Raw genomic sequence first — 51,773 nt, 5'->3', positions numbered from 1 at the left:
TCTCAGCGGCTGGTATATCGACGTGAATCTGCTCGCCGATCGGGTCGAGGAGCAACTCGACGAATTGGGTTGGCGCACTTGCCATATCGCTGGTAACTCGCTCGGCGGGTGGGTCGGCTTCGAATTGGCCCGCCGGGGCCGGGCCCGCACGCTCACCGCGATCGCACCCGCCGGCGGCTGGCACAATCCGTCGCTGGCACAGCTGCGCGTGGGGCTGGAGTTCCTCTCACTGGTCCCGATCGTCGAAATCGGCAAGCGGCTGCCCGTCTCGATCCGGTTCAGTGCGCCGGTCCGGCGCGCCACCGCCATGCTGCTGAGCAAGGACGTCGCCGCCGCGCCGCGCCGCGGCGTGGAGGCGGCGATCATGTCGGCGACCAACTGCGCCGCGATGCTGCCGCTGATCGCCAGCGGACTGCGAATGGCGGTCCTCGACGATCTGTCCACGGTGCGGACGCCGGTGCGCCTGCTGATGTGCGAATACGACCGGATCATCCCGAATCGCATGTACGCCAAGCGATTCCTGCGCGAACTGCCCGAGTCGGCCGATCGCATCCTGGTACACGGCGTCGGCCATGTCCCGATGCTGGAGGCTCCCGATCGGATCGCGACCCTGATCGCCGAGCACGTCTATGCCAGCCGCACGCGTTTGCGGGCGGTGTGAGAAAGGCCGGCGGATCGGTTCGAACCCCTCGGCGCCGATCCGCCGGCCGCCATCAGCTCGGGTACATGGCCTCGATTTCGGCGGCGTACTTCGCGCTGATCATCTTTCGCTTCAACGACATCTTCGGGGTGAGTTCGTCACCGCCGGGTTCCCAGACCGTGGGCAGGATCGTGAAGCGCTTGATCTGCTCGACCCGCGACAGTCGCTCGTTGGCGGCCGCGATCGCGGCCTCGACCGCGGCGCGCAGATCCGGATCGGCCGCGAGTCGCGCCGGATCGGTCTCGCCACCGGGCATGCGTGCGGCACAGACGTCCGGGTCGAGGGTGAGCAAGGCGGTCACGTACTTGCGGTTGTCGCCGATCGCGACGACGGAGCCGACCAGTGGGCACGCGACCCGCACGGCGCCCTCGATATTCGATGGCGACATGTTCTTACCGGCCGCGTTGATGATCAGTTCCTTCTTCCGGTCGAGGATGCGCACGTAACCGTCGGCGTCGACGGTGCCGACGTCACCGGTGTGCAGCCAGCCGTCGGTATCGATCGCGGCGGCGGTCTGTTCGGGATCGTCGCGATACCCCCGCATCACCAGGGGGCCGCGCACCAAGAGCTCGCCGTCGTCGGCCACGGCGACCTCGACGCCCGGTAACGCCTTGCCGACGGTGCCGATGCGGATGGCGTCGGGCGGATTGGCCGTGGCGGCGGCCGAGGTCTCGGTCATCCCCCAGGCTTCGCAGACCGTCAGGCCCAGTCCGAGGATGAACGCCATCGCATCCGGTGCGATCGGCGCGGCGCCGCTCAATGCGGCCCGCACCTCGTCCAAGCCCATCCGTGCCCGCAGCGCCCGCAGGACGGTCCGTTGCAGCAGCTCGTCACGCGCCCGCAGCGAGATCGGGATCGGCCGCCGATCGCTGCGCCGCCGGGCCACCTCCGTGCCGACGCCGATGGCATGCTCGAGAATGCGCCGGGTGATCGGATCACGTTGTGCCACCACGGATTCGAGTCCTGCCTTGATCTTGTACCAGATGGCCGGGACCGCGAGGAACAAGGTCGGCCGGACCTGCGGCAGGACCTCGATCAACTGTTTCGGATCCGCCACCGTGGTGATCTGCACGCCCTCGACGATGCTGTTGTAGTGGCAGAACGCCCGATTGGCCAGATGAGCGTCGGGCAGATACGACACCACCCGATCGTCGGGACCCACCGGCAGCATGGCTTCCACCGCCGCGAATTCGGCCAGCAGATTCCCGTGGGTCAGCTCCACCCCTTTGGGCGGGCCGGTGGTGCCCGAGGTGTAGACGATGGTCACCAGGTCGCTCGGCCCTACCGCCCGCCAGGCCGCCTCGAAATCGAACCCGGGAGCCGGGATGTCGGCCAATTCGTCGAGTGACAGACAGCCCTCGACGGGGCCGTCCACACAGACGATGTGTTCGAGCCGTCCCCGCGGGTCCGAGGCCCGAATGACGTCCAGGAAGCGGGACTCGGTGATCACCACCCGATTGCCCGCGTTCCGGAACAGATGCGAAATCTGTTCCGGCGCAAAGGTGTTGTAGATCGAGAACGGGACGGCTCCGACGTGCAGGACCGCGGTGTCGGCGAGATGGAATTCCGGGATGTTGGTCAGCATCAGGGCGACCGTGTCACCGGGCCCGACGCCGATGCCCGACAGCCCGGTCGCGATCGCACGGACCCGCGCCGCGTACTCGAGCCAGGTGAAGCTCGGTGTGCCGGCCGGACCGCGCAACGCGATACGTTCCGGGTAGCGGGCGGCCGTTCGCTGGAATGCCGCGCACATGGTCGGCGCGAGGTGCTCGCTCATATGGATTCCCTGTCTCGGAAGCCGGCCTCGCCCTCGGCTCGCGGCAGCGCGGCGGCGAACTTCGCGACGAGCGCGGCGACGGCGACCGGATCGTCGAGTTGTGGACAGTGACCGGCGGTCGGCAGAATGACCAGCTCGCTGCCCGGGAGCAGGCGGTGCAGATCGCGGCTGGCCTGGGGCGGAATGATACGGTCGCGGCCGCCGTGCACGATGAGCACCGGGCAGCCGACCGGATCGGGCGGGTAGCCCCCGGCGGTTTCGCGGGCGAACCGCAGGGCGTGCTCCAGCAGCCAGAACATCCGCTCCCGCTGCCCGTAGCGGTCCGACCAACGGCCAATGACCACCGGATCGGCGCCGGCGCGGCTGCCGTAGAGCAGGCCACGCGTCGCCCAGCCGACCATGCCCCGCGCGGCCACCGCCGGGACCGGCACCCGCCGCAGCCCGCCGAGCAGCCACGCGGCCCGGGCACCGCGGGCGAAGCGCGCCAACCGATCGGCGGAGAGGATGGGCTCGTCCAGGGTGACGATGCCCGCCACCAGCTCCGGACGACGTTTCGCGGCCCGTACCGCCATCATCGCGCCGAGCGAATTGCCCACGAGCACAACGGGTCCGGTGGCTTCGAGCACCCCGTCGACGAAGCGATCCAGTTGAGGCAGCAGGTCGCCGGGCCGGAACGGATCGCCCTCGCCGTGCCCGATCACGTCGACGGCCAGGGCGGCGCGGCCCCGCCGATCCAGTTCCGCCAGCACATCGCGCCAGGTGTCGGCGCAATCGGCGAAGCCGTGCAGGAACAGGATCGGCGTCCCGGCACCGGCGACGGTCGACACCCGGGTGTGCACGCCGTTGTAGCACACCCGGGATTGCGTGATCACCGGCCCAGCAGGCCCTTCGCGATGTGGGTCACCTGAATCTCGTTGCTGCCGGCGTAGATCATCAGTGATTTCGCATCGCGGGCGAGTTGCTCCACGCGGTATTCCTGCATGTAACCGTTGCCGCCGAACAGCTGGACCGCCTCCATCGCGACCTCGGTGGCCGCCTCCGAGCAGTACAGTTTGATCGCCGAGGCCTCGGCCAGCGTCGGCGGCTTGCCGGCGCGGCCGCGTTCGAGCGTGTTGAACACCATGTTCTGCACGTTGATGCGGGCGATCTCCATCTTGGCGAGTTTGAGCTGCACCAACTGGAAGCGGCCGATCTCCTGGCCCCAGAGCTTGCGCGTCTTGGCGTATTCCACACAGAGCCGGTGACATTCGTTGATGATGCCCAGCGCCATGAATCCCACGCCGACCCGTTCGGCGACGAAACTCGTTCGCGCGCTGTCGCGTCCGTCGCCACCCTTGTGTTCCTCGGTCTCGCCGAGCAGCCGGTCCCGGCCCAGCCGCACGTTGTCGAAGAACAATTCGCCGGTGGGCGAGGAGTGCAGGCCCATCTTCTTGAACGGCTTGCCCTGCGTGAAGCCCTCCATTCCCTTGTCGAGAACGAAGGTCAGCACCTTGCGATCACGCTTGTCCACCGGAGCGGAGCCTGCGGAGCGACCACCGGCACTGCCGTCGCCCTCGTCGAGTTTGGCGTACACGACCACCACATCGGCGTAGGGCCCGTTGGTGATGAACGTCTTCTGACCGTTGAGGATGTAGTCCTCACCGTCCCGCTTGACCGAGGTCTTCATGCCGCCGAAGGCGTCCGAGCCGGAATCCGGCTCCGTGATCGCCCAGGCGGCGACCTTTTTCAGGGTGACGATATCGGCCAGCCAGCGTTCCTTCTGCGCGAGCGTGCCGCGCGACATGATGGTGGCGGCACCGAGACCGATCGACACCCCCATGGCCGCGACCAAACCCATACTCACCCCGGACAATTCGCTGATCAGCACCGCCATCAGCGATTCCTGGCCACCGAACGGACTGCCCGCGGACTTCGGCTTCTTCTCCGCGCCGCCGGCCTCCGCCGGTGCGGATTCGGCGGCCCGCTGTTTGGCGAGCATCTTCTCGACCGCCTCGGCGCCCATCGCGTCGATGCCGAACTCGCTGAACAGCTTTCGCAGAATGGGGTACGGCGGCATCTCACCGCTGTCGAGCGCGTCGAGATGCGGTCTGACCTCCTTGTCGATGAAGGCGCGGACGGCCGCGCGGATCATCTCGTCGGTCTCGGACCATTCGAACATCGTTGTTCTCCTCGATCAGGGCAGCCGGGCGGCGATATCGTCGATCAGCCAGGGGCCGTCGGTTTCGATGGTCTTCACGTCGTGCCATCCGCCGAGTTCGGAGATGGCGCCGCCCTGCACGGCGAACACCTTGCCGGTGATCGGGCACTTGTCGGTGGACAGGTAGGCGACCAGCGGTGAGATGTTGGCGGGGCTGAACGCGTCGAATTCCCCCTCCTCCACCTCGGCCGCGAAGATCGCGCCCATTCCCGGCGTGGCCAGGGTCAGGCGCGTCCGGGCCATCGGGGCGATGGCGTTGACCCGCACCCCGTAGCGCTCCAACTCCTCGGCCGCGACCAGCGTCAAGGCCGCGATGCCCGCCTTCGCCGCACCGTAGTTGGCCTGTCCGGCATTGGGCAGGGTGACGCCGGAGGCCGACGCGGTGTTGACCACGGCCGCGTTGGGCTGATTACCGGCCTTGGACTGGTCCTTCCAATACGCCGCGGCGTGCCGCAACACGTTGAAATGCCCCTTGAGATGGACCGCGATCACGGCATCCCACTGCGACTCCTCCAGTCCGGCGATGAAGCCGTCGCGCAGGATGCCGGCGTTGTTGATCACCACATCCAGGCCGCCGAATTCCGAGACGGCCTGATCGACAAGGTTTTTCGCACCGTCCCAGCGGGCCACATTGTCGGTGTTGGCCACCGCCTTGCCACCCGCGGCGCGAATCTCCTCGACCACTTCCTGCGCCGGGCCGGCATCGGCGCCCTCGCCGGCGTTACTTCCGCCCAGGTCGTTCACCACGACCGCGGCGCCTTCCCGCGCGAACAGCAGCGCGTGCTCGCGGCCTATCCCGCGACCGGCGCCGGTGATGACGGCGACCCGCCCCTCCAGTGCACCCATGACATATCTCCTCTGAATCGGGTAGCTGAGAGCCGCTGCGGCGCGGTCGGATTCGCGCCGCAGCGGGTGATCATTCGGCGACGACCGCGAGGCCGTCGGTCAGGACGAGATCGGCGCCCCGGGCGGTGCGGAACGCGTAGGTGGTGTCGGCGCCGGTGGTGCCGACCTTCCAGATCTGGGTCTCCAGGTCGTCACCGGGGAAGACCATCTTCGAAAAGCGCACCGCGAACCGCTTCAACCGGTGCACATCGGAGCCGGCGACCTCGGTCAACACCGCCCACGAGGACATCGCCATGGTGCACAGGCCGTGCGCGATGATGCCGGGCAGGCCCGCATCCTTGGCGACCTGTTCGTCCAGATGCAGGGGCACCGGGTCACCGGAGGCCGGCGCGTAACGGTAGGTCTGATCGTCGTCCACGTGGGCGGCGACCCGGGCCAGAGGTGGTCGCTCCGCCAGGCCGGGATCGAACTTGTGCGACGGGGCGCTCTCGCCTACCTGCTTACCGACGTCGATATTGCGGAAGAAGGCGGTCAGGTACTGCTCGTTGACCAATTCGCCGTCGGCGTCCCGGCATTCGATGAGGATGGTGATGGTGGTGCCGTTCTCCCGGCCCTCGTAGCCGACGGCCTTGGCGCGGGAGACCAGCCGGTCACCGGGCCGGATCGGGCGATGGAAGTGGAAGTCCTGTTCGCCGTGCACGACCCGGCCGAAGATGTCCATCGGCACCACATCGATGACCGGCATCATCATCGCCTCGAAGACCGGGACGATGGCGAAGACGGGTGAGGCGACGTCACCGGCCAGATGGGCCGGAATCGGATCGTTGGTGGCGGCGGCGTATTCGGCGATGCGCTCGCGGGTGACCTCGAAATGTTCCTCGTCGGACCAGACGTTCAAGCCCGTGTCGTCGAATTCGACCGGCTGCGGCGCTGTTTCGGTAGCCATCGCGCTTCCTATGCCGTGGCGAGGGCGTCGAGTTGCTCGAGGGTCTTGTCCAGCTGCTTGGCGCCGTCCTTCTCCACCGCCTTACCGAGCGCGCCCTTGATGAGCGCCCCTTCGAAGTCGCCGGAGACCGAGAACTTGCTGCCGGCGCCCTCGGGCTGGATGTCGAAGGCGAACCTCACCTTCACACCTGCCATACCCGTGCCGCTGAGCACCAGGTTGTTCGGCGAATTCACCTCTTCGACAACCCATTCGATCTTGTTCGCCATGCCCAGCATCATGATCTTGGCGACCAGCTTCGAGCCGGCGGTGAGGGTGGCCGGCGGCTCCTCCATCCAGCGCTCGTGGATGGTGAACCACTTGTCCCAGGTCTGCGGGTCGGAGACGACGGCCCACAAGGCGTCGGGGGTGGCGTTCAGATTCTTGGTGGCTTCGATGTGGCCCATGTTCGTACTCCTCGTCGAGTCGGTGGTGGTGTCGGGAGGTCAGCGGTCGGCGCGCTGGTAGGCGGTGACGACCGCGGCGCCGCCGAGGCCGATGTTGTGTTGCAATGCGGCGGTGACGCCCTCGACCTGACGCTTGTCGGCCTCACCGCGCAGCTGCCAGGTGAGCTCGCTGCACTGCGCCAGACCCGTCGCGCCCAGCGGATGTCCCTTGGAGATGAGCCCGCCGGACGGGTTGACCACCCATTTGCCGCCGTAGGTGGTCTGTTCACCGTCGATGAGGCTGCCGGCCTCACCCTCGCCGCACAGGCCGAGCGCCTCGTACAGCAGCAGCTCGTTGGCGGAGAAGCAGTCGTGCAGCTCGATCACCTGAAAGTCCTGTGGACCGAGGCCGGACTGCTGGTAAACCTGCTGCGCGGCTTGCACATTCATGTCGTAGCCGATGATGTTCTTGGCGGTGCCGTCGAAGGTGGAGGCGAAGTCGGTGGTCATCGCCTGGCCCACGATCTCCACCGCGCGGGCGGCCAGGCCGTGCCGATCGACGAAATCCTCGGAGGCGAGAATCACCGCACCCGAACCGTCGGAGGTCGGCGAGCATTGCAGCTTGGTGAGCGGGTCGTAGATCATCCGCGCACCCAGGATGTCGTCGAGCGAATATTCGTCCTGGAACTGCGAATACGGGTTGTTCACCGAGTGCTTGTGGTTCTTGTAGCCGATCTTCGCGAAATGCTCCGCGGTGGTGCCGTACTGCTTCATGTGCTCGCGGCCGGCCGCGCCGAACATCCACGGCGCGGGCGGGAACAGCACCTCGGAGATCTCGGCCAGTGCCATCATGTGCTTGGCCATCGGTTGCTCGCGGTCGTCCCAGGTGGAACCGAGCGAACCGGGCTGCATCTTCTCGAAGCCGAGAGCCAGCGTGCAGTCCGCCAGTCCGCCCCGAACCGCTTGTGCCGCAAGGTAGAGCGCGGTGGAGCCGGTCGAGCAGTTGTTGTTCACATTGACGACCGGGATCCCGGTCATCCCCAGTTCGTAGACCGCGCGCTGTCCCGAGGTGGACTCACCGTAGACGTAGCCGACGTAGGCCTGCTGCACCTCGCGGTAGTCGATGCCGGCGTCGGCCAGCGCTTTCGTGCCGGATTCCCGCGCCATGTCCGGGTAATCCCATGCCCGCGTGGTTCCGTCGGCCTCCTCGACCTGACGTCGCCCCGGCTTCTCGAACTTCGTCATGCCGACGCCGACAACGTAGACCTTGTTCGCCATCGAGCCACCCTTCTCACGATCGGCCGCCGCAGCGCAGCGGCAGTGGTCGATCCGTTTCGATCGAACTGAAAACAAACATACAAAGCTGTATGTAAGAGCGCAATAGGGAGCGAGCGATCACTGCATTGTTGACGCAAAGATCCACGTAGAACGGTTGTATTGCCACGTACAGAGCAACCTGCCGGACCTGGAAGCAAGCGGCCGGGACGGCGATATTGCAGCCAGCCGGTACGGCGTCCGGCGGCCCCGAGCGGCCCGCTCGGGCGCCGAACCTCCCCCTCGCTACGGTCCGGCCGGACCCGAACCACCGCCGCGACGGCAGCGGCCGGGGGCGTGGACGGCGGTCATCGCACGCCGACGATCCGGCCCTCCGGCTACCGCGGGCGGCGTCGGATCGATGCGAACAACACCCTTCCCCGCACCGGGGCCGGGATACTCAGTCGGCGATGCCAAGTCCCTGCAGGCCGGCCTCGGCGGCGCGGCGCAGCTGTGCCGACGCGCGCTGCCACCGGCGGTATCCGCGGTCGGGATCCGAGGAGACGAACGTGGAGACCAGAATTCCGCGCAGGGTATCCATCGCGGTATAGGCGAAATCTCGAACTTCCTTGCGCCGCATCTCATCAGGCACCAGCTGCGATACCGCCATGAGCACCGCGTTGTTGACGAACGGTTCGACCTTCTCGACCGCTGCGGCCAGCACCGGATCGGTCCGGCCGGCCACCCACAACTCCATCGCGGCGATGAACAGCGGGCCCTGATGCAGCTCCCACATCGCATCCAGGGTGGCGCCGATCGGATCGTCACCGGCACGCAACCGGCCGAGCTCCTTCATCGCCGCCTCCGTGCGGCGCTGAGCCAGGTGGGAGACCGCGGCCACGACCAGATCGGTCTTCGAGCCGAAATGATGGACCTGCGCACCGCGGGTGACGCCGGCTCGTTCGGCCACTCGGGGCGTCGTGGTGCCCGCATAGCCGTATTCGACCAGACAGTCGATGGTGGCGTCGAGCAAGCGCACCCGCATCTCACTGCTGCGCTGTTCCTGCGTGCGGCGCGGCGGTTTCGATACTCCGGACCTGGTCATTCCGGCCATCTTACGCTTACATACACGACTGCATGGAACTGACCCGCTCGGGGACGGGGCCGGGCGGGCAGCGCAGATAGTCGATCGCGGCATCGAGGGCGGCGGCGAGATCGTCCACGGAACCGGTGAGCGCCATCAGGGCAGCGCCGCCGTGCACCGCGGCGAGTACCGCGGCCGCCCCACGCTCCGGATCCAGCTCGGGCCGAATCGCACCCGTCGCCCGCATCTGCTCGATACCCGCACGCACGTGCGCCCGCCACTGCGTGACCATCGAGGCGACCACCAGCCGCGCACCGGGGGTGGCCGGCGCGAGTTGGTTGATCAACACCGACAGCGGGCAGGGCGCACCGAGGCTGTCGTACTCCCCCAGCAGCTGATCCCGCCACTGCCGCCACGCGGCCCAGCTGGTGAGCGGATTCATCCGGGCGCGCACGGTATCGAGGACCCGCTCGGCCTGGAAGCGGGCGACTTCGGTCAGCAGCTGGTCCTTGCCGCCCGGAAAGTAATGGAACAACTGGCTTTTGCTCGTTCCGGTCGCGATCCGGATGTCGTCGAGCGTGGTATCGGCGACGCCGCGGTGGGAGATCAGCTCCGCGGCCCCGGCGAGCACCCTGGTCCGCGTCGCGGCGCCCTTCGCCGTCAATCCCTTCGGCACCCGGCCAGCCTACGAGACCGGACTTGCCGGTCCAATGTGCCGTGCCGAGTATGGCTCCCGCACGGCGGCACGACACGAAAAGGGAGAGCCGATGTCTGCACAGCAATTTCTCGTCACCGGAGTCACCGGAAACACCGGCAGCCGGGTGGCCGCCGGGCTACGACAGCTCGGCCATGCCGTCCGCGGCGGATCCCGTACGGGCACACCGCCTTTCGATTGGGACGATCCGTCGACCTGGCGGGCGGCGCTGCGCGGGATCGACGCCGTGTACATCGCGGCCCCGATGACCGGTGCGCTGCGCGTCGGTGCGGCCGGCAGCGTCGGATTCCGGTCGGCAGCGGTCGCCGAATTCGTCGCGACCGCGCACGCGTGCGGTGTCCGCCGATTCGTCCTGCTGTCCGGGCGCAGCGCGCGGGCGAACCCCGCGAGCCCGTACATGATCGCGCTCGAGGAATCGGTGCGCCGGATCGAGGCCGAATGGACCGTGCTCAGTCCGGGCGTGTTCAACCAGAATTTCCTGGCCGAACCGTTGCTGTCCGGCATTCGGCACGGCCGGGTGACCCATGTCGCGACCGGGCCGGTCGCGAACCTGGACTTCATCGATGTCGCCGATATCGCCGAGGTGGCGGTCCGGACGCTCACCACGCCCGGCCATGCGGGGAAGGTGTACGAGTTGTCCGGTCCTCGGGCGTTTCCCCAGGAGGAAGCGGTCGGGATCATCGGCCGCACCCTGCGCCGTGACATCGGTTACGTGCGGGTGGAACTGGACGAATGGGTGCGCCGAGCCCGGGCAGAGGGCTTGACCTCCGACTCGATCGACTTCGTGAGTGTTGCGGCGCGGGGCCACTCCAGCGGCGCCTACTCGCATCCGTTCGACGGGGTCGAGCAGGTGCTCGGGCGCCCACCCCGGTCGTTCGAGGCCTTCGCTCGCGAAGCCGCGGCGACCGGCGCCTGGCAGTAGCGGATCACGCCGGTACTACGTCGACGACGCCGAGCGGGCGCGACCACGGTGCGCCGCGGCGACCAGCAGCCGCACCCCGGCGCCGAGCAGGACCAGATCCGCCAGAATCTGAACCGTCACCAGGATCCGGGCGACCTGCGTGGTGGCCGCGAGATCGCCGAAGCCCACGGTGCCGAGCACGGTCACGGTGAAATACAACGCGTCCACGCGCGTCAGCAGCGCGGTGAAACTGTCCGGGGCCGTCACCGAGAGCTCGTAGTAGATCGTCGCGTACAAGAGGATGAACACCACCGCGGTCAACGCCAGCGCCTCGACCGCCCGCAGTCCCGGATATCGCGCGGCCACCACCCGCCGCACCTGCCACGCGATCAACGCGATCACGACCACGAAGCCACCGGCCAACTCCGCCCACAGCCCGATTCGATTCGGTCCGTGCAGCGGAAGGACGAAGTAGAGAGTGGTAAGGACCACGGTGGTCAGCGCGGTGCGCGCGGCCGCCGCCAGCAGCAGCCGACGTCGGCGCGGGTTCTCCGCCGGCAACCACTGCTGATGAGGGTCCATCCGCGCTCCCGGTTCCGTCGCACGGGCTGTTGCCCGCTCCCGGCATTCTCGCCCGCACCGAGCGTCATCGCGGGCATCGACATGCGGGCCGCCGCGCCGAACTCGGGCGCGGTCCCCGGCGCCCTCGTGTCCGCGCGCGGAACTCAGTACCCGCGGACCGGAAGCCGATCCCGCTGCCGACGGGCGATCCAGATGGTGACGGTGAACAGCAGCACGCCCGCGACGGCCAGCCCCGCTCCGACCACGGCCGGGGCCGTGTACCCGAGACCCGCCGCGATCACCAGGCCGCCGAGCCACGCGCCGGCGGCGTTGGCGATGTTCAGGGCAGCGTGGTTGAGCGCGGCCGCGAGGGTCTGCGCATCGTGGGCCACATCCATGAGCCGAGTTTGCAGCCCCGGCGCCAGGGCGGCCCCGGAGGCACCGACCAGGAAGGCGCCCACGGCGGCGGTGAACGGATTGTGGGCTGCGGCAACGAAACCCGCGAGAATCACCACCATCGCGATCAGCGCGAGGAAAACCGAGCGGTCCACACCGCGGTCGGCCAGCACGCCACCGACGATATTGCCCGCCACCATGCCCAGGCCGAACAGCGCCAGCACGATCGGCACCAGCCCCTGCTCCATCCCGGCGACATCGGTCAGCGTCGAGGTGATGTAGGTGTAGACCGCGAACATGCCGCCGAAGCCGACGGCGCCCACCAGCAGGGTCAACAAGACCTGGGAGCGGCGCAGCGCGGTCGGTTCGGTGCGCGGATCGGTCACCCGCACCCCGTGCAGGTCGGGGACGAACCGAGAGATCGCGAAGACCGTCGCCAGGCCGATGACGGCGACGACGATATAGGCATCGCGCCAGCCCAGGCCCTGCCCCAGCCAGGTGGCCGCGGGGACACCCACCACGTTGGCCGCGCTCAGGCCGAGCATCACCGCGGCGACCGCCTTGGCCCGCTGCCCTACCGGCGCCAGCGACGCGGCCGCGAGCGACGCGACGCCGAAATAGGCGCCGTGCGGAAGGCCCGCGACGAACCGCGCCGCCACCAGTGCCGGGAACGCCGGCGCCAGCACCGAGGCGATATTGCCGACGGTGAACGCGACCATCAACGCGATCAACAGGCGCTTGCGCGGCATCCGCGCGCACAGCGCGGCGATCACCGGCGCTCCGACCACGACGCCGAGCGCGTACGCCGACACCGCGTGGCCGCCGGTGGGCTCCGAGACCCCGAAATCCGCGGCGATATCCGGCAGCAGGCCCATGGTGACGAATTCGGTCGTGCCGATGCCGAAACCGCCCAATGCGAGCGCCAGCATCGCCGGCAGGTGCCAACCGGACCGCACAGGATCCGCGGCGTCGACAGGGCGCTCGGTACGCACGGAGAGTGAGTCGGCCATAGGTGTGGCCAACGCACGCCGGTCCACGAGTGATCCCCGCACCGGCGGTGATTCGACTCACCCGGACGCGGAAACAATTCGGGCACCCGCGGCCACCGGAAGCGGTGGGGGCGGGTGCCCGGATATCTTCACACCGACCGCGCCGGAATCCCGGCCGGTCGAAGGCGCTCAGCTCAACTCGCGCGCCAGATTCGCATCGAGCACACCGAGGAATTCCTCGGTGGTCAGATAACCCTGGTTGCCACCGACCAGCAGCGCCAGGTCCTTGGTCATCTGGCCGCTTTCGACGGTCTTGATGACGACATCCTCGAGGGTCTGCGCGAAGCCGATGACCTCGGGGGTGTTGTCCAGCTTGCCGCGGTGGGCGATACCACGGGTCCACGCGAAGATCGAGGCGATCGGGTTGGTGGAGGTGGGCTTGCCCTGCTGGTGCTGGCGGAAGTGCCGGGTGACGGTACCGTGCGCGGCCTCGGCCTCACAGGTGCGGCCGTCCGGAGTGAGCAGCACCGAGGTCATCAGGCCCAGCGAGCCGAAGCCCTGCGCCACGGTGTCGGACTGCACGTCGCCGTCGTAGTTCTTGCAGGCCCAGACGTAGCCGCCCTCCCACTTCAGCGCGGAGGCGACCATGTCGTCGATCAGCCGGTGCTCGTAGGTCAGTCCGGCGGCGTCGAACTCTTCCTTGAACTCGGTCTCGTAGATCTCCTGGAAGGTGTCCTTGAACATGCCGTCGTAGGCCTTCAGGATGGTGTTCTTGGTCGACATGTAGACCGGGTAGTTCTGCTGCAGGCCGTAGTTGAGCGAGGCCCGCGCGAAGTCCTCGATGGACTTCTTGAAGTTGTACATACCCATGACGACGCCGCCGTCCTCGGGAATCTTCACGACCTCGTGGACGATCGGCTCGGAGCCGTCCTCCGGCGTGAAGGTGAGGGTGACGGTGCCGGCCTGGTGCACCTTGAAATCGGTGGCGCGGTACTGGTCGCCGAAGGCGTGACGGCCGATGATGATCGGCTTGGTCCAGCCGGGAACCAGACGCGGAACATTGGAGATGATGATCGGCGCGCGGAAAATGGTGCCGCCGAGAATATTTCGAATCGTGCCGTTCGGCGAACGCCACATCTTCTTCAGACCGAATTCCTCGACGCGCGCCTCGTCGGGGGTGATGGTGGCGCACTTGACACCGACGCCGTGCTTCTTGATGGCGTTGGCCGCGTCGACGGTGACCTGGTCATCGGTCTTGTCGCGGGATTCGATGCCGAGGTCGTAGTACTCGAGGTTCACATCGAGGTACGGATGGATCAGCTTGTCCTTGATGAACTGCCAGATGATCCGGGTCATCTCGTCGCCGTCGAGTTCGACGACGGTCCCTTCAACCTTGATCTTGGACATGGATCTTCGTGTCCTCCTAAGGAAGGTGTGCTCCCATTGCACGGCCAGGCGAGCACGCTTGTGAGCGGACCCCAGCTGTTCAACAGACAACGTATACGCCCCGCGTTGTCCACGAGACGCCTGGTGCTAAACAAGACAAGCGTACTGGTGCGCTGTGTCTCACCGACAGGCGCGGTCCCATTGAGAGATACCCACGTCACATCGGCATCCGGGCCGGTGCCGCGACGCAGAAGCCACTCCGGCGGGTCCCGTTCGTTCCGCTGAGCCCAACCCTCGCCCTCGTCTCGGACGATTGTTACCATCCACGGCAGGTCATGAGTGCCAGTGCGAAGCCCCGGCTCGCTGGCCGGCAACCCTCCAGTTGCGGTGGGGTGCTCCGGGTGATTGACCGGGCTCTCGAAAGCCGAGGGCAAGCGCGACGATCAGGAGCAACAAGTGAGCGAGTCCACCGTGACCACCCGCTACAAGGGCGTGGAGGCGGCGGAGCGGCACAGGCGTGTCGCTACCATCGAGGATGTGTGTTCCCCTGTCATCCGTGTCGCCTCGACCACGTATGCGCACTGTTTCCGTGCCGATGAGACGGCCACCGGCGCCAGGCCCGGCCGGTCCGCGGTGCGACGATGTGCGCGGGAATCAGTGGTGCGACCCGGTCCGGCGCGGTGACGGCACGGTGACCGTGAGCATCGAATCGAGCACGTCCCGCCCCGGTGCAACGACGCTGCTACCACCACCGGACGGCAGCCTCGGCACCATCGCGATCGGCGACATCCGACTGGAGAACGGCGCCGTCGTTCCCGGCGTGGAACTGGCGGTGCAGCGTTGGGGCGAACTCTCGCCCGACCTGGACAACGTGGTGCTGGTCGAACATGCGCTGACCGGCGATTCCCACGTCTGCGGCCGACCCGACGAGCGGCACCCGCTGCCGGGGTGGTGGGACGGCCTGGTGGGCCCCGGGGCGGCGCTGGACACCGACCGCTGGTGCGTCATCGCCACCAACGTCCTCGGTGGCTGCCAGGGCAGCACCGGCCCGGCATCTGTCGCGCCGGACGGAAAGCCGTGGGGCGCACGGTTTCCGGGAATTTCGATTCGCGATCAGGTGAGCGCCGAGGTGGCGCTGCTCGACCTGTTGGGCCTGCCGCGACTCGCGGCGGTGGTCGGCGGATCGATGGGCGGAATGCGGGTCCTGGAGTGGATGGTCGGCTACCCCGACCGGGTCGACGCGGCACTGGTGCTGGCCGTCGGCGCCCGGGCCACCGCGGATCAGATCGGCACCCAGACCACGCAGATCGCGGCTATCACATCCGATCCGGACTGGCAGGGCGGCAACTACCACGGCACCGGCCGCAGTCCCCGCGCCGGACTGGGTATCGCCCGCCGGATCGCGCATTTGACCTACCGCACCGAATTCGAGCTCGATCACCGGTTCGGCAACTCTGCCCAGGGCGATGAAAACCCTTGGGACGGGGGCCGTTACGCGGTGCAGAGTTATCTGGACCATCAGGCCGACAAGCTGGTCGCCCGGTTCGATGCGGCGACCTACGTGCTGTTGACCGAGGCCATGAATCGCCACGACGTAGGCCGCGGTCGCGGTGGCATCGAGGCGGCGCTGGCTGCCACACCGGTCCCCTGCATCGTGGGTGGGGTCGACTCGGACCGGCTGTATCCGTTGCGGACCCAGCAGGAGCTCGCCGATCTGCTCCCCGGTTGCAAGGGCCTGGAAGTGGTGCATTCGCGCGACGGCCACGACGGGTTCCTCACCGAGATCGAAGCGATCGGCAAACTGCTCGCGCAGACCATGGACCTGGCCGTCGCCGCTCGCGACGCCCGTTCCTGATCCGGCACGGCGTCGCGCCACCATGAGAAGGGGCCGGCGCCCAGCTAGCCGACGCCGAGACTGCTGATGGTCGCCGCGAGCACGATGATCGCCCCACCGAGCACGGTATAGGCGCCGATATCGAACGGCCTGCTGCGTACGGCCAGCAGGCCGACGCGGGCCGGCGGGAGACACAGCCGGAACGCCGCGGCGAGCAGCGTCGCGCCGCCGATGAAGAAGGCGCCGCGGCGCCACCGGTCCTGGGCGACGAAAACCACCGCGACCAGCAGCACCACGACCACCAGCACCATCGGCAGATGAACCTGGAAGAACCGATTCGCCGGGCTGGATCGGTGCGGTTGGGTAGCGGGGGCGTCGGTCACGCCTGCGATTCTCGCACGGTCGGGACCGTCGCAACCGACCTGGCGGGTGGCCCGGCCGCCGGTCTGCGGCCGGACCACCCGGGATCGGTCAGATACCGAACGGCTCGGCGTAGTGAATCCGGCCCGCCGGGAGCGGTCGGCCCGGATCGAGGCCGAGTGCCATCAGTGCCTCATCGGGCACGTCGATGCTGACGTCGATGCCGTATCGGGAGGCCGGACGGAAGCCGAACCGTGGGTAGTACTCGGGATGCCCGAGCACCGTGACGAAATGCTCCCCACGTTCGGCGGCCGCCCGCAACGCGGTGCGGATGGCCGCCGATCCGGCGCCGGTGCGTTGCCGGCCGGGCAGCACCGCGCACGGCCCCAGGCACAGCGCCGCGGTCTGCCCGATATGACAGCGAGTCAGCAGCGCGTAACCGACGACGGCGCCGTCCGCCGCGGTCGTCACGATCGACAAACCGTCGATCCAGGCCGGATCGTCGCGCAGTGCATCGACGAGATCTGCCTCGTCCGGCCGGCCGAATGCCGCGGTGTTGAGCATGTGGACGGCGGGGATATCGGCGGCGGTTTCGGCGCGCGTCGACCAGCCGTCGACAGACATCTGAATAGACATCGGTGTGAATCCGTTTCCTATTTTTCGAATGATGGATCTCGGGTGATGAATCGATTCGGTCGCGCACCTGAGCAATCGCTCGGTGCGGCCGTGGACGAGATCAGGCCGACGCGTAGGAGGAGCCGACGACCCGGAAAGGGTGCTCGGCATGTACGCGCGTTTCGGCCGCACACACAGTCATCAACCCACCTCCCGGAAAACGCGTCGGATACCGGATATCCAGCACCGATGGAACGGACCGGCCGTCACACCGACGACCTTCGGTCACAATAGCAGACAACGGATTCCGACCCGGTCGCTGCGTGATGCGCGACGGAGGCAGGTACCGTCTGCGTGTGCTCAAGCTGGTGTTCTTCGAACCGCGAATCCCCCCGAATACCGGGAATGCGATCCGCTTGGCGGCCGGCACGGGTTGTGAACTACATCTGGTCGAACCGCTCGGATTCGATCTGTCGGAACCGAAGCTGCGTCGCGCCGGGCTGGACTATCACGATCTCGCGGTCGTCACCGTGCACGAAAACCTCACGGCCGCATGGAAAGCGCTGCGACCCGAGCGGGTCTTCGCCTTCACCACCCACGCCACCACCCACAACACCGATATCGCCTATCGGCCCGGAGACGTGCTGCTGTTCGGGCCGGAACCGACCGGATTACCGGCCGAGGTGCTGGCCGATCCGCACATCACCGAGCAGGTGCGCATTCCGATGCTGCCGGGACGCCGGTCGATGAACCTGTCCAATGCCGCCGCGGTCGCGGTGTACGAGGCGTGGCGGCAGCTCGGGTTTCCGGGCGCGGTGTAGTTCCGGGCGCGGCGTAACCGTCGTAATCAGTCGTCGATTTCGAAGCGTTTGAACCGGGAGGTGGCGCCGGCGGTGAGACGCACCGCCGATTTGGCCACGCCGTAATGCTCGGCCAGCAATTCGACGGCGGCCCTGTTGGCCTTACCTTCCACCGCGGGGGCGCGAACGTACAGCTGCAGCGTGCCGTCGTCGAGAGTTTCGACGAGTGGGCCCTTGCGGCTGTTGGGTTTGATGGTCGCGCGGACCACGGTCGCCACCGGCTGCTCCTCGGTAGTTCTGCTGGAAGCGTGTTCCGGCAGAGTAGCCGCCCGCGCGCGGCGGACCCTCAGCCGGTACGGACCCGTACGTCGACCACATCGTGCGCCAGCAATCCGTTCGCGGGTACTCGTGATGGTGATCAGATCCCCGGACCCGGCATTCGCCGGGCCCGATCCGTCGCGGCGCACCTCCACCTCGAGATCCGCGGCGGCGACCCTGCGACGCAGGCTGCGCGGCCCACCCCGGCTGTGTGCGCTCGTGTCGACGGCGCCGGCCTCGGTCATATCGCCCCCCTGTGATGAATCCGAATCTGGAACGCAGCGTGAAAAGCGTGACTACCGAACTCTTTTCGAACAGTAGCCAGGCACCACGACCGGTGTCACGTTCGATCACACAGCCGCACCCCGTAGCGAAAGACGCACCCGGTTCAGCGGAAATCGCGAGATTTCGAGGGCATCCGCAACTCCAGTCGTTGCAGGTGCTCGGCCACCACACTCACCACGCCCTCGGCGTTCTGCACCCGGCCGCGGATCAGCAGGGCGGTCGCTCCCTGGGCGATCCGGCGGTACCGCCGCCACAACCCCACCGAGCACACGACGTTCACCATGCCCGTTTCGTCCTCCAGGTTGACGAAGGTGACCCCGGACGCGGTGGCCGGTCGCTGCCGATGCGTCACCGCACCGCCGATCAGCACCTTCGATCCGTCCGGTACCGCGAGCAGCCGATCCGCGGGGACGGCGCCGAGTTCGTCCAGACGCGAGCGCAGGAATTCGGTGGGATAGCTGCCGGGTGACACTCCGGTCGCCCACACATCCGCGGCCGCCATTTCCACATCGCTCATACCGGGCAGCACCGGCGCATCGGTGATCGCACCGGTCCCCGGCAATCGGTCGGCTCGCTCTCCCGCGGCCGCACCGGCCGCCCACAGCGCCTCCCGCCGCTCCAGCCCCCGTCCGGAATCGGATCCGATACTCCCCAGCGCGCCTGCGGTGGCCAGCGCCTCGGCCTGCGGCACGGTCAATTCCACCCGACCGGTCAGATCCAGAAACGACCGGTACGGACCGGAAGCCCGTGCCGCGACGATCTTTTCGGCCAGCTCGTCACCGATGTGCCGGACCGACGACAGACCCAAGCGGACCTGGGTGCCGCGCTCTTCCAAGGTGGCCCCGGCGAGGCTGTGATTGACATCGGGCCCGTGCACCACGACCCCGTGCCGCCGAGCATCGGCCACCAGCGATTGCGGCGAGTAGAAACCCATCGGCTGTGCATTCAGCAGACCCGCGCAGAAGGCGGCCGGGTGGTGCAGTTTGAACCAGGCCGAATAGAACACCAGGGCGGCGAAACTCTGCGAATGGCTTTCCGGGAAGCCGAAATTCGCGAAGGCATAGATCTTCTCGTAGATGCGGTCGGCCAGCTCACCGGTGATGCCGTGCAAATCGCGCATGCCCTGGTAGAAACGTTCCCGTAGTCGTTCCATGCGCTGGGTCGAGCGTTTGGAACCCATCGCCCGGCGCAGCTGGTCCGCCTCCGCCGCCGTGAATCCCGCGATATCGACCGCCATCTGCATGAGTTGCTCCTGGAACAGCGGAATGCCGAGCGTCCGGGCCAGCGAATTCTTCAACGCCGGATGATCGAGGGTCACCTCTTCACGGCCGTTGCGGCGGCGAATATAGGGGTGCACCGAACCACCCTGAATGGGACCGGGCCGGATCAGCGCGACCTCCACGACCAGATCGTAGAAACCGCGCGGACGCAGCCGCGGCAGGGTCGCCATCTGCGCCCGGGACTCCACCTGGAAGACCCCCACCGAATCCGCCCGCGCCAGCATCTCGTACACGCCGGGTTCGGTGAGATCCAGGGCGTGCAATTCGATTTTCTCCCCCTTGTGCTCGTGCACCAGGTCGATCATGTAGTGCAGCGCCGACAGCATGCCCAGCCCGAGCAGATCGAATTTCACCAAACCCGCTGCGGCACAATCGTCCTTGTCCCATTGCAACACGCTGCGGCCGGCCATCCGCGCCCATTCCACCGGACAGACGTCGGCGATCGGCCGATCGCAGATCACCATTCCTCCGGAATGAATACCCAGATGCCGGGGCAGCCCTTCGATCTCACCGGCCAACTCGAGCACGCGCGGCGGGATATCGGTATGTGTCTCCGCGGCCACTCCGGTCCACCGGCTCACCTGTTTGCCGAACGCATCCTGCTGGCCCGGCGAAAAACCCAGTGCGCGAGCAGCATCGCGCACCGCCGACTTACCGCGATAGGTGATCACATTCGCGACCTGGGCGGCGTACTCGCGGCCGTATCTGGAGTAGACGTGCTGAATCGCCTCCTCCCGGCGATCGGATTCGATATCGAGATCGATATCGGGCGGCCCGTCCCGTTCGGGCGCGAGGAAGCGTTCGAACAGCAGATCGTTGGCGACCGGATCCACATTGGTGATGCCGATCGCGTAACAGACCGCCGAATTGGCCGCCGATCCCCGGCCCTGGCACAGGATGTCGTTGCGCCGGCAGAAATCGACGATATCGTGCACGATCAGGAAGTAGCCGGGGAACTTCAACTCGGTGATGATGCGCAGTTCGTGTTCGATCTGCCGATATGCCTTGGGATTTCGTTCCGGTGGTCCGTAGCGCTCGAGCGCGCCGTCGAGGGTGAGTTTGCGAAGCCAGGAATTCTCGTCGTGCCCGGCGGGCACGTCGCACGGCGGTAGTTCCGGCGCGATCAACCGCAGATCGAAGGCGCATTCGCGGGCGAGTTCGGCGGCGCCGGTCACCGCCTGCGGGCAATCGGGGAAGAACCGCAGCATCTCCGCGCCCGAACGCAGGTGCGCACCTCCGGCGGGCGGCAGCCAGCCGTCGATCTCGTCCAGACTGCGCCGAGCCCGGATCGCCGCCAGCGCCATGGCCCGCCGCCGCTGCGCGGGTGCGGCGAAGTGCGCCGCGGTGGTAGCGATCACCGGTAGTTTCAGCCGCTCGGCGAGGGTGATCAGCCGCGCGTTGCGCTCCTCGTCCTCGGGGCCGCCGTGGTGGGTGAGTTCGACGCTCACCCGATCGGATCCGAAGCGATCCATCAGATCACGCAAGGCCGCCAGCGCCTCGGCGTCGCCGCGCTCGAGCGCCCGGCGCACATGGCCTTTGCGGCAGCCGGTGAGAATCTGCCAGTGCCCGTCCGCGGCGGCGGCGAGCCGATCCAGGTCGTAGCGCAGAATGCCCTTCTCACCGGCCACCATATGGGCGGCCGACATTTCCCGAGACAGCCGCCGATAGCCTTCCTGCCCCCGCGCGAGCACCAGCAGATGCGGTCCGGCCGGGTCGGGTTCCCCGGTGCGCGGGGCGGAGTCGGCCGGCGGCGCGGACCCGAATATCGTTGCCGCGTCGCCGGTTTCACCGAGCGACAATTCGGCGCCGAATACCGTCGGCAACCCCCATTCGGCAGCGGCCTCGGCGAAGCGCACCACCCCGTAGAAGCCGTTGTGATCGGTCAGCGCCAGTGCCTCCAGGCCGAGCCGCACCGCCTCCTCCACCAACTCCTCGGGCTGGCAGGCTCCGTCGAGGAAGCTGTAGGCCGAATGGGCATGCAATTCCGCATACGGAACCACCGGCCCGCCCTGCGGCGGTCGCGAACCCGCTCGGTAGGTTCCGCGGGTCCGCGACCACGCCGGGCTGTCGCCCCCGTCGCCCGGCGGGCCGGACCCGCGCCCGGGTAGACCGGAGAGCACCCGCTCCATTTCCGCCCAGGTCGGCGGACCGTTTCCCCAGCCCATACCGCACACCTCGCCGAGATCGAACATATATTCGATTTCGATCATATCCGGTGCGCCTACCCGCGCGCAGACCCGACAGCGCCTACCCGGATCAGGCGGCCGCCCCAGCCGGACGCGGTAGCACCGGGCGGCACCGACCCTCCGCACGGACTCGTCGGCGCTGCTCTATCCGACGCCGCGACCGGCGAAGTCGAAGGGGCCGCCGTCGATGCCCCAGGAGATGATCCGCTCGGGGCGAATGCGGATGACCGCGCGTTCCTGCTGCGGGAACGGCGGCTCCGCATCGTCGAGAACCTCGGCCGTGCCGCGCACCTCGATGCCGCGAATCACGTACGGCTCCAAGGAAACCTGCTGATCGACGACGAACGACACCCGGCTGCCCGCCGCGACGTTGCGGTACTTGCGACTGGCCCGCATGCGCATACCCCCGATATCGATCGTGCCGTCGGCGTTCACCCGGTAGTTGGTGGGATTGTTCTGCACCACACCGTCGGGCGACACCGTCGCCAGCCGGCCGATCCCGGCCTCCGCGAGGAACTGCTGTTCATTGCTGGTGAAGGTCATTGCCGGTTACTCCTCGATGAATCGACAGCGGAGATCTCCGGCGGTCGGCCGGAGTCGTGCTTCGGGAAGCTCGGGACCAACCCTTGCCACCTCGAATTCTAGCAACGCTAGGCACAGAAGCGACGGTAGCATGCATATCGCTAGAGTGTCTAGTGTTGCTAGATCCGATGCGATGCGATGGGCTTGCACCCGCACGACTCGGTCACGCGACCGTCAGTCGATCGTGAGGACCAGCTTCCCGACGGTTCGCCCGGTGTCGCCGAGGGCATGCGCCTTCGCGGCCTCGGCGAGCGGGAAGGCACCCGCGATCACCGGGCGCAGCAATCCGGCCGCGACCAGCTCGGCGATCTCCACCATGCCCGCACGGTCGGCCTCGACGAGCATGAAACAGGCTCGCACACCGAGTTTTTCGGCGGTGGCGTCCAGCTGGGCGGTGTCGAACATGCGCAGCGAGACGAGGAGACCCCCGGGCCGCAGGGTGCGCAACGAGCGCAGCGCACTGTCGGGGCCGAGCGGGTCCACCACCACATCGACATCGCGGACCGCGGTGGTGAAATCCGTGGTGCGGTAATCGATCGCCTCGTCGGCACCGAGCTCGCGCACGATGTCGTGGTTCGCGGCACTCGCGGTACCGATCACGAACGCGCCGCGAGCCTTGGCGATCTGCACCGCGAAATGTCCGACGCCGCCCGCGGCGGCGTGGATCAGAACCCGCTGTCCGGCTTGCACATTCGCGGTGTCGACGAGCGCCTGCCACGCGGTCAGCGCGGCCAACGGCACGGCGCCGGCCTGAACCACGTCGAGGTTGTCCGGCTTCCGGGCGAAGGCGCGGGCCGGTCCGGTGACGTACTCGGCGGCGGCACCGTGGCCGTGCGGGTACGGCAGCATGCCGAACACCACATCACCGGGGGTGAACAGGGTGACCCCGGGACCGGTCGCGACCACTTCGCCGGCCACGTCCCAGCCGAGCACGAAGGGCGGCGGCGGCAACATCAGTCCCGGCGTGCTGCGGTGCTTCCAGTCGGTCGGGTTGAGGCCGGTTGCTCGTACCCGCACCAAGATCTCGCTCGCTCCCGGTTGCGGCACCGGGCGCCGGACCTCGTGCAGCACCTCGGGGCCGCCGAGCGTGTCCTGAGCGATCGCTCGCATGGTGGCGGGAATCGTGTCGTTCGTCATGCCCTCAGCGTGCCCGGCAGCGGCCGGCAGGAAAATGGCATAAAAGACAACATTCGATAGAATCGTGCCATGCAGTCGGAGCGGTCACAGCGGCACCGGGTGGTGGTACTCGCACTGGACGGGGTCTATCCGTTCGAAATGGGCATTCCCGCACGGGTGTTCGGTGTCGCCGCCGACTGCTACGAGGTGCTGACCTGTTCCGTGGACGGGCAGCCGGTGCGCAGCAGCGCGGACTTTTCGGTGGTCGTGCAGCACGACGCCACGGCGCTGGAAACCGCCGGGACCGTGGTGATTCCGCCGTGTGAGATTTCCCCCTACCTGGCCGGTGCGGTGCCGCCGGCGGTCGCGCGAGCGCTCGGCCGGATCCGGCCGGGGACCAGGATCGTGTCGCTGTGCACGGCCGCGGCGGTACTGGCCGCGATCGGCATGCTCGACGAGCGGCCCGCGACCACACACTGGAACCTCGTCGACCGGATGCGGCGGGCCTTTCCCCGGGTGCGCCTGGACCCGGACGTGCTGTACGTCGACGACGGCGACATTCTCACCTCGGCCGGAGCCACCGCCGGCATCGATCTGTGCCTGCACCTGGTGCGCGTCGACCACGGCAGCGAGGTCGCCAATATGGTGGCCCGGCGCTGCGTGATGCCGCCGTGGCGCGAGGGCGGTCAAGCGCAGTACATCGAGCAACCGGTGCCCCCGCCCGGTTCCGCGGGTACGGCCGCGGCCCGCCAGTGGGCGCTCGAGCATCTGGATCTGCCGATCACCATGGCGGACCTGGCCGAGCGGGCCCGCATGAGCGGACGCACCTTCGCCCGCCGGTTTCGCGACGAGGTCGGGATGAGTCCGGGCCGCTGGCTCATCCAGCAGCGCGTCTTTCGTGCCCGCGAACTCCTGGAATCGACCGATCTGCCGGTGGACCGCATCGCCCTCGAGGTCGGCTTCGCCACCGGCGCCTCCCTACGCCAGCACCTGCATCAGGCGATCGGGGTGTCGCCGCTGGCCTACCGCCGCACCTTTCACGCGGCGTCGAGGCAGCCGCATTCGGTGCGCTGAAATCTCACTGATCCGAACCCTTTCCGCAGGTACCTGCCGGGCCCTAATGTCACTGCGCGAATCGACGGCGGACGGAAAGGGACCCCATGTCGTTACTGGAGTCCGCGCCGGCGAAGGCGCGCGGCGGCGAGCGCAACTCGGACGGGACCGAAGCGGAACATCTCGGCACCCTCGATACCCGGACCGCGGTCGCGGCGAGCCTGATCGGCACCACCGTGGAGTGGTACGACTTCTTCCTCTATTCGACCGCGGCCGGCATCGTCTTCAACAAACTGTTCTTTCCCGATACCAGTGCGTTCGTCGGCACGATGCTGTCGTTCGCGACCTTCGCGGTCGGATTCGTGATGCGGCCGATCGGCGGCCTGGTATTCGGCCATATCGGTGACCGGATCGGCCGCAAGCGGACGCTGGCGTTGACGATGGCGATCATGGGTGTGTCCACCGCGCTGATGGGTGCGCTTCCCACCAGCGCGGCGATCGGCATCGCCGCGCCGATCCTGTTGCTGTGCTTGCGAATTCTGCAGGGATTCGCCCTCGGCGGGGAATGGGCCGGCGCGGTGTTGCTGGCGGTCGAGCACAGCCCGCGCCGCAAGGTGGGGCGGTTCGGCAGCTATCCGCAGATCGGCCTGGCGCTCGGTCTCGCGCTGGGCACCGGCGTCTTCGCCCTGCTGCGCTCGGTGTTGAGCGAGCACGCCTTCCTCACCTACGGCTGGCGAATCGCCTTCGGCGCGAGCGTGATTCTGGTGCTGATCGGACTGGTGGTGCGGCTCAAGATCGACGAGACGCCGGCTTTCCGAGAGATCGACCGGCTCAATCGGATCTCGAAAGTGCCCGTGGTCGAACTGTTCCGGAACGCGCGCACCCGGCGCAACACGGTGCTCGGATTGCTCTCGCGCTGGGGTGAGGGCGCGGCCTTCAACACCTGGGGCGTCTTCGCCATCAGCTTCGCCACCGGACATCTCGGCTTCGCGCAGGTTCCGGTGCTGCTGGCGGTCACCATCGCCGCCCTGGTGATGGCGACCCTGATTCCGGTATCGGGAATCCTGACCGACCGCTTCGGACCGCGACGGATCTACATCGCCGGCATCGCCGCCTACGGGGTGCTGGTCTATCCCGTGTTCGCCCTGTTCGAAGTGGGCAACATCGTGGTGTTCACGATCGCGATCATCGCGGTGTTCGGTGTGGCGCACGCCCTGTTCTACGGTGCGCAAGGCACGTTGTACGCCGGGCTGTACCCGCCCGAGGTGCGGTATACGGGTCTGTCGTTCGTCTATCAGGTGTCCGGGATCTACGCCTCCGGAATCACCCCGATGATCGTGACCGCCCTGATCGCCGCCGGGGGTAAAACCCCCTGGTTGGCCTGCGGATATCTCGCGGCCACGGCGGTGGTCAGTGTGATCGCGACGCGGTTCATCAGCGAGGACGACCGCCTCACTGCCTGAGCTGCTCAGCCGTGTCCGCCGGAGAGCAGCAGGCGACGGCGGCGGCGCTTGCGGCGTGCGGCCTGTTCGGCCGCGGCCGCCGCCTCCGGTTCGGCGGCGCCGGCCGCGACGGCCCGCGCATACGCCTCGGCCCCTGCCTTCTCGTCCGCCGCGGCCGATCGCCGGCGCAAGGCTTTCCACAGACCCATCGTCATCTCCTCGGCTCTCGACCACTTACTGCGACTGTCGACCTCCGCCCAGCATGCCGGGGGAAGTGTGCGCGCGGCATCGCCCGCGGGGATGAACCGGGGCGGCCCGCTGCTCCCGCAGGCGTACCCCGATCGACGTAGGGCGATGATCCGGCCGTGGATCCGGCCTTGGCAGCGGAACTTACTTTGGAGTAAGTTCGGAGGAAATCGACCTGCAAGGGAGCAGCGATGTCGGATACTCACGTGGCCGGGAACGGCTATCTGGCCCGCCGCCGGGCCCGCCGGGACCTGGCCGGGAAACACGTCGTCATCACCGGCGCATCATCGGGAATCGGGCGGGCCGCGGCCGTCGCGGTCGCCGCCAAAGGGGCGGTGGTACTGCTGCTGGCCCGTCGCGGTGACGAACTGAACACCGTGGTCGAGGAGATCACGGCCGCGGGCGGGCGGGCCTACGCCTATCAGTGCGACGTCACCGATTCCGACTCGGTGGAGCGCGCCGTCGCGACCATCCTCGACGAGCACGACCACGTGGACATGCTGGTCAACAACGCCGGGCGGTCCATCCGCCGAGCGGTACACCGGTCCACCGACCGGCTGCACGATTTCGAACGAACGATGGCGGTCAACTACTTCGGCGCGGTCCGGATGACGCTGGCGCTGCTGCCCCAGATGCGGGAACGCAAATTCGGCCACATCGTCAACATCTCGAGCGCCGGCGTGCAGGTCGCCACGCCGCGGTTCGCCGCCTATCTGGCCAGCAAGGCCGCACTGGACAAGTTCGCCGAGGTCACCGCAGCCGAAATGCTCTCGGACAACATCACTTTCACCACCATCCACATGCCGCTGGTGCGGACGCCGATGATCGCGCCCAGTGGCAACCAGGGCCCGTCGGAATCGCCGGAATGGGCGGCGGCCACGATCGTGCGGGCGCTGTCCGAGCGGCCGCGCCGGATCGACGTGCCGCTGGGCACGCTGGCCGAATACGGGACGCTGTTCGCGCCCGGCATCAAGGATCGCGTCATGCACCGGTACTACCGGGCGCTGCCGGACTCCCCCGCCGCCAAGGGCGAGGTACCGGCCGAGGACGAGCCCGAATCGGAGGTAGCCGCACTCGAGGCGAAACCCCGGCGCCCCAGGTCCGCCGCGGGCCGGGTCACGCGCTCGACCCTGCGCCGCGCCGCCCGGCTGGTCCCCGGCACCTACTGGTGACGACGAAAGATCAAGCGATTTCCCGGATTTCGTCCACGACGACCGCGGCCGCCGCTTTCGGCGCGGCACCGCAACTGGCCTGACGAGGTGGATAGGCGACGGTCCGCGCCGTGACCAGCCAGTGCCGTCCGTCGGCATGGCGCACTCGCGCGGCACCGGCGAAGGTGGCCGTATTCGAGGTCGGCACCGCCTCCTCGACCGAGGTTACCGTGAGGTCGTCCAGCCCGGCCGAAACCCGTTCCCGGACCGCCGCCTCGGCCACCTGTTCCACCGGCGAATGACAGCTGCGGCCGCGAAAGCCTTCCAGCGACAGCGTATTTCGCTGCGCGGCGGCTACCGCGCGGATCGCCGCCGCACCGTCGACGCGACCGTAGGTCAGGCCCATCGGCAGGATCACCATCGCGGGCGCGAACCGGTGTCCACCCGTATGCGAGCACTCCCAGACGTGTTCCGGATACTCCTGCGCCAGCCGGGCGGCGATCGGACGGCCGAGCCGGGCGCAGCACTGATCGCGTTTACCGTGCGCGCACACCAGAGTGAGCGGATCCGTCACGGGCGCACCGATTCCCGGCGCCGGACCGTTCACAACGTGCAGGTCGATATCCAGCAGCTGTTTCAGGTCGGTGATGTGCAGCCGTTCGCACCACGACCCCCGGGGCCGGGACGCCGCCAGCAGCACCGTTCGCACACCGGTGAATTCGCTGCGGCCGGGACGGCGGATCAGGGTGGGCCGGACCCGGGCCGCCTTGGTCCGAGCGGCCAGTTCCGCGGTGAGCTCCGCGCCGAGGACGGCGTCGCCGATCACATCGCGTCCCCAGGCTCCCGGTTGTTCGATGCACAGCCAGGCGCTCACCCAAGTCGCACTCCCCGGTAGCGGGAGGTCGGCCGCGGCGGCCGAACACGGCAGCCCCTCGAATCCGCCCGCCGGGTCGAGCGGTGACGCGGGATGAGAGTCGGCAGCCACGCTCAATGCCCCAGGAACGGCAGCACCACCGACGCGAACTCGCGATATCGGTCGCGATGAATGCTGTGGCCGCAGCTGAACGCCTCGACCCGGCAGTCCGGCACGCTGGTGCGGAAGATCTCCAACTTGTCCGGATCGACCATTCCACCCGGACCGCCGCGCAACATCAGGGTGGTCGCGCTGATCTCCGTCAGCCGCTCCCACCATTCCGGATGCGGTTTGCGGAACTGTTCGAGCGCGGGAGCGGTCATCGACCGGTCGAAGGCCAGCACGGCCCGCGGATGGCGAAGCAGGCTGGTGGTGGCATGCCACAGTTCCGGCACCGACGGCAACCGCCGGGTCAGGGTGAGTTGTTCGTCACCGGAGCGCAGCGGCAGCGGTTGTTCCTCGAGCACCAGCCGCCGGACCAGCTCCGGCCGTTCGATCGCCACCCAGGAACAGGCGTATCCGCCGAGCGAATGACCGACCAGGTCGACCGTGGTCAGCTCCAGCCGATCGCACAGGCGCAGCAGATCGGCGCCGAAATCGTCGAAGCGGTAGGAGGCGGTGTGCTCGCTGCGGCCGTGACCTCGCAGATCGGGAATGATCACCCGCCGGCCCGCGCGCACCAGCGCGGTGGCGAACCGATCCCAGGTATGCCCGTCGCCACCCATACCGTGCACCAGAACCACCGGCACATCCGAGAGCGGATGGGTCACCCGAGCACTGCCGGAATCGCGATAGGCGATCTGCACACCCGCCAGCGGCACCCGGACGACATTGGACTCCACGATCAGCCAGGATACGTGGACGCGAATATCGTCGCCGCAGGTTGTGGGGCGTTGCATACCCGCGCCGCGGGAGCGGGTGACAACCTGGAACGGTCCCGGCCGCCGCACCGGTGGCGCCGAATCGTCCGGCGCCGCTCATTCGTAGAGGCCCTCCACATGCCAGGTGTGTTCGTAGCCGAGCAGCAGGAGGGCGCGTTCCTCGGTGTCGAGCAGGATCTGCGCGCGGGCGGAGCCGCCGGAATCGCCGGTGGCCCACCAGCGTTCGTCCAGCAGCCAGGGACCGGCCCAGCCCGCGACCCGCCAGGATCTACTACCCCAGTGCAATTCGGCCGGGTCGGCGGTGAACATACCGCGGTCGGTGAGCCAGACCGGGCTACCGTCGCCGGCTTCCAACCGGACCTCGGGATGGTTGATCAACACCACCGTGGGGGCCGGCTGCGGCAGGCGGCCCGGCCACGGCTGAGCCGGATCGGTGGCGGGGACCGGTTCCTCGCCGAAGGTGATCAGGGTGACGCGTTCGACCGGGCCGCGGCCGCCGCTGAGTACGCCGATCCGCACCGCCTCCCCACCCAGCAGGCCCTGGACTCGGGTCAACGCGCGGCGGGCCCGCTGATCCTCCTCGCCGACCCCGCCCCAGAGGCCGAGCTGGAGCGCGCCCGCCGCCACCACCTCGACCGGTTCCAGGCGCAACAGGGTGATCGGTGCCGAGGGCGGTGGTTCGGAACCGCTTGTCCGCCCGCGCTTTCCGTGCTGCCGGGCCCGGTGGGTCAGCCAACCGTCCAGCTGCCAGCGCACCCGATCCGCGGTGGTCTCCGGGGTGAGCGGTTGCGCACAGCGCCAGATTCTCGACAACTGCTCCCCCGCAGCGGTTTCGGCGTGCACCGCGAGCCGGGTGCAGGCCACCGAGGCCGCCGCCAGCCGCTCGTGCAGCCGGGTGGCGAGCATACGGCCGGCGAAGGCGGCGGCATCGACCCGCTCGATCGGCGGATCGCAGCGGTACTCCACCACCAGGTCCGGGGCGGGCGGAGCCGCCGAGGGCGGGCGTTCCGGCTCGGCCCGGGCACAGCGATGGGCCCGGATCGCATCGGCGCCGAACCGGGAAGCCACCTCGGCCGGGGTGAGGGCCGCGAAATCACCGATCCGGCGTAAACCCAAGCGGTGCAGCAGATCCACCAGTTCAGCGCGTTCCGGCGGGGCCAGGCTCGGTTCGACCGCCAGCTCGCCCACCGGGAGCGGCGCCAGGAAGTCCGCCGCCCCGCCGGGTTCGACGATCCGCGCGCGACGGGCGGCGATCACCGCGGCCGACAGTTCGTCGGCGATGCCGATCCGGCATTCGACGCCGGTCGCGGCGACCGCGTCGACCAGTTGCTCGGCGGCATCCTCCTCGGAACCGAAATAGCGGGCGGCGCCGCGCGCGCCGAGCACGAGCAGTCCGGGGCGCAAGACCTCCACGCCCGGTACCGTCGCGTCCACGGCCGTCGCCACCGGTTCGAACAGCCGCGCGTCGCGGTCCGGATCCGCCTGCGCCACATGTAGATCCGGGCACCGGGCCTGCGCCTCCCGTCGGGTCAGGCCGCGCCGCACCCCCGCCTCGCGGGCCACCGCCGAACAGGCCACCACCCGATTCGCGTGCAGCACCACCACCGGCCGCAGCGGGGAGAGATCGGCCACGGCCGCCGCCGCGGTGGCGGGCCAATCGGGGCACCACACCGCCAGCACCCGAAAACCGGGGCGCTTCACCGGCGCACCGCTCCGGCTCGCGTCATCGAGGTAGGAGCCGCCGCCCACCGGGGCGGGGCCGCGCGTCCGCGGCCGCGGTCAGGAGGCGACATCGCGGGCCGCCCCCACCGTCGGCGACGAATCCGATTCCGGCACAAACCATTCGACGCGGCCGTCCCGCGGGTGCAGACCGAGGGTGCCGGTACGTTCCGGTGCCGACCGGCCGCGCACGCAGACGTCCAGACGCATCGAACGCAGCCGGCCGCGGCCGCGGCCGAGCCCCGAATACCCGGCGATTCGGCTGTCGATTCGCAGCATCGGCCCGCTCCAGGCGCCACCGGTCACCACGAGGGTGGCGCCTTTGCTGCGGGCGCGCGCGGCCAGAACCCGAGTGCGACTGGGCGGAACGGATATCCCGGCCAGGCCGACCACCACCAAATCCAAACCATCCAGCAACACCGCGGCGACCTCCACCGGATCGGGCCCCGGTTCGGATATCACGGCCAGCCTCCCGAGATCGGCGCCCATCTCCGCGGCGGCGAGCAATCCGAGCCGCGGCAACCCGACCGCCGCGGCGTACCCACCCGCGCCGGTGACCGCGGCCAGCAGTCCGGTCAACAGGGAACTCGCGCCCGAATAGGCCACCACCGCACCCTTGGGCACCCCACCCTCGGGAAGGAGTCCGGCCAGTGCGGACGGCACGGGAAGCAACTCCCGGTGCAGCTCGGCGGCCGTAGGCGGGCGTTCGACGACCTCGACCCCGCGTGCCGGAATCGCGGCCATCCGCCGCCGCAGCTCCGCCAGCTGCGCACTCCGCGCGTCCCCAGCCGAACCCATCCTCGCCGACCACCTATCTCTCCGACACCTGCCTCTGGCGAATGGACTCCACCGCTCGATGCGCCCACACTCACCGCACGCCGATATCCAGCTCGCGGACCGAGGGCCGCCGGACCGTTCCTTCACCGACCGGAGAGCATTCCCAGCACCGATTCAGCTATCGATATTAATCGAATGTACGTTCGATCCGCCCCCAGTAGAACCTTCCGATCGGTCTGCGTCAAGCCACATGAACCCAGACGTCACATCCGCCCCACTGCCGCCGTTCTGTCACCGCATCGTCCGGCCGCTACGAACTCGGTCACCCGCCCGGCCGGACAGCAGCGGCGAGCCGTCCGTCCGGCTGTGACCGCCGCCAACGCGGATCCGAAGCAGGCCGGTCGTCCTGGTTTTCGGCTATCCTCGCGCCGTGACCGAACGCGCCCGCCCCATCGTCGGCCCCGACTATCTCGTCGCCGGCCGTTACCGCCTGCAGTCCAAACTCGGAGGCGGCGGTATGGGTGCGGTATGGCTCGCCACCGACCGGTTGCTCAACCGCGACGTCGCCATCAAACAGGTGCTCACCACCGCCGGACTCAGCGAGGCCGAGGCGACCGAGGTCCGCAACCGGATCATCCACGAGGGCCGGGTGGCCGCCAAGCTGTCGCACGAGCACGCCATCGCCGTCTACGACGTGGTCCTCGAGGCCGGTGAGCCGTGGCTGGTGATGGAGTACCTGCCCTCCCGCAGCGTCGCCAAGGCCCTGGCCCTGGCCGATACGCTCAGCCCGATCGAGGTGGCGCAGATCGGCGCACAGGTCGCCGACGCGCTCGCCGCCGCCCATGCCGCCGGCATCGTGCATCGCGACATCAAACCGGGCAATATCCTCGTCGCGGACCGGGGCGCCGAAGTGGGGATGGCCAAACTCAGCGACTTCGGTATCTCCAGTGCCGGGGAGGCCTTCGACGAGCCGGAGGACGTGATCACCGGCACGCCGTCCTATCTGCCGCCGGAGGTGGCGCGCGGCGCCCGGCCCGGGCCCGCCAGCGACGTATTCTCGCTCGGCGCAACGCTGTACACCGCGGTCGAGGGTCATCCGCCGTACGGCTTCGACGACGACAACGACGTGATCGTCACCCGCGCGGCGATGGCGCAGATCATTCCGCCCACCCGCAGCGGGCCGCTCACCGAGGTACTGCTGCACATGATGGAACCGGCGCCGCAGCGCCGCCCCACCATGGCCGAGGCGCGCGAGGAAATCCTCACCGCCGTATTCGGTCCCGGCACCGGGCCTTACATTCTCGGCGCGCCCATCCGCACCGAGGACGGCACCATTCCCGCCTGGGCGGCCCGCAACTCCGCGGCCGGATTGCGCAGTCCACATTCCGCGCCGCTGCCCCGCCCGCCGCGGGCCGCGATCGGCAGTTCCGCTGTGCAGCAACCTAAACTGGGCAAGTCGAAGCTGACCGATATCGACTTCACCAAATTCGGGCCCAACGCCGCGCCGCTGGCGATCGCGGTCGGACTGCTGATCGGATTGCTCATCCTGATCGTCGTCCTCGTCGCCGCGATGTAGCGGTTCTCAGTCGATGCGGCGGCGATGTGCCCAGCGGGTCAACGCATTCCGATTGGACTGCTGGGTCTTGCGCAGCACGTTCGACGCATGCGTTTCCACGGTCTTCACCGAGATGAACAGGGTTTCGGCGATTTCGCGGTAGGTGTAGCCGCGGGCCAGCAGGCGCAGCACCTCGAGTTCGCGCGGGGTCAGCGAATCCAGTTCGGGATCCAGCGGTGGTTCCGGGGCCGGGGAACGACCGGTGAACGAATCCAGGACGAAGCCCGCCAGCCGCGGACTGAACACCGCATCGCCCCCGGCGACCCGCCGAATCCCTTCCGCCAGTTCGGAACCCGAGATGGTCTTGGTGACGTAACCCCGCGCGCCCGCCCGGATCACCGCGATCACGTCCTCCGCGGCGTCGGAAACGCTGAGCGCCAGGCAGACCGGCCCGCCGCCGCCCTGCGGCCCGGAACCGTTCAACCGGTCGTCGATCCCCTGCAGCACCGCGACCCCACCGCCGTCGGGCATATGCACATCCAGCAGGACCACGTCGGGACGGGAGGATTCGATCCCGGCCACGGCCTCGGCGACGGTTCCCGCCTCCCCGACCACATCCATATCGGCTTCACGGCTCAATTCCGCCCGCACCCCGGACCGGAACACGGCGTGATCGTCGACCAGAAAAACCCGGATCGTCACAGTTCTCCTCACCTCGAGCCGGCTGTCGGGCACGGCAGCGCCACCTCATCGGTACCACATCGGCTGCCACCCTGCCCGGATCCGGTCGTCATACGCTCTCGGATGCGACTCGGCCACGAGAACGACGGCACCGACTTCGGAATCCACCGCACGCGATACCCACGCGGTGGCTGTCGCTGCTCGGTGGGCGTCGCCGTTCCGTGCGCGATACCGTCGAAAGGTGACGCGCACCCAATGGACAATCCACGGCGAGACCGTAGTCGACGAGAACCGCCACATCCGGCTGTCCACCGTCGACATCGAACTGCCCGACGGCGTGAAGTTCACCCAGTACGTGGCCCGATTGCCGAAATGCGCGATGACGTTGGTACTCAACGAGAACCGGGAAGTTCTGCTGATGTACCGGCACCGGTTCATCATCGACCAGTGGGTGTGGGAGCTGCCCGGCGGGTACATCGACGGAGCCGAGGATGTGGCGGCGGCAGCCGCCCGTGAGGTCGAGGAAGAAACCGGATGGCGGCCGAAGACGATGGAGCACCTGGTCACCTATCAGCCCGCGATCGGCACTCTCGACCAACCGCAACTGGTGTATTTGGCACGCGGCGCCGAATTGACCGACACCGTCCCCGACGTGAACGAAGCGGAGGACTTGCGGTGGTTCCCGCTCGAGGAAGCGGTGAAGATGATCGACCGCGGTGAAATCGTCGGCGCCGCGACCGTGGTGGGCGTGTATCGGGCACTCACCTTGGTTGACTAGTGAGTTCCTTCACGACCTGGCGGAAATCCGCAATGTCGGCAAGGCCGGTGTGTGGGGAGAGCCGATGCCGCAGGTCCCGCAGGTACGAGTAGCTGCGCTGGGAGGACAATCCGACAGCGATCGAGACAGCTTCCCGACCTACGCGAACTGCCTCCAACGGGTCTTCCGCCACACGAGCAGACGCGAGAAGGGAAAGGTTGAAAGCTTTTCCTCGCTGGTAGCTATCCGACATGTTCAGCGATTGCTCGGCGAAGTGTGCGGTGCGCGCATCATCTCCGAGTTCACGGAAGCAATGCGCCACTTTCGCCGACATATATGCGCCATCGAAGTAGGACAGCCAGGCTGGGCGGTCGGCGTCAGTCTTCTCGAATGACCGCTCCGCGGCGTTGAGCGAGGCGGCACAGGCACTGTCGTCACGTCGCGCCGCGTGTCCGTGTGCTTCAGCCAGGTGGCATTCAGCCGCCAGCGCAGCCAGCCCGGCACTACGCGCCGTCATTTGGGCGGCACGCGCGAGATCGACCGCGTCACCTGGCCTACCGACGTAAGTCGCCTGATGGCTCATCGCTGCGAGGATCTCAGCACCCAGGCCGGCATCATTGGCCCCGCGCGCCAGTCGGAGTGCTTGGATCAGATAGCGCTGCGCAAGCCCATGCTCTTCCTGGTCATAGGCGGCCCACCCCGCGAGTTTTGTCAGCTCCGCCGCAGCAGCGTAGAGAGGCCGGCCTATAGGTTCGGCGTAGTTGCCGCGCAGCAAAGGAGCGACCGAGGTGTGCAGGTAGTGCACGACTGTCGGGCGGACTCGCCCGCCCCCGACTCGGTTGTCGAGGTCCCGGAAAGCGGCAGTCATCGCGCGTACAGCGTCGACATCACCACGACCGACCCGCCGCCGTCCGGCCGACACCGGATGCTCGGGGACCGGCATGGTCAACCATCGCATCGATGCGGCGGGGTATACGTGCACGGCGTACGACGTATCCTGTAGGAACGATCGCTGCTCTATATCTGTGCGCCACAAGGTGGTAACGGATCCGAGCGCTTCGGAGAGACTGAGAGAGAACTCCAACCCGAGATCGCCGGGTTCGCTGTCGCTGGACATTCCGCATTCCGCAGAGGTGATGCGACGGCCGAGGAGTTCGGTGAACACGTGGGCGATGAGCTGCGGCACCGGTGGGTTCGGTTGTTCTCCCGAGAGCCAGCGGCCGACAGAGGTGTGGTCATAGGCTAGGTCGAGGCCGATCGCCCTTCCAGCGTCATTGACCCGTTTGGCAAGTCCCTTCCGGCTGATCGCCTTTTCCGACAGCAGTTCTTCGAGCGCGCTGTTCGGCTGTTTGGGCTTACGTCCCATGTCGGGAGTGTTGCACGGCCCCCGCGCCGACACCAGCAGTCATTGGAAACGCACACCCCCTCTGCACACCCCCGCCCGGCCTGCAAATATGCGCCCACAGCGCGCGTTTTTTCCTATGCTGCAAGCCTTTTCGAGTGTTGGCGACGTGAGTTCTCCTTGCTCCATGGGCGCGGTGCAGGGTGTTCCCCGGCGCCATCGATCCGATGGCCATGCGCATCGACCGCGCCGACAAACGAAAACGGAGGCAACGATGCGACGAGATGCTTTGCGCATCTATGTAACCAAAGAGGGGCACAATTTCGCCGATTGGCAACTGGTGAATCGGTGCCGCTCAATTATCCGAGCCCGGGTCCGGGACGATCCGAGCGACGCCGTCGGATCACGCCCCGCCGCCGGGTGCCGCAGTCCCCGGCGGCGGGTGCGACCCAATCACCCGCACTCGACATCGAGGAGCCGACAGTGATCGCGCTCGCCCTTCTTTGCCTCGCACTCGCGCCCGCCGTGTACGCGGTGATTGTGCTGTGGCCGCAGCGGATTCCGAAGGACCGCACCGTCACCGCGATCCGGCGCCGGGTCGAATCCGAAGTTCGTACCCGCCACTCACGAGGAGACGTTTATGGAGGATGAGAACCCGCCTCGCGCAATGGGGTACGTGTGCCTCGATCTGGTCGATACCCTGACGGGCCTGAACCGCCAGGCCGGCCGGGTCGCCACCCGGCTCGGATACGACTACATCGGGCTCACCAGATCCTCCAGTCTCGTGGTCCCCGAGGCGCTGCTCGATCACGTCCGAACCCACGCGATCGAGTTGTTGATCGTGCCGAATATGCGGCATCTGCGCGGCCGGATCCCACCGGAGCTGGCGGAAATGACCGATATTCACGACATGGCGACCGGCGAAACCTATGAGCGCGGCGGCGGTTACGCGCCCGAGCAGGGGCGCGTGAATCCATTGCAGCCCAGTCCTGGAGCCGCGCCCGGCGCCCCCTAGGATCAACACCGCCATGCTGCGAGACGGGCCCCAGGCCGACACCACACCCCGAACTCGACTGCGTGGTCGGCATTCGCACACATAACCGAGGAGTCCGACCATGGCGGTGGTCGAAGACGTCAGCTCGCTGGGGGCCGAGTTGGAACGCTCCTACCCGGTCTATGTTCGTGGCCGGTTGAAATTCCGTGTCGAGCAGATCGTCTACGTGGCGTTCTCGCTCGACGAGACGGTGATGGGCTTCGCGTTCCCCAAGGAGGAACGAGCAGCGCTTGTCGCGAGCGAGCCGCACAAGTTCCGGATGCCATCGACATCGAACCTGCGCTTCAATTGGATCGAGTCCAACCTCGCAGCCCTGGACCCGACCGAGGCACGGGAACTCGTCGTCGAGGCGTGGCGCATGGTCGTCCCCAAGAAGGTTTCGGCGGGCTACGATCTCGCCCACCCCCACGGGACGGTCTGAGCCCGGACTCCACGAGTGCGACCTCGCCCCATTGATTTCGCCCACCACTGCGACCGATGCCGAGCCCGGTCTCAGCGGGGCGCGGAACGCCGACGCGACGCCTCGGCGTGCGGTTGGTCCGCAGGGTCACTCATCTCGGTATCCGGCGGGTCGAGGGTCTCTGCGTCGGCGGCACCGGCTGGGTCGGCAGGGCTTTCAGCGGCGGTACCCGAGAACTCCTCTTGCACTTCGGAGTCCTTGCGCGGCAGTATGATTCGCACCTCGGTGCCGCGGCCGGGCGCGGTCTGCACTTCGACCGTTCCGCCGCGGCGTTCGATGCGGGCGTGGATGGATTTCGCCAGCCCCTGCCGGTCGGCGGGCACCGCGGCGGGATCGAAACCGGAGCCGCGGTCGCGCACGAAGATGCTCACCTGATGCGGCTCCACCTCGGCGAAGACGTCGATCGTGGGGACCCCGGCGTGTTTGGCCGCGTTGACCAGCGCCTCGCGGGTCGCACCGAGCAGCGCGGTGAAATGTTCGCGCGGCAGACCGAACCCGGTATCGCCGGGGTCCATCGAGACATCGCCCACGGTCACCGGAGTGACCTGCACCCCGTGCTGATCCTCCACCTCACCGGCGATGGTGCGCAGCGCGGCGGCCAGGCTGGACTGGGCCGGCATCGAATCCTCGAACAACCACTTCCGCAGTTCCCGCTCCTGACTGCGGGCCAGCCGGGCGACCTCCTGCGGATCGTCGGCCTGCCGCTGGATCAGCGCCAGCGTCTGCAGCACCGAATCGTGCAGGTGCGAGGCGATCTCCTCGCGTTCCTCGTTGCGGATGCGGGCCGCGCGCTCGGCGTTGAGGGCACGCATCATGCGCAACCACAGCGGCACGGTCAGCAGACCCACCCCGATCAGCGTGACCGCGACCGCGATCAAGGCCGAACCCAGGGAACTCAGATCGATCCGGGCCAGGACCACCACACCCAGGCCGACCACGATCAAGGTCGCCCCGGCGAGGATGCGCGCCCAGGTGAGAACGCTCGGCCGCGCGGGCAGGCCGAGAATGGAACGCGGCCCGTCGGAATCGAATTCGCGCCACACCAGCGCCGCGCCCACGGCGACCACGATGATCGGCGCCACCACGCGCGCGGCGGTCCCGTTGAACAGCCATGCCATCGACACCGACAGCGCCAGCCCGAGCAGGACCAGCCCGACCGCCTGCCGCCGCTCCGAGGCGGTCGGCGGCGGCCCGTCGGCGCCGGAGGGGGTGAAGATCCAGAGCAGCCCGTAGGCCACGATGCCCGCACCCATCAGTGCCGACAGCAGAACGAACGCCATCCGCACCTTGAAGACGTCCACCCCGAGGTGGTCGGCCACCCCGCCCGCGACACCACCGACCACCCGGCCACCGGACCGGCGCAGCAACCGCGGGAGCGCCAGGGCCGGGTCGAGACCGCGGCCGTCCGGGCCCAGACCGTCGAAACCGGCGCGCGGGTCGAGACCCACCCGGCCGTCGAACCCCGAACGCGCGTCGAATGCGGGCATGGAGGGGTACATGTCTCGATACTGGCACGCCGTACCGACAGCGGACCATCGGGAAATACCCGGATTCCCGATCTCGGGGTGCGGAGCCGGCGCCGGGCCGCCGAACATCCGGACGGGCGGCGATCGAGGTTTCCGCATCGAGCGTCCACCGCATCGGCGGCGCCGCACCGATCCGACAGCGCTCCGACCTGCCGATCCGATATTCAGGTTCGTTTTCAGGGTGAACCCCGATGTCATCCGATGCTGCCCACGGCCACCATTGAGCTATGACCACAGCGAGCGGCGGGGCCGGCGGCACGAGCCGGACCGGATTCAGCGAACAGCTCCACCACCTGTGGCGGACGCGTCCGATGCGGCTGCCGGGCCAGAGTCCGGTCGCCGGGGTGGCGTCCGGATTCGGCCGTCGCTACGGCGTCGACCCGGTCCTGATCCGGGTCGCGTTCGTGGTGTCGACGATCTTCGGTGGTGCGGGCATCGTGTTGTATCTGGCGGCCTGGTTGCTGCTGCCTCCGGCGGGTGATCCGGTATCCCCGGCCGAGGGGCTGCTCAACCGGGGCCGCAGTTCTCAATCGTCCACCAAGACCATCGTCCTGATCGTCGCCCTGGCCATCGCGGTGACCACCATGGGGCCCGTGGGCGTGGGCCTCGGCGGGTCCGGGGTGATCAGTTTCGCGTTGCTGATCGCCGGCTGGTGGCTGCTGTACATGCGCCAGCCCGAGCCGCCGACCGACGGTTCGTATCCGTTCACAGCGGAGAGCGGTATCGCGGCCACCGGATATCCGGGAGCGAGTTTCCCCGGCGGATCGCCGTGGGGCGCAGGCCAACCGTGGTCCGGCAGTCCGTACGGGCCGTTCACCAAACTTCCCGACCACTACGAGCCGGATCCGAACCGCCCTGCGGCACAGAGTTTTCCATATGCCACGGCTCCCGAATCGAACGACCGTGGAACGGGTGCGACGACGACCGTGCCGGCAGCGGCCGAAGTGGTTCCGGACACACCACCGGCGGACTCGGAAATCGCTGCGCAGAAAGGTGATACGGCCGAAATCCCGCGCAACCCGGGCGACGACACTCCGGCGTCCGGCGACGCGTCGACGGACGTGGTTGCCGCCGAGCCCGGTATCACGAAGACCGAGCCGATCTCGGCCAGCACCGACGCGAACGTACGGTCCGCGGACGAGGATCGCCCGGCCGGTGACCCACCAGCGGACGAGCGTCCCACCGTGGCAATGACCAGGCCGCTCACCATCGACGCGGAATCGGCGGCCCCCGACGCCGCGGCCGGCTCCTCGTCCGAGGACGAGTCCGGTCCGGACGACACCTCCGGTCCCGGCGGATCCGCCCGCCCGGCACCGACACCGCCGCCGAGTCCGCGACCCAGCGGTATCCGCCCGATCCCGGACCCCACGCACTTCGGCCCCACACCCGCCGGCAGGGATCCGCTCGGCGTGGCGCCGATGGCCTGGGATCTGCCCGCCCCGGCCCCGCAACGCCCGGTCGCGGTCGCCCCCGCACCGCGCCCACGGTCCCGGCTGACCCCGGTGGTGATCGGGTTGACCGTCCTCGCCGCCGCGGCCGCCGGTGCGGTGGCCGCCGCGGGCGCGGACTGGATGGCCCCCGCCCGGATCGCCGCGGTGGCCTTGGCGGTGGTCGGCTTGGGGCTGATCGTCGGCGCCTTCGCCCGGCGCGGATACGGCCTGCTGGTGGTGCTGGCACCGCTGGCCGGATTCGTGATCCTGGCGTCGCTGGTCGGTCCGGTCGAATTCGATCGCGGCGCGATGGGTGATCACGTCTGGACCCCGGCCTCGGCCACCGAACTGGCGTCCGAATACAAGATCACCATGGGTTCGGGCACGCTCGACCTGCGCCAACTGCCCCTCACCGAGAATCGCACCGTCCACGTGAACGTGCAGATGGGTGATTTCCGGGTGCTGGTGCCCGACTCGATGCGACTGCACGCCACCTGCAACGCCAGCATGGGCGAGGTGACCTGCCCACAGGGCCCCACCGGGCCGGCCGACGGGCCGATCCTCACTCTCGACGTCGATGTCCACGCCGGAAACGCGGAGGTGAAACGTGGCTGACAACGAAACGGCCGACACTCGGACCGACAGTCGGCGGGGACCGTCGTTCTCACTGCTGCTCGCCGGCATCCTGGCCGTGCTGGTCAGTGTCTGGGCCTTCATCGGCCCGACGTCCTGGCCGTTCCACAGTGCCGTACCGGTGGGCTGGATCGTGGTGGGCGTCGCGGTGGTCGTCGGCCTCGGGCTGGTGATTTCACCGCGACGGCGGAAATAGCGAATCGCGAGGAGAACAGTCCGCACAGCGACGAGGGGCCTTCCGGCCGATGCCGGAAGGCCCCTCGCATGCCGTCACCCGAGACGACCGCTCATTCCCATTCGATAGTGCCCGGCGGCTTGCTCGTCACATCCAGCACGACGCGGTTGACCTCGGCCACCTCGTTGGTGATGCGGGTCGAGATGCGCTCCAGCACCTCGTACGGCAACCGCGTCCAGTCCGCGGTCATCGCATCCTCACTCGACACCGGCCGCAACACGATCGGATGGCCGTAGGTCCGGCCGTCGCCCTGCACCCCGACACTGCGCACATCGGCCAGCAACACCACCGGGCACTGCCAGATCTGCGCGTCCAAGCCGGCCGCGGTCAACTCCTCGCGCGCGATGGCGTCGGCCTGCCGCAGCGTTTCCAGCCGGTCCGGAGTCACCTCACCGATGATCCGGATCGCCAGGCCCGGGCCCGGGAACGGCTGGCGCGCAACGATTTCCTCGGGCAGCCCGACCTCACGACCGACCGCACGCACCTCGTCCTTGAACAGCAGGCGCAGCGGTTCGACCAGTTCGAACTCCAGGTCCTCGGGCAGGCCGCCGACATTGTGATGGCTCTTGATGTTCGCGGTGCCGGCGCCGCCGCCGGACTCCACCACATCCGGATACAAGGTGCCCTGCACCAGATATTCGACCGCGGGCCCCTGTCCATCGGTGTCGGCGCTCTCGGCGCCGGTCGACTTCACGACCTCGGCAACCGCGTCCTCGAACGAGCGGATGAACTCTCGTCCGATGATCTTGCGCTTCTCCTCCGGATCGGTGACGCCCTTCAGCTCACCGAGGAATTTGTCCACCGCATCGACGGTCACCAGCTTCGCCCCGGTCGCCGCCACGAAATCGCGCTGAACCTGCTCCCGCTCCCCGGCCCGCAGCAGGCCGTGATCGACGAAAACACAGGTCAGCCGGTCACCGATGGCCCGCTGCACCAGGGCCGCGGCCACCGCGGAATCGACACCACCGGACAGACCGCAGATCGCATGCCCGTCCCCGATCTGCTCGCGCACCTGCTCGACCAGCGCATCGGCGATGTTCGCCGGAGTCCAGGCGGCCGGAATGCCGGCCAGCTCGTGCAGGAAACGGCTCAACACCTGCTGACCGTGCGGCGAATGCAGCACCTCCGGGTGGTACTGCACCCCGGCCAGCCGCCGCGCCCGATTCTCGAACGCCGCCACCGGCGCGCCCGCCGTCGTCCCGGTCACCTCGAAGCCCTCCGGGGCATCGGTGACCGCGTCGCCGTGGCTCATCCACACCGGTTGCACGGTGGGCAGGCCGCCGTGCAGCACACCGCCGTCGATATTCAGCTCGGTGCGGCCGTATTCACGCGTCCCGGTGTGCGCGACGGTACCGCCGAGAGCCTGCGCCATCGCCTGGAAGCCGTAGCAGATGCCGAAGACCGGGATATCGAGATCGAACAGCCGCGGATCGAGCTGCGGCGCACCCTCGGCGTACACGCTGGCCGGACCGCCGGACAGGATCACCGCGAGCGGCTGTCGCTCGGCGATCTCCTCCACGGTCGCGGTATGCGGTACCACCTCGGAGTAGACACTGGATTCGCGCACGCGCCGCGCGATCAACTGCGCGTACTGCGCCCCGAAGTCGACGACGAGAACTGGTCGCTGGGTTTCTGCCACTCACACAGTTTAGTGAGCGCATTCGCGCACCTCGTGGGCGGGCGAGCTCGCGGTCGCGCACGGTGATCGATACCACTGAGACGCCCTCGAGCAGCGCCGACGAGTGAGCCGATCCGGAACCGCCGAGCATCGCGGGGAGGACGGCTATGTCAGCTACCACAGCTATCGCAGACTCGATCCGACGGCGGCCCCCGTTCGGCGCTCCCACTGTCACTCGAAATACCACCCGTGGCGGGAGGTCCGGCACGACCCGTTCAGCCGGCGACCGCACCACGTGCCGCACAGGCGAAACCACCGTGCCAGGCCTGCCGGTTTACACCGCCTCCGTCGGCGGTGAGCGAAAACGACTATCCTGCAATATGTTCCGATTCTGCCGATAGTCACCGGCGTCCGGATTGTGCGAGCGTTCGTACGACATCCGGAACGCACGGGTCTCTCGCTTCGCCAGGAGCGAAGGCGGAGCAGCGGATCGCGGCGACCGCTATCCTCGTGCTCGTGCCATTCGCCCGCGCGATCGATGCCGAGATCCATTACGAGGACACCGGCGGCCGTGGTCCGGTGGTGTTGCTCGGGCACGAATTCTTCATGGACAGAACCATGTTCGCCTCGCAGGCGGCCGCACTCGCGCCGGAATTTCGCGTCGTCACCTGGGATGCCCGCGGGCACGGCCGCACCCGCGACGAAGGTCTGCCCTTCACCTACTGGACCGCCGCGCGCGACGCGCTCACCGTGCTGGATCAACTCGGCGTCGAACGGGCCGTGGTGGGCGGCACCTCCCAGGGCGGATTCAGCGCCATGCGGACCGCCCTGCTCGCCCCCGAACGGGTGGCCGCCCTGATCCTGATCTCCACCGAGGCACATCCGCCGACGCCGCAAGAGCTCGCGACCTCACGGCATTTCCTGGACCGCTGGTGGGAACCCAAGATCCGGCACGCGCTGGCGGAACATCTGGCGCGCTGGCTGATCGGCGACGACGCCTGGTATCGAGCGGTATGGACCGAACGCTGGCTGGCGCGTGATCCACAGGAACTGGAGGTCGCCGCCGGCTGTCTGCTGACCCGCGACTCGATCCTGGACCGCCTGTGCGAAATCACCTGTCCCGCACTGGTGATCCATCCATCCCGGGCGGGCATTCCCCGGGCGCATGCGTTGGAAATGGCTCGGCGCCTGGTGAACTCGCGCTTCTTCGAGGTGGAGGGTGCCCGTCAGGCGGTCAATATGACACACCCCGCGCAGGTCAACGCGGTGATCCGCGAGTTCCTGCGCGGGGAGGTGCTGACCCGGATCAACTGATCCGGATCAGGCGCGCACGCTGAGGCCGACCTTCTGGAATTCCTTCAGATCGCAGTATCCGGCCTTGGCCATCGAACGGCGCAGGCCGCCAACGAGATTCACCGAACCCCACGGATCGCTGGACGGACCGTAGAGCACCTTCTCCAGCGGCGGCTGCTCGTCCGGCTCCGCGAACTGCAACAACGCACCACGCGGTACCGAGGGGTGAGCGGCCGCGGAGGGCCAGTACCAGCCGCGCCCGGGCGCCTGCTGGGCCAGTGCCAGCGGCACCCCCAGCATCGCGGCATCGGCGCCGCACGCGATAGCCTTGGCCAGCTGGCCGGAGGAGACGATGTCGCCGTCGGCGATCACGTGGACGTAGCGGCCGCCGGTCTCGTCCAGATAATCGCGGCGCGCGGCGGCGGCGTCGGCGATGGCGGTCGCCATCGGCACTCCGATGCCGAGCACCTCGCCCGTGGTGGTGGCGCCGGCCATCGACCCGTAGCCGACGATGACGCCGGCGGCGCCGGTACGCATCAGATGCAGCGCGGTGCGGTGATCGCTCACCCCGCCCGCGACGACCGGTACATCGAGTTCGGCGATGAACGTCTTGAGATTCAGCGGTTCCACCGACGACCCGGCATCCTCGGCGCTCACGCCATTGGTGCCGACGTGCTCGGCGGAGATGATGGTGCCGTGCACCACCAGCAGGTCGATCCCGGCCTGCACCAGGCTCGGCGTCAGCGCTCGCGCATTCTGCGGGCTGACCCGCACCGCGACGGTCACACCGGCGGCCCGCACCTGAGCAACCGCCGCGGCCAGCAGATCGGGCTGCATCGGGGCGGCATGCAGCTGCTGCAGCAGTTCGACCGCCGCCTCCGGGCCCTTGTGCTCGGCCACCTCGACCAGCTGCTCGATCCGGGCGCTCACATCCGCGTGCCGCGCCCACAGCCCCTCGCCGTTGATGACGCCCAGACCGCCCAGACGGCCCAGCTCGATGGCGAACTCCGGCGACACCAGCGCATCGGTCGGATGTGCGACCACGGGGATGTCGAAGCGGTAGGCGTCCAGCTGCCAGGCCAGCGACACCTGCTTCGACGACCGGGTACGACGCGACGGGACGATATCGACGTCGTCCAGTTCATAGGTACGCCGGGCGGTCCGACCCATCCCGATCTCGACCATGTCCCGCACTGATGTCTCTCCTTAGTAGTTCTGCCACGACACTGTGTTCGGCCACGACACTGTTCGGCCCGCGGCGGCTTCTGCCACGCGTGGACGCTGCCGCGTCCGGCCGCACGTGACCGCGGCGATCGGACGCCGACCCGGCGTCCATCCTCCCAGCTCCCGGCGTACGCCATACGCCCGGGGCCGGTCGCGCCGGACTGTCGGCACACGTCCGCCCGACCTTGGACCGGGGACACAGGTCCGTCTCGACCCTCGGATTTCCCAGTCGCGCGGTGGGCGACGGTCGGCCGGGAACCGACCGTCGCGAGCGAACCGGCCGCACTCGATTCCCGCGGCCTCCGGTGGGAGTCCGAGACGTCGTGCGGCGCAGCCGGTTCCGGCCGCTACTTGCCCCGGCCGGTGTAGTTCGGGGCCTCGACGGTCATGGTGATGTCGTGCGGGTGGCTCTCTTTGAGGCCCGCCGCGGTGATCTGCACGAACTGAGCCTGCTGCAGATCGGCGATCGACTGCGAGCCCGTGTAGCCCATGGCCGCGCGCAGACCACCCACCAGCTGATGGATGACCTGGTTGACCGGGCCGCGGAACGCGACCCGGCCCTCGATGCCCTCGGGCACCAGCTTGTCCTCGGCGAGCACGTCGTCCTGGAAGTAGCGGTCCTTGGAGTAGGACTTGGCCTGGCCGCGGCCCTGCATGGCGCCCAGGGAGCCCATGCCGCGGTAGCTCTTGAACTGCTTGCCGTTGACCAGGATCAGATCGCCGGGCGATTCCGCGGTACCGGCCAGCAGCGAGCCGAGCATGACGGTCGACGCGCCCGCCGCGATGGCCTTGGCGATATCGCCGGAGAACTGGATGCCGCCGTCGGCGATCACCGGCACATCGGCGGCCCGGCACGCGGCCACCGCCTCGAGGATCGCGGTGATCTGCGGCGCACCGACCCCGGCCACCACGCGGGTGGTACAGATCGAACCCGGGCCCACGCCCACCTTCACCGCGTCGGCGCCGGCCTCGACCAGGGCGGCCGCACCCGCGCGGGTGGCGACATTGCCGCCGACGACCTGGATCCGGTCGCCGACCTCGTTCTTGACCTTCGCCACCATCTGCAGCACCTGGGCCTGGTGGCCGTGCGCGGTGTCGACGACCAGAACGTCGACCCCGGCGTCGGCCAGGCTCATCGCGCGCGACCAGGAGTCCTCACCGACACCCACCGCGGCGCCCACCAGCAGCCGGCCGTCCCGGTCCTTGGTCGCGTTCGGGTACTGATCGGTCTTGACGAAGTCCTTGACGGTGATCAGTCCGCGCAACCGGCCGTTACCGTCGACGATCGGCAGCTTCTCGATCTTGTGCCGGCGCAGCAGGCCCAGCGCGGCCTCGGCGGTGACGCCTTCCTGCGCGGTGATCAGCGGCGCCTTCGTCATCACGTCGGCGACGCGGCGGTTCTGATCGACCTCGAACCGCATATCCCGGTTGGTGATGATGCCGACCAGCGCACCGGTCTCGTCCACCACGGGCAGGCCGGAGATCCGGAACCGGGCGCACATCGCGTCGACCTCGGCCAGGGTGTCGGTGGGGCGACAGGTCACCGGATCGGTGACCATACCGGCCTCGGACCGCTTCACCGTCTCCACCTGCGCGGCCTGGTCGGCGGCGGACAGATTGCGGTGCAGTACGCCCATACCGCCGGCGCGAGCCATCGCGATCGCCATCCGCGCCTCGGTGACGGTGTCCATCGCGGAACTCACCAGCGGCGTGCGCAGCGTGATCTCACGAGTCAGCCGGCTCGAGGTCTCGACCGAACTGGGGATCAGATCGGAGGCGGCCGGCAGCAGCAGCACGTCGTCGAACGTGAGCCCGAGCATGGCGATCTTGTTCGGATCGTCACCCCCCGTATGCGGGCGGACGGCTTGTTCGCCCATCACGGGACTACTCATCTGATCGACCCCTCCTGGACCTCGAAAGCACCGAAACGGCACATCGGCCCGGAATCCCGGAACCTCGGTACCGAATCGAGAACAACTGATGGGATGGTGGAGCCGAAGTGTGCTACCCGGCGCCTGTGTATCCATGGTATCGGCCGCCTGCCGGGCCGACCGCGTCGCCTCCGACACAGCCGCGGTCCGCGGGAACGGGGGCGTCCGGACGAACGGCCGGAACCCTCGAAACGCCGCAACAAGCGTGTCAAAATACCTTCAGCGCTGGCGCGGAGGGGGTGGTTCTGCGTACCGTGGGATTGTGCGTGACCATCTACCACCTGGCCTGCCGCCGGACCCGTTCGCCGGAGACCCCTCCGACCCGTCGGCCGCGCTCGATGCCATTGAGCCTGGGGAGCCGCTGGACCCCCATGAGCGCCTAGCGGTCGAAGAGGATCTCGCCGATCTCGCGGTCTACGAGGCGCTGCTGTCCCATCGGGGCATCCGCGGTCTCGTGGTGAGCTGCGAGGATTGCCGGCAGGACCACTACCACGATTGGGACATGCTGCGCGCCAACCTGCTGCAACTGCTGGTCGACGGCACGGTCCGCCCGCACGAACCGGCCTATGATCCGACGCCGGAGGCCTACGTCACGTGGGACTACTGCCGCGGATATGCGGACGCCTCGATGAACGAGGCGTTGCACGGCGACGGATTCGACGGATTCGACGCCTGAGGACCGCCGGCCCCGGCCGTGCCAGCTAGCACGTCGGCACGCGGCTGACGCGTGTGAATTTTTCCCCGAACGAACTCTCCTGGTGACGTTTCCCGGTGAGTTTTGCTGCGGGCGGCGCCTATCCGCCGCTGCGCGCGAGAAGTCCCCGCATTCCGGCGAAAGCGCTCCGAAGACGACGAAGCCGACCGCCGAAATCGGCGATCGGTTCCCGCATCGGATATTTCGTCTACTTGATTCCGCCCGGCAACGTTCCCGCACCGGCCGGCGGCACGACCACGGTCGGCACCGTCGGCACCGACGGATGGACCGGGGCGACGGTCGGCTGAGTCGGCGGAACCACCGGCCCCCCGCCGATGGTGGTCGGCGGGGAGGCGGTGGGCTGATTCGTCGGCAGCTGCTGGGTGGGCGGTTGCTCGTTGGTGGGCGGCTGCTGCTGCGTCGGTGGTTCGTAGGTCGGCGGCTCGACGGTGACCGGCGGTTGCTGCTGCGTCGGCGGCTTCGTCCCACCGGGTTCGGTACCGGGAGTCCCCGGTCCGGAGCCGTTGGCGCCGGTATTCGGTGCCGTCTGGCTACGCATGATCTCCGGCCCCGGTGTGGTCGGCTTGGTCCCGGTGCTCTCCTGCTGCCCCGGATTCGCCGAACGTCCCGGTGTCGTCGGCGCCACCACCGGCGGGGTGGTCGGCGTCCCGCTCGGCTTCGGTTCGAGCGACTCGAGTGCGGCGGCCACATCCGGTGCGGCGGTCCGCAGCTGATCGAGCAGATGCTGCCAGCGCGTCTGCAGATCCTGCTTGCGAGCATGGTCGTCGACCTGGGTGGTATTGGTCGACGCGCTCTCCAGCAGTGCCTTGGCCTGTTCCGGATGCCCCTGGTCGATCAGCGTCTGCGCCTTGGCCAAGTCGTCGTCGGCGCGCTGGGCGATCGTGGTCTGCGCCTGCTGGCTGAACACGACCTCCTTCACCCGCCACAACGGATCGCCCGGCTGCGCCCCGTAGGAAAATGCCGTGGTGCCGCCCGCGATCACCGCGACCGCGGCCGCGGCGCCCATCAGCGGACGTACCAATCGCAACCTGCCGCGCCGGTGCGCGTTGACTCTCGCCTCCCGGGCGCCGATCTCCTGATTGACCGCCGCTACGACGGTGTCGAGATCGGGTCCGGCCGGCATCGGAGCCTCGACGATATCGGCTCGCCAATTCGCGAGCAGGCTCGCGAGCTGGTACTCCTCGGCACTGTCGGTCGCGACGGGACCGTCGCCGGCGATGGCGTCGATCAGCGCGTCGTCGCGGCGTACCGCGGCGATATCGACGGGTCCGGTATCACCGGACTCTCCGGATGCCTCGGCATAGGGACCGCTGTTCGGCGATCCAAGCCGCGCCTTCCAGTCGCCCCGACCGCGCTCGCCATCCCTAGCCATACATTTCACCTGCCCTCGCCACTTGTGACTTCAGTTTCGCGAGCGCTCAGTGCTGAGCGACTCGTATAGCTCCCGCCGTACTGCCCACGGCGACAGCAGTTTCTTCTGCTGACAAACCCATGACCAAGCGGAGGATCAGGATCTCTCGATGCTTTTCCGGAAGCGTGGCCAGCAGACTGTTCATCTGCCGACTCGTTTCCGACTCGAGAGCGCGCTGTTCCGGCCCCTGGTCGGTGGATATGACATCTGGTACTTCGGCCATCGCGTCCGCCTTGTTACGGGCGGCGTTGCGATGGGCATCGGCAACCTTGTGCGAAGCGATTCCGTACACGAAAGCCATGAACGGCCGCCCCTGGTCCTGATAACGCGGCAGGGCGGTCATCACGGCCAAGCAGACCTCCTGCGCCACGTCGTCCGCGGAGAGCTGCCCACGCTCCGCAGAGCCGATCCGCGCACGGCAATAGCGCACTACCAGCGGGCGGATGATTTCCAGTACCTGGGCTAAAGCCGAACGGTCGCCTTGAGCTGCAGCAGCTACGGCGGCGTCCAACTCCTCGCCCGAGTGCGTCATCGTCAGAGATATTCCTGGCGTTACAAGTGGCACGGCCGGATTCGACCGGTGCTTCCACCGGTCGGTGGAACGAAACCAACAATAGCGGCTCGGCAATGTGAGTCGGACAACATGGGGGATCACTGCTCACCCGAACTCGGTCGACCCCCGCAACCACCCACCACGACCAGCCAGGATGCGTGCGCACTCGGCCGCCTCGACCGCGGCCCGCTGCGCCGCCGCGGCCGCCTCGACGCCCGTCCGCAACATCGCCGCGGCCCACCGCAGCGGAAGCAAACCATGGGTGCGGCACTGCGTATCGACCAGTTCGGCCAGCGCGCGCGAGCGATCGATATCGCCCGCGGCGGCAGCCGCGGCGGCCCCGAGCAAGCGCGACTTCACCTGATGCCGAACCGATCCCATCGCCTCGGCCGCCGCCAGCGCCGCTTCGGCGTGGACCGACGCCGGAGCGGTGACCAGCTGCGCATCCGGTGCGGCCAGTGCGGTTTCGGCGCTGACCCAATGCCAGCGCACCAGCGCCCGCGCGGTGCCGGACGAGCCGTCCAACTCGGCGTGGCAGCGCGACAGCAACCGCGCGGAGACGGCCGGCCGGCCGGTCCCCAGCGCATCGGCGGCCAGACCGGTGAGTGCGTCACAGATCGCCGCTGTTCGCAGCGGATGTGCGCGATGCCCCCTCGGCAGGGCCGCGACCTGCGCCAATGCCCGGCCGTCCAGGTCCGCGGCGCGGGCATGCCAGCCCAGTTGCCGCAGCAGGGACGCCTCGGTCGAGACCAATAGCGAGCCGAGGACCGGATCGCGGTTGCGGCGCGCGGTCCGCAGCAGCTCCGCCCGTGCGGCCGCGTACCACCCTTGACCACCGAGAACCACCGCGCGCAACCAGGATTCGACGGGGTCCGCGCCGGCCGGCAGCTCGGTGAGCTCGATTCCCGGGCGGCGGCCGAAGGCGGCATCGATCAGCACGGCGCGATCGGAGTCCAGCAACCGATCGGCCCGTAGCGACGAATCCAACACCAGCGCACCTTATCCGGACGGGGCTCACGCACTAATAGCACGCGGGCTATTTCTCAGCGAAAAAAGATGCCGGGATGTTTCCATCGCGTAAAACTGCAGCGAGCTAACCCACAGCGCGCAGAACCGAAATTCGTATGATTTTCGGATTATTAACCTGGGCGCCCAGGCTCGGCCATCCGGCCTTCTTCGGGCGAACCGCGCAAGTGTGGCACATCACATATCACACCTCCCAGCGTTGGCAAGGTGGACATGTCATTTCTTCCGCTAAATACCTGCCGAACTGGGGAAACACCGAGAACGGCGGACACGTGGCAATACCGGCGAAACTCGGCCAACCGGACAGTATCGCTTTCCAGGCGTGAGAAGTAAACAGCGCTCAGGTTAAATCTCGGATCTGCCGGAATTGCGATCAGCGCAGGGGCAACTATTGACGTGATTTCACCGCGCGACCTAACGTACGTCATCGCCGTCGTCGGCGCCGCGCGAAATTGCGGCGACCGCGTACTGCGATCGCCGGAGATCGGCGATACGGTCCGAGCCCGATCTCGGCGAGGTCACTGTCGCCCCCGCCCAGGGTCCGGACAGACCGCTGCTGACAAGCACCGCTCGACAACGCCGACGAGCTCGCACCAT

48 protein-coding genes and 1 riboswitch are annotated in these 51,773 nt (G+C 68.3%); of the genes, 16 read left to right on the top strand and 32 right to left on the bottom strand.

Annotated features, from left to right (window positions below):
• Positions 1 to 661: epoxide hydrolase EphH (gene ephH / locus ON37_RS04845; protein WP_040717110.1), on the top strand; the 661-nt coding region annotated here is incomplete at its 5' end.
• A 52-nt stretch (positions 662 to 713) separates the two neighbouring features.
• On the opposite strand, the gene ON37_RS04840 is transcribed toward ephH, so the two are convergent.
• The 9 genes from ON37_RS04840 to ON37_RS04800 form a co-directional block, all read right to left on the bottom strand.
• Positions 714 to 2,477 carry an AMP-dependent synthetase/ligase gene (locus tag ON37_RS04840; RefSeq protein ID WP_040717108.1) on the bottom strand — a complete coding sequence of 588 codons (1,764 nt, stop codon included), beginning with the start codon at positions 2,475 to 2,477 and terminating at the stop codon, positions 714 to 716.
• A complete protein-coding gene (locus tag ON37_RS04835; RefSeq protein WP_083892724.1) occupies positions 2,474 to 3,349 on the bottom strand; it encodes an alpha/beta fold hydrolase in 876 nt (291 codons plus the stop codon). Before ON37_RS04835 ends, ON37_RS04840 begins: the two co-directional genes overlap by 4 nt.
• Positions 3,346 to 4,635, bottom strand: a complete 1,290-nt coding sequence (locus tag ON37_RS04830; RefSeq protein ID WP_040717104.1) for an acyl-CoA dehydrogenase family protein — start codon at positions 4,633 to 4,635, stop codon at positions 3,346 to 3,348. The genes ON37_RS04835 and ON37_RS04830 overlap by 4 nt, the downstream gene beginning before the upstream one ends.
• Positions 4,636 to 4,650: 15 nt before the next feature.
• A complete protein-coding gene (locus tag ON37_RS04825; RefSeq protein WP_040717101.1) occupies positions 4,651 to 5,520 on the bottom strand; it encodes an SDR family oxidoreductase in 870 nt (289 codons plus the stop codon).
• A gap of 70 nt (positions 5,521 to 5,590) precedes the next feature.
• Positions 5,591 to 6,466: a MaoC/PaaZ C-terminal domain-containing protein gene (locus ON37_RS04820; RefSeq protein WP_040717099.1), complete on the bottom strand. Its 876-nt coding sequence runs from the start codon at positions 6,464 to 6,466 to the stop codon at positions 5,591 to 5,593.
• An 8-nt stretch (positions 6,467 to 6,474) separates the two neighbouring features.
• On the bottom strand, positions 6,475 to 6,909 hold the full coding sequence (locus tag ON37_RS04815) for a type II toxin-antitoxin system Rv0910 family toxin (RefSeq protein WP_040717096.1): 435 nt from the start codon (positions 6,907 to 6,909) through the stop codon (positions 6,475 to 6,477).
• A 39-nt stretch (positions 6,910 to 6,948) separates the two neighbouring features.
• Positions 6,949 to 8,166, bottom strand: a complete 1,218-nt coding sequence (locus ON37_RS04810) for a lipid-transfer protein (protein ID WP_040717093.1) — start codon at positions 8,164 to 8,166, stop codon at positions 6,949 to 6,951.
• Positions 8,167 to 8,602: 436 nt separating this feature from the next.
• On the bottom strand, positions 8,603 to 9,247 hold the full coding sequence (locus ON37_RS04805; RefSeq protein ID WP_040717144.1) for a TetR/AcrR family transcriptional regulator: 645 nt from the start codon (positions 9,245 to 9,247) through the stop codon (positions 8,603 to 8,605).
• A gap of 16 nt (positions 9,248 to 9,263) precedes the next feature.
• Entirely contained in the window at positions 9,264 to 9,902 is a 639-nt protein-coding gene (locus ON37_RS04800) for a TetR/AcrR family transcriptional regulator (RefSeq protein WP_051031209.1), read from the bottom strand.
• 91 nt (positions 9,903 to 9,993) lie between these two features.
• Here ON37_RS04800 and ON37_RS04795 point away from each other — a divergent pair, with 91 nt between their 5' ends.
• The gene (locus ON37_RS04795) at positions 9,994 to 10,863 is read left to right on the top strand and encodes an NAD(P)H-binding protein (RefSeq protein ID WP_040717088.1); all 870 of its coding nucleotides are present in this window, start codon (positions 9,994 to 9,996) and stop codon (positions 10,861 to 10,863) included.
• A 15-nt stretch (positions 10,864 to 10,878) separates the two neighbouring features.
• Here ON37_RS04795 and ON37_RS04790 read toward each other — a convergent pair whose 3' ends face one another.
• From ON37_RS04790 to ON37_RS04780, 3 genes are all read right to left on the bottom strand, one after another.
• On the bottom strand, positions 10,879 to 11,424 hold the full coding sequence (locus ON37_RS04790) for a potassium channel family protein (protein WP_051031208.1): 546 nt from the start codon (positions 11,422 to 11,424) through the stop codon (positions 10,879 to 10,881).
• Positions 11,425 to 11,567: 143 nt separating this feature from the next.
• Positions 11,568 to 12,809, bottom strand: a complete 1,242-nt coding sequence (locus ON37_RS04785; protein ID WP_051031207.1) for an MFS transporter — start codon at positions 12,807 to 12,809, stop codon at positions 11,568 to 11,570.
• Between the two features lie 168 nt (positions 12,810 to 12,977).
• Entirely contained in the window at positions 12,978 to 14,195 is a 1,218-nt protein-coding gene (locus ON37_RS04780; RefSeq protein ID WP_040717083.1) for an NADP-dependent isocitrate dehydrogenase, read from the bottom strand.
• A 310-nt stretch (positions 14,196 to 14,505) separates the two neighbouring features.
• Positions 14,506 to 14,617, top strand: a riboswitch (SAM riboswitch).
• Between the two features lie 248 nt (positions 14,618 to 14,865).
• Here ON37_RS04780 and metX point away from each other — a divergent pair.
• The gene (gene metX / locus ON37_RS04775) at positions 14,866 to 16,029 is read left to right on the top strand and encodes a homoserine O-acetyltransferase MetX (RefSeq protein ID WP_245553045.1); all 1,164 of its coding nucleotides are present in this window, start codon (positions 14,866 to 14,868) and stop codon (positions 16,027 to 16,029) included.
• 44 nt (positions 16,030 to 16,073) lie between these two features.
• Here metX and ON37_RS04770 read toward each other — a convergent pair whose 3' ends face one another.
• Together ON37_RS04770 and ON37_RS04765 are read right to left on the bottom strand one after the other, a co-directional pair.
• The gene (locus tag ON37_RS04770; RefSeq protein ID WP_051031212.1) at positions 16,074 to 16,319 is read right to left on the bottom strand and encodes a DUF3017 domain-containing protein; all 246 of its coding nucleotides are present in this window, start codon (positions 16,317 to 16,319) and stop codon (positions 16,074 to 16,076) included.
• A gap of 160 nt (positions 16,320 to 16,479) precedes the next feature.
• Positions 16,480 to 17,004, bottom strand: a complete 525-nt coding sequence (locus ON37_RS04765; protein ID WP_245553043.1) for a GNAT family N-acetyltransferase — start codon at positions 17,002 to 17,004, stop codon at positions 16,480 to 16,482.
• 335 nt (positions 17,005 to 17,339) lie between these two features.
• On the opposite strand from ON37_RS04765, the gene ON37_RS04760 reads away from it, so the two are divergent.
• The gene (locus ON37_RS04760; protein WP_040717133.1) at positions 17,340 to 17,804 is read left to right on the top strand and encodes a tRNA (cytidine(34)-2'-O)-methyltransferase; all 465 of its coding nucleotides are present in this window, start codon (positions 17,340 to 17,342) and stop codon (positions 17,802 to 17,804) included.
• 26 nt (positions 17,805 to 17,830) lie between these two features.
• On the opposite strand, the gene ON37_RS04755 is transcribed toward ON37_RS04760, so the two are convergent.
• From ON37_RS04755 to ON37_RS04740, 4 genes are all read right to left on the bottom strand, one after another.
• Positions 17,831 to 18,061 (bottom strand): DUF167 domain-containing protein, encoded by a 231-nt coding sequence (locus ON37_RS04755; protein ID WP_040717132.1) that lies wholly within the window; start codon positions 18,059 to 18,061, stop codon positions 17,831 to 17,833.
• A gap of 428 nt (positions 18,062 to 18,489) precedes the next feature.
• Complete coding sequence (locus ON37_RS04750) at positions 18,490 to 21,831, bottom strand: error-prone DNA polymerase (protein ID WP_040717129.1); 3,342 nt, start codon at positions 21,829 to 21,831, stop codon at positions 18,490 to 18,492.
• Positions 21,832 to 21,996: 165 nt separating this feature from the next.
• Complete coding sequence (locus tag ON37_RS04745) at positions 21,997 to 22,395, bottom strand: PPOX class F420-dependent oxidoreductase (RefSeq protein WP_040717077.1); 399 nt, start codon at positions 22,393 to 22,395, stop codon at positions 21,997 to 21,999.
• Between the two features lie 213 nt (positions 22,396 to 22,608).
• Entirely contained in the window at positions 22,609 to 23,571 is a 963-nt protein-coding gene (locus ON37_RS04740; RefSeq protein WP_040717074.1) for an NADP-dependent oxidoreductase, read from the bottom strand.
• A 69-nt stretch (positions 23,572 to 23,640) separates the two neighbouring features.
• Between ON37_RS04740 and ON37_RS04735 the strand changes: the two genes are divergently transcribed.
• Both ON37_RS04735 and ON37_RS04730 read left to right on the top strand, forming a co-directional pair.
• Entirely contained in the window at positions 23,641 to 24,624 is a 984-nt protein-coding gene (locus tag ON37_RS04735) for a GlxA family transcriptional regulator (protein WP_085997226.1), read from the top strand.
• Between the two features lie 86 nt (positions 24,625 to 24,710).
• The gene (locus ON37_RS04730) at positions 24,711 to 26,066 is read left to right on the top strand and encodes an MFS transporter (protein ID WP_051031206.1); all 1,356 of its coding nucleotides are present in this window, start codon (positions 24,711 to 24,713) and stop codon (positions 26,064 to 26,066) included.
• Between the two features lie 5 nt (positions 26,067 to 26,071).
• Here the strand turns inward: ON37_RS04730 and ON37_RS32280 are convergent, their stop codons facing one another.
• Complete coding sequence (locus tag ON37_RS32280) at positions 26,072 to 26,254, bottom strand: hypothetical protein (RefSeq protein WP_157171352.1); 183 nt, start codon at positions 26,252 to 26,254, stop codon at positions 26,072 to 26,074.
• A gap of 228 nt (positions 26,255 to 26,482) precedes the next feature.
• On the opposite strand from ON37_RS32280, the gene ON37_RS04720 reads away from it, so the two are divergent.
• Positions 26,483 to 27,463, top strand: coding sequence for an SDR family NAD(P)-dependent oxidoreductase (locus ON37_RS04720; protein WP_040717068.1), 981 nt, complete (start codon positions 26,483 to 26,485; stop codon positions 27,461 to 27,463).
• A 10-nt stretch (positions 27,464 to 27,473) separates the two neighbouring features.
• On the opposite strand, the gene ON37_RS04715 is transcribed toward ON37_RS04720, so the two are convergent.
• The 4 genes from ON37_RS04715 to imuA' form a co-directional block, all read right to left on the bottom strand.
• Complete coding sequence (locus ON37_RS04715; protein ID WP_040717122.1) at positions 27,474 to 28,370, bottom strand: ferredoxin family protein; 897 nt, start codon at positions 28,368 to 28,370, stop codon at positions 27,474 to 27,476.
• Between the two features lie 59 nt (positions 28,371 to 28,429).
• Positions 28,430 to 29,197 carry an alpha/beta fold hydrolase gene (locus ON37_RS04710; RefSeq protein WP_040717120.1) on the bottom strand — a complete coding sequence of 256 codons (768 nt, stop codon included), beginning with the start codon at positions 29,195 to 29,197 and terminating at the stop codon, positions 28,430 to 28,432.
• A 135-nt stretch (positions 29,198 to 29,332) separates the two neighbouring features.
• Positions 29,333 to 30,937: a DNA polymerase Y family protein gene (locus ON37_RS04705; protein WP_040717118.1), complete on the bottom strand. Its 1,605-nt coding sequence runs from the start codon at positions 30,935 to 30,937 to the stop codon at positions 29,333 to 29,335.
• Positions 30,938 to 31,015: 78 nt separating this feature from the next.
• Positions 31,016 to 31,753 carry a DnaE2-dependent mutagenesis accessory factor ImuA' gene (gene imuA', locus ON37_RS04700; protein ID WP_040717065.1) on the bottom strand — a complete coding sequence of 246 codons (738 nt, stop codon included), beginning with the start codon at positions 31,751 to 31,753 and terminating at the stop codon, positions 31,016 to 31,018.
• A gap of 409 nt (positions 31,754 to 32,162) precedes the next feature.
• On the opposite strand from imuA', the gene ON37_RS04695 reads away from it, so the two are divergent.
• Positions 32,163 to 33,308, top strand: coding sequence for a serine/threonine-protein kinase (locus ON37_RS04695; RefSeq protein ID WP_040717062.1), 1,146 nt, complete (start codon positions 32,163 to 32,165; stop codon positions 33,306 to 33,308).
• 6 nt (positions 33,309 to 33,314) lie between these two features.
• Here ON37_RS04695 and ON37_RS04690 read toward each other — a convergent pair whose 3' ends face one another.
• Positions 33,315 to 33,983, bottom strand: coding sequence for a response regulator (locus ON37_RS04690; RefSeq protein ID WP_040717116.1), 669 nt, complete (start codon positions 33,981 to 33,983; stop codon positions 33,315 to 33,317).
• Between the two features lie 226 nt (positions 33,984 to 34,209).
• On the opposite strand from ON37_RS04690, the gene ON37_RS04685 reads away from it, so the two are divergent.
• The gene (locus ON37_RS04685) at positions 34,210 to 34,746 is read left to right on the top strand and encodes an NUDIX domain-containing protein (protein WP_040717059.1); all 537 of its coding nucleotides are present in this window, start codon (positions 34,210 to 34,212) and stop codon (positions 34,744 to 34,746) included.
• Here the strand turns inward: ON37_RS04685 and ON37_RS04680 are convergent.
• Complete coding sequence (locus tag ON37_RS04680; protein WP_040717057.1) at positions 34,730 to 36,091, bottom strand: NsdA family TPR-like regulatory protein; 1,362 nt, start codon at positions 36,089 to 36,091, stop codon at positions 34,730 to 34,732. The two genes, ON37_RS04685 and ON37_RS04680, sit on opposite strands and share 17 nt — an antisense overlap.
• A gap of 459 nt (positions 36,092 to 36,550) precedes the next feature.
• Between ON37_RS04680 and ON37_RS04675 the strand changes: the two genes are divergently transcribed.
• The 3 genes from ON37_RS04675 (at position 36,551) to ON37_RS04665 (ending at position 37,542) form a co-directional block, all read left to right on the top strand.
• Positions 36,551 to 36,718 carry a hypothetical protein gene (locus ON37_RS04675; protein ID WP_157171351.1) on the top strand — a complete coding sequence of 56 codons (168 nt, stop codon included), beginning with the start codon at positions 36,551 to 36,553 and terminating at the stop codon, positions 36,716 to 36,718.
• The gene (locus ON37_RS04670) at positions 36,708 to 37,082 is read left to right on the top strand and encodes a hypothetical protein (RefSeq protein ID WP_040717051.1); all 375 of its coding nucleotides are present in this window, start codon (positions 36,708 to 36,710) and stop codon (positions 37,080 to 37,082) included. Before ON37_RS04675 ends, ON37_RS04670 begins: the two co-directional genes overlap by 11 nt.
• 100 nt (positions 37,083 to 37,182) lie before the next feature.
• Positions 37,183 to 37,542 carry an MmcQ/YjbR family DNA-binding protein gene (locus ON37_RS04665; protein WP_040717047.1) on the top strand — a complete coding sequence of 120 codons (360 nt, stop codon included), beginning with the start codon at positions 37,183 to 37,185 and terminating at the stop codon, positions 37,540 to 37,542.
• Positions 37,543 to 37,613: 71 nt separating this feature from the next.
• Here the strand turns inward: ON37_RS04665 and ON37_RS04660 are convergent, their stop codons facing one another.
• A complete protein-coding gene (locus tag ON37_RS04660; protein WP_174362067.1) occupies positions 37,614 to 39,080 on the bottom strand; it encodes an ATP-binding protein in 1,467 nt (488 codons plus the stop codon).
• A 254-nt stretch (positions 39,081 to 39,334) separates the two neighbouring features.
• Between ON37_RS04660 and ON37_RS04655 the strand changes: the two genes are divergently transcribed.
• Positions 39,335 to 41,152: a PspC domain-containing protein gene (locus ON37_RS04655; RefSeq protein WP_040717043.1), complete on the top strand. Its 1,818-nt coding sequence runs from the start codon at positions 39,335 to 39,337 to the stop codon at positions 41,150 to 41,152.
• A complete protein-coding gene (locus tag ON37_RS04650; protein ID WP_040717041.1) occupies positions 41,145 to 41,366 on the top strand; it encodes a hypothetical protein in 222 nt (73 codons plus the stop codon). Before ON37_RS04655 ends, ON37_RS04650 begins: the two co-directional genes overlap by 8 nt.
• A gap of 91 nt (positions 41,367 to 41,457) precedes the next feature.
• Here the strand turns inward: ON37_RS04650 and guaA are convergent, their stop codons facing one another.
• Complete coding sequence (guaA, locus tag ON37_RS04645; RefSeq protein WP_040717038.1) at positions 41,458 to 43,044, bottom strand: glutamine-hydrolyzing GMP synthase; 1,587 nt, start codon at positions 43,042 to 43,044, stop codon at positions 41,458 to 41,460.
• Between the two features lie 495 nt (positions 43,045 to 43,539).
• On the opposite strand from guaA, the gene ON37_RS04640 reads away from it, so the two are divergent.
• The gene (locus ON37_RS04640) at positions 43,540 to 44,337 is read left to right on the top strand and encodes an alpha/beta fold hydrolase (protein WP_040717113.1); all 798 of its coding nucleotides are present in this window, start codon (positions 43,540 to 43,542) and stop codon (positions 44,335 to 44,337) included.
• A gap of 6 nt (positions 44,338 to 44,343) precedes the next feature.
• Here the strand turns inward: ON37_RS04640 and ON37_RS04635 are convergent, their stop codons facing one another.
• Positions 44,344 to 45,510, bottom strand: a complete 1,167-nt coding sequence (locus ON37_RS04635) for a GuaB3 family IMP dehydrogenase-related protein (RefSeq protein WP_040717035.1) — start codon at positions 45,508 to 45,510, stop codon at positions 44,344 to 44,346.
• A gap of 377 nt (positions 45,511 to 45,887) precedes the next feature.
• Positions 45,888 to 47,432: an IMP dehydrogenase gene (gene guaB, locus ON37_RS04630; protein WP_085997224.1), complete on the bottom strand. Its 1,545-nt coding sequence runs from the start codon at positions 47,430 to 47,432 to the stop codon at positions 45,888 to 45,890.
• Positions 47,433 to 47,733: 301 nt separating this feature from the next.
• Between guaB and ON37_RS04625 the strand changes: the two genes are divergently transcribed.
• A complete protein-coding gene (locus ON37_RS04625) occupies positions 47,734 to 48,147 on the top strand; it encodes a DUF5319 domain-containing protein (RefSeq protein ID WP_025347353.1) in 414 nt (137 codons plus the stop codon).
• Positions 48,148 to 48,373: 226 nt separating this feature from the next.
• Here the strand turns inward: ON37_RS04625 and ON37_RS04620 are convergent, their stop codons facing one another.
• The 3 genes from ON37_RS04620 to ON37_RS04610 all read right to left on the bottom strand — a co-directional run bounded on the left by ON37_RS04620 (position 48,374) and on the right by ON37_RS04610 (position 51,140).
• Positions 48,374 to 49,558 (bottom strand): anti-sigma-D factor RsdA, encoded by a 1,185-nt coding sequence (locus ON37_RS04620; protein ID WP_040717030.1) that lies wholly within the window; start codon positions 49,556 to 49,558, stop codon positions 48,374 to 48,376.
• Positions 49,559 to 49,604: 46 nt separating this feature from the next.
• Positions 49,605 to 50,129, bottom strand: a complete 525-nt coding sequence (locus ON37_RS04615; RefSeq protein ID WP_051031205.1) for a sigma-70 family RNA polymerase sigma factor — start codon at positions 50,127 to 50,129, stop codon at positions 49,605 to 49,607.
• Positions 50,130 to 50,255: 126 nt separating this feature from the next.
• The gene (locus ON37_RS04610) at positions 50,256 to 51,140 is read right to left on the bottom strand and encodes a hypothetical protein (protein ID WP_245553039.1); all 885 of its coding nucleotides are present in this window, start codon (positions 51,138 to 51,140) and stop codon (positions 50,256 to 50,258) included.
• Positions 51,141 to 51,773: the final 633 nt, after the last annotated feature.

The sequence above is a fragment of the Nocardia veterana NBRC 100344 genome (assembly GCF_000308855.1).
GTDB lineage: Bacteria > Actinomycetota > Actinomycetes > Mycobacteriales > Mycobacteriaceae > Nocardia > Nocardia veterana.
The sequence above is the reverse complement of the archived record's forward strand: the minus strand, read 5'-3'. Positions and strand labels throughout refer to the sequence as shown.

Bases quoted from the DNA above. Each gene is read 5' to 3' on its own strand.
- ON37_RS04840 (WP_040717108.1), bottom strand. From the start codon at position 2,477: ATGAGCGAGCACCTCGCGCCGACCATGTGCGCGGCATTCCAGCGAACG.
- ON37_RS04830 (WP_040717104.1), bottom strand. From the start codon at position 4,635: ATGTTCGAATGGTCCGAGACCGACGAGATGATCCGCGCGGCCGTCCGC.
- ON37_RS04825 (WP_040717101.1), bottom strand. From the start codon at position 5,520: ATGGGTGCACTGGAGGGGCGGGTCGCCGTCATCACCGGCGCCGGTCGC.
- ON37_RS04820 (WP_040717099.1), bottom strand. From the start codon at position 6,466: ATGGCTACCGAAACAGCGCCGCAGCCGGTCGAATTCGACGACACGGGC.
- ON37_RS04815 (WP_040717096.1), bottom strand. From the start codon at position 6,909: ATGGGCCACATCGAAGCCACCAAGAATCTGAACGCCACCCCCGACGCC.
- ON37_RS04810 (WP_040717093.1), bottom strand. From the start codon at position 8,166: ATGGCGAACAAGGTCTACGTTGTCGGCGTCGGCATGACGAAGTTCGAG.
- ON37_RS04805 (WP_040717144.1), bottom strand. From the start codon at position 9,247: ATGACCAGGTCCGGAGTATCGAAACCGCCGCGCCGCACGCAGGAACAG.
- ON37_RS04795 (WP_040717088.1), top strand. From the start codon at position 9,994: ATGTCTGCACAGCAATTTCTCGTCACCGGAGTCACCGGAAACACCGGC.
- ON37_RS04790 (WP_051031208.1), bottom strand. From the start codon at position 11,424: ATGGACCCTCATCAGCAGTGGTTGCCGGCGGAGAACCCGCGCCGACGT.
- ON37_RS04785 (WP_051031207.1), bottom strand. From the start codon at position 12,809: ATGGCCGACTCACTCTCCGTGCGTACCGAGCGCCCTGTCGACGCCGCG.
- ON37_RS04780 (WP_040717083.1), bottom strand. From the start codon at position 14,195: ATGTCCAAGATCAAGGTTGAAGGGACCGTCGTCGAACTCGACGGCGAC.
- ON37_RS04770 (WP_051031212.1), bottom strand. From the start codon at position 16,319: ATGGTGCTGGTGGTCGTGGTGCTGCTGGTCGCGGTGGTTTTCGTCGCC.
- ON37_RS04765 (WP_245553043.1), bottom strand. From the start codon at position 17,004: ATGTCTATTCAGATGTCTGTCGACGGCTGGTCGACGCGCGCCGAAACC.
- ON37_RS04750 (WP_040717129.1), bottom strand. From the start codon at position 21,831: ATGGGCTGGGGAAACGGTCCGCCGACCTGGGCGGAAATGGAGCGGGTG.
- ON37_RS04745 (WP_040717077.1), bottom strand. From the start codon at position 22,395: ATGACCTTCACCAGCAATGAACAGCAGTTCCTCGCGGAGGCCGGGATC.
- ON37_RS04740 (WP_040717074.1), bottom strand. From the start codon at position 23,571: ATGACGAACGACACGATTCCCGCCACCATGCGAGCGATCGCTCAGGAC.
- ON37_RS04735 (WP_085997226.1), top strand. From the start codon at position 23,641: ATGCAGTCGGAGCGGTCACAGCGGCACCGGGTGGTGGTACTCGCACTG.
- ON37_RS04730 (WP_051031206.1), top strand. From the start codon at position 24,711: ATGTCGTTACTGGAGTCCGCGCCGGCGAAGGCGCGCGGCGGCGAGCGC.
- ON37_RS32280 (WP_157171352.1), bottom strand. From the start codon at position 26,254: ATGGGTCTGTGGAAAGCCTTGCGCCGGCGATCGGCCGCGGCGGACGAG.
- ON37_RS04720 (WP_040717068.1), top strand. From the start codon at position 26,483: ATGTCGGATACTCACGTGGCCGGGAACGGCTATCTGGCCCGCCGCCGG.
- imuA' (WP_040717065.1), bottom strand. From the start codon at position 31,753: ATGGGTTCGGCTGGGGACGCGCGGAGTGCGCAGCTGGCGGAGCTGCGG.
- ON37_RS04680 (WP_040717057.1), bottom strand. From the start codon at position 36,091: ATGGGACGTAAGCCCAAACAGCCGAACAGCGCGCTCGAAGAACTGCTG.
- ON37_RS04670 (WP_040717051.1), top strand. From the start codon at position 36,708: ATGGAGGATGAGAACCCGCCTCGCGCAATGGGGTACGTGTGCCTCGAT.
- ON37_RS04665 (WP_040717047.1), top strand. From the start codon at position 37,183: ATGGCGGTGGTCGAAGACGTCAGCTCGCTGGGGGCCGAGTTGGAACGC.
- ON37_RS04660 (WP_174362067.1), bottom strand. From the start codon at position 39,080: ATGTACCCCTCCATGCCCGCATTCGACGCGCGTTCGGGGTTCGACGGC.
- ON37_RS04655 (WP_040717043.1), top strand. From the start codon at position 39,335: ATGACCACAGCGAGCGGCGGGGCCGGCGGCACGAGCCGGACCGGATTC.
- guaB (WP_085997224.1), bottom strand. From the start codon at position 47,432: ATGAGTAGTCCCGTGATGGGCGAACAAGCCGTCCGCCCGCATACGGGG.
- ON37_RS04620 (WP_040717030.1), bottom strand. From the start codon at position 49,558: ATGGCTAGGGATGGCGAGCGCGGTCGGGGCGACTGGAAGGCGCGGCTT.
- ON37_RS04615 (WP_051031205.1), bottom strand. From the start codon at position 50,129: ATGACGCACTCGGGCGAGGAGTTGGACGCCGCCGTAGCTGCTGCAGCT.